This window comes from Parasphingopyxis sp. CP4, assembly GCF_013378055.1.
Classification (GTDB): Bacteria; Pseudomonadota; Alphaproteobacteria; order Sphingomonadales; family Sphingomonadaceae; genus Parasphingopyxis.
The window spans coordinates 1079125-1135908 of the sequence record NZ_CP051130.1 but is presented as its reverse complement, the minus strand read 5'-3'; the positions used below and the strand labels follow the sequence as shown (position 1 = coordinate 1135908).

Below are 56784 nucleotides of genomic sequence, written 5' to 3'. Positions count from 1 at the left end.
CATGGGGCGACCGGAAAGGCCAGATAGAAAATCTGCTCGAGTGAAAGGTCCCGCACACAGCGGCGGGCAGATATGCTATGACCATGCATCAGGTCGCTGGCATGGCAATCATGGAGACAAGTGATGAGGGTAATCACATTTCTGGGTCTGGCGGCGCTATTGGTGACCTCTGGATGTGGCGGTGAAATCGAGCCGCAAACCGAAGAGGTGTTACCGGTTGATACTGGCGGCGTGGCCGCGACCATTACCGTGTCGGGGACGCCCGGCAACTGCACCTTTGCCTGGAATGGGCAGCCACTCTCTTCTGACGGTATTGGCGTTCGCGCTGTCGTCGTGATGAGTGATGCCATCGATCAAAATGGCGGCGTCTACAATATGGTCGAAGATGATATTCCAATTCTTCGGTTCGAAGCGGCGGCCGATGCTGCCTTTCATTGCACGTCGATCGCTGTGGGCGTTGCGCGCTCGACCGGTATTGCCGGCGGAACTTTGCGCACAATTGATTCGAATATCGAAGTGAATTTCTTGTTCGAGATACCCGATGTTGAGGGCAACCCCCAGCGCGTCGTTACCGCGCTAGGCGAGAGTGGCGAAATCCGAGTATCGGGTCGTGATGTTCCGCTTGAAGACTTGGGCAGTGAGATAATCGCCGTGCCGGGCGACACCACTAGCGGAGCTGGCACCTTGTTCCTTTTGCCGTCAGCCAATACGCGTTTCGATCGGGTGCAAGCGGCAGCGGATGCCGTGTTTCAAGCCGGTGGGCGAGCGACCCTTGCCACCTGTTTCCATCCGAATTTCGATGTCGCGCGGCCATCGGGCCAGATCGGCGCGCCGCTGCCGGATTGTTTGGAGGATTAAGCGGCGTCGCTGATCTTTGCGGGTGTCAAACCCGCGAGCCGCATGAAATTGGCGAGCAGCGCATGGCCATGCTCTGTCGCAATGCTTTCGGGGTGAAACTGGACGCCATGGATCGGCAGGCTTTCGTGGCGGAAGCCCATCACGGTGCCGTCCGGCCCGCGCGCATTGATCTTCAAGCACTCCGGCAGGCCATCTTCCGGAACAATCAATGAATGATAGCGGGTCGCTGTGAACGGGGAGGGGAGATCGGTGAACACGCCAGAACCATCATGCTCCACGGCCGAAGTTTTCCCGTGCATCAATCCGCCTTGAATGACCCGGCCACCGAAATGCTGGCCGATCGATTGGTGCCCTAGGCACACGCCCAGCACGGGTTTTTGAGCCTCAGCACAGGCGGCGACCAGATCCAGGCTGATGCCAGCCTCATTCGGAGTGCAGGGACCCGGCGAGATCAAAAACGCCGATGCCCCGGAGGAAATCGCTTGCCCGGCGGATATCGCATCATTGCGTACAACATCGGTTTCTGCGCCCAATTCGCGCAGATAATGGACAAGGTTCCAGGTAAAGCTGTCATAATTGTCGATAACCAGGATCATGCGGGCCTGCCTATCCGCTTCGTCCGGTGCCGCCAAGACCTGTCATTCGCAGATGGATGGCGTTCGCTTGCAGAACTCCGCTGTACTAGTTAGGTAATGCACCAGAAGAAAATTTCATTTTGCTGACCATTCAGACTTTCAGGAGTAATTTATGCTCACCCGTTCTCTCGTCCTTGCCGCCGCATCGGCACTTGCCGTTGCCACCGCGACACCCGCCCTTGCCGATCACCATGCCGAAACGGCCGAAGCGGCAACGCCCGCATCTGGCAGCGCTGAAATTGGAAGCTGGGGTGTCGACCTCGAGGCGCGCAACCTGAGCATCAATCCGGGTGACGATTTCTATCGCTATGCCGGCGGAACCTGGATGGACAATACCGAGATGCCCGGCGATCGCTCACGTTACGGATCGTTCGATATCCTGCGGGAAAGCGCAGAACAGCAGGTTCTCGCCATTTTGACCGACCTTGCCGCCGATCCGGCCGCCGCTGGCCCAGTCGGGCAGATGGTTGGAGATTTCTACGGGTCCTGGATGGATGTCGATGCTGTAGAAGCACGCGGCACCGCGCCGCTCGCGCCTTACCTGGCGCGGATCGATGCAGTTGAAGATCGCGCCGGACTGCTCGAACTATTTGGTTCGGTCGGCTATTCAAGCCCGGTCGGCGTTGGCACGATTCCGGATCCGGCCGATCCTTCGCGCTATATCGCCTTTGCCGGCCAAGGCGGGCTGGGCATGCCGAATCGCGATTATTATCTGAATGAAGACGAAGAATATGTCGCGTTCCGCGCGGCCTATCGCGCTTACATTATCCAGCTCCACGAGCTTGCCGGAATTGCCGATGGCGAAGCGCGGGCCGATCGGATCATGGCGCTCGAAACCCAGATGGCCGAGAGCCAGTGGGAGCCGGCTCGCCAGCGCGATATCCAGCAGATTTACAACCCGATGAGCCGGGAACAGCTTGCCGAACTCGCTCCGCAATTTGACTGGGCGAACTGGCTGGACGGGATGGGTTTTGCCAGCGTCGATACCGTCGTGGCAGCGGAAACGACGGCTATTACGGCGGCTGGTGAAATGCTCGAAAGCGTTCCGCTTGATACATGGAAGGAATATCTGACCTTCCACTTCATCAACGATAATGCGCAATTCCTGCCGCGCGCCTTCGATCAGGCACAGTTCGAATTTTTCGGCCGCACATTGCGCGATACGCCGGAGCAGCGCGAACGCTGGAAACGCGGTGTGTCCTTTGTGAATGGCAATGTCGGCGAAGCAATCGGTCAGATCTATGTCGATCGCCACTATCCAGCCGAAGCACAGCGCCAGATGTCCGAGTTGATCGTGAACCTGCGCGCTGCCCTGCAGGAGCGGATCGAGAATAGCGACTGGATGGATGAGGCGACCCGCACCGAGGCGTTGTCCAAGCTTGAAGCGTTCGAACCGCGGATCGGTCATCCGGAAAACTGGATCGACTATTCCGCGCTGGAAGTCCGGCGCGATGATCTGCTGGGCAATGCAATCCGCGCGCAGCAATTTGCCTTTGACCTTGATCTGGAACGGCTGCCCAATCCGGTTGATCGTTCGCTATGGGCAATGAACCCGCAGACGGTGAATGCCTATTACAATCCGCTGTTGAACCAGATCACCTTCCCGGCCGCGATCCTGCAGCCGCCCTTCTTCGATCCCAATGCGGATCCGGCGGTCAATTATGGCGCGATTGGCGGCGTGATCGGCCATGAGATTGGCCATGGCTTTGACGATCAAGGTCGCCAGTTTGATGGCACGGGTCGCATTCGCGACTGGTGGACCGAGGCGACGGCAACGGCATTTGAAGAACGCTCCGGCCGGCTCGGAACGCAATATAGCGGGTTCGAACCGATCCCCGGACTGAACGTTAACGGCGATCTGACCATGGGTGAGAATATCGGCGATCTGGGCGGGCTTGAAATGGCTTACTCGGCTTATCGCCGCTATGTCGCAGAACATGGCGAACCGCCAGTTATCGACGGCCTGACCGGCGATCAGCGCTTCTTCCTCAGCTGGGCACAAGTGTGGCGCGGGCTGATCCGTGAGAATGCTCTGCGCGAGCGTATCATCACCGATCCGCACAGCCCGATGGAATATCGCACCAATGGCGTGGTTCCGAATATCGACGCCTGGTACGAGGCGTTCAATGTCGGTCCGGACAATGCGATGTACATCGCACCCGAAGATCGCGTGAAGATCTGGTAACGAGGGAAGGGCGATGAGCGAGACGATAACCGCAAATATCGCCCATCAACTCGGGCGGGTAGAAGCCCATCGCCGCATCGCTGAGGGAATGGACGGCTTTGCCGAAGCCATTCCCGGCGGTGTGGTCAGCGAAAAGCGCTGGGAAGAAGATGTCGCCTTTTTCACGATCGAGGCGCTCGGCCAGCGGCTGGGCTGCCGTCTGGATGTGATGGACGATGTGGTTGTCGCGACGTTCGATTTGCCAACCTTGCTACAACCCTTTGCTGGCGCGATCCGAGCCAAGCTTGAGGAATATGGCCCGAGGCTGTTGGAATCCTAAGCCGCTGATTAGAGCAAATCGCTGAGCAGTCGCGCGCTGTTTTCCAATGCCTTGGTGATTAGCGATCGTTGCGCCCATTCGCCCTTTTCAAGTTGTGTGGCGCTATCAAAATAGCGCTGCTCCACCGACGCAACGCGATCAGCAATTTCCGGTCCGTAACACAGCATACTGGCTTCTGCGTTGAGCCGGAACGACCGCTCGTCCATGTTGCAGGACCCGATGACCGATAGGTTCCGGTCGATCCGCATATGCTTGGCGTGCACAAAGCCGGATTCATAGAGATGGATTTCGACACCCGACCGCAACAGCTCAGCATAATAGGATCGCTGCGCAAAGCCGACGAGATATCCATCCAGATAGCGCGAGACCATGATGCGAACCTTCACACCACGTAAAGCCGCACTTGTCATTGCCGAGATCAATGCGCCGTTGGGAATAAAATAGGGCGTGACAATCACGATTTCTTCGCGCGCCAGGTTCATCGCCGCGACGAACAACAGGTCGATCCCGCCTATCGGATAATCCGGTCCGCTGGGTACAAATTGCGCGGAGATGGAACCTTCAGCGCTTGCTGGTGAGAAGATTTTGTCTCCCTCCAGCACTGCGCCGCTTTCAAGGTACCAATCACCCAGAAACACCGCCTGGAGCTCGCTGACCACGGGCCCGGTCACCCGTATCACCAGTTCAACATTGGACGGGCTGCCTGGGCTTGGCTGGGCGTTCACAATATTCTGCGATCCGGTAAACCCGACGTGTCCATCGATAACGGCAATCTTGCGGTGATTTCTGAGGTCCAGTCGCGATGCATTTCTGCGCATGCCCAGGGGCAAGATACGGTGCGCTTCGATCCCTGCTGCATGGAGACGGGCGAGAACGGCCTTGCTCCATTTGAGCGATCCCAGGGCATCGATCAATACACGACAGGTGACGCCGCGCTTACAGGCTCGTTCGACGGCTTCGGCTATTTTGCGGCCCGTCGCATCGTCGGCAAAGATATAATATTGGAGATGGACATGATGTTCGGCCCGATCGATTTCGGTGACCAGTGCGTCAATTGCATTGCCATAGTCTTCGAGCAATTCGATTTCATTTCCTGCGACCGGAGGCAGTCCGGCAAGGCCGCTCGCCAACGCGCTGATCGGCTCGACATTGCTGGGCAGCTGGGCCCGTGCCTCGCCGGTCGCAATTCCTGCATCGGCAACCGAACGCCGCAAAATGTCTGGCAGTTTTTCAAACAGCTTGCGGCGGCGCTTGGGGTGCTGAGACGAGCCGAGAATGAGGAACAGCAGCAAGGCCGGTAGCGGGGCAATAAAGAACAGCAAGAGCCAACCGCGGGCGGCTGCCGGAGACCGGCGAAATGGCACCAGGATAAGGGCGCCGATGCGAATAACCCATGAGATGATGGTCAGCGCATTGGCCCAGACAAAGGCGATCAACACACTCATCTAGATTGCCCCCAAATTATTGCCCAAAACCGGGCTCATCAGCCCGTTCGACGGCTTCCTTGGCAGCCGCGAACAGGGCGCCAGCCTTGGCCTCGCACTCGCGCTGCTCATAGGCCGGGTCGCTGTCTGCTACGATTCCGGCACCTGCCTGAATATGCATGGTGCCGTCTTTGACAACTGCCGTACGCAAAACGATGCAGCTGTCCATGCTTCCGTCCGGTGAAAAATAGCCGACACCGCCTGCATAGGCGCCGCGAGTTTCCGGTTCGAGCTCGGCGATGATTTCACAGGCGCGCACCTTGGGCGCGCCGGATACGGTGCCGGCCGGGAAGCCCGCAAACAGTGCATCAATCGCATCATGCTCTGCCGCGAGTTTGCCTGTGACGTTTGAAACGATGTGCATGACATGGCTGTAGAATTCGACGCCATAGCTGTCCGTGACGGTAACGGTTCCTGCTTCGGCAACCCGACCCACATCGTTGCGCCCCAGATCAAGCAGCATCAGATGCTCGGCGCGTTCCTTGGGATCAGCGAGCAGGCTTTCCCGGTTGGCGGCATCCTCGCTCGCGGTTTGTCCACGCGGACGTGTCCCTGCAATCGGCCGGATAGTAACTTCGCCATCGCGCTCGCGCACCAGGATTTCGGGACTTGAGCCGATCAAAGCAAATCCTGGGAGATCGAGATAGTAGAGAAAGGGCGAGGGATTGATGCGTCTGAGCGCGCGATACAGATCGACCGGCGGCAAGGGGAATGGCTGGGTAAATCGCTGGGCGAGGACGACCTGGAATATGTCACCGGCAGCGATGTATTCCTTCGCAGCTTCCACCATGCGTTTATAGTCGTCAGCCGGCACCATCGATTGCGGTGCGACTTCAGGGAGCTCGGTAACCTTTCGGTGGCGCGGCAGATAGGGTGCGGCAAGGCGCGCCGCGGCCGTTTCAATGCGTTCCACAGCCTTATCGACAGCTTTTTCTGCAGCGTGATCCCCAGATTGATCCCCAGATTGATCCCCGGTGCCCCAGACTGGAGCGACCAGATGGAGTCGATCTTCCAAGCGATCGAATATCAGGATCAGTGTCGGTCGGACAAACAGCATGTCCGGAAGCTGCAGCGGGTTCTCCGCTGGGCGGGGCAAGTCTTCGATCAGGCCAATCGTTTCGTAGCCGAAATAACCGACAAGGCAGGCGAGCGATTGTGGCAGGCCTTCCGGCAAATCCATCCGGCATTCTTCGACGAGCGCGCGTAGCGCGGCGACACTGTCGCCATCGGCAGGGGCAAATGCCTCGCGATCATCTTCCCAACTGCGATTAATGGCAGCGGATGCGCCTTCGGCGCAAAAGACGAGGTCAGGAGCGAGGCCGACATAGGTATATCGACCCCGGACATTGCTGCCTTCGACAGACTCCAGGATAAAATCACCGCGACCTGGTTCAACAAGCTTAAGTGCCGCGCCGATTGGCGTATCGAGATCGGCCAGCTGCTGGCGCCAGATTAGCGTCGGCCGGCCGGACTCAAGCGCCGCGATGGCATCGGCGCGCTCATTCATATTAGTTGCTGCGACCCGTAATCAGCCGCTGGCTCAATGCTTCGATTGCGTCTTCGTCACGCTCAATCGGATAGTCGGCAATCACAGCATTGACGAACTGTTCGGCATATTCGTCAGCGGTGACATTCGCGAACTCTCGGCGCGTGGCTTCAATCAGCTCGGCGGTTACGGCATCAGCATCGCTGACAATCGAATTCAACACCACAACAAACCAACCCTGGTCTTGCGGCAGACGCACCAGTTTTGCCGTGTCTTCGGCCATCCGGAACAGTAATCGCACCGGCTCGGGAATATTGGCGCCTGGCTGCGAAATTGCCTGGCGCGAAGCCCGGGCGGGTTGCACCGGCGGCAGGGTGAGTTCGGTCTCGGCCATGGCTTGCGCAAGCGGCATGCCGCCATTCACCTTCTCCGCAATTTCGGCAGCGACTGCTTGGGCTTGGCGCGCAGCACGGTCGGACAGGAAATTCTGCTGTACAAAGGGCAGGATCGTTTCGAGCGGCTGAGGCGCTGATCGAGCGATTTCGGTGACATCCACCAGAGCAAAACGCTGATCAGCGACGATAGGTGCAATCACCGCATCCTCATCATCATCCAGCGTAAAAATGAGTTGGAGCATTGGCAGGAGGTCCGCCGACGGGCGGAAGTCTGGCTGTTGCGGTGATAATCCGTTCGGTGCGACCAATGGCGTCGACACAATGGTCAGCCCTTTGTCATCGACCACTTCCTCGAAGGATGCGCCGTCATCAATTGCATTTTCAATGTCGAGATAAAGTTGCGCCAGCGCTTCATTGCCGGCCTGGTCCGTCAAGGCTTGTACAATTTCCGGGCGGACCGTTCCGAGTGGCGTGGCGTCTCGGTCGACGATATCGGCCACGCGGATCACGTGCCAACCCAAACCCGATTGTGAAGGTTCAAGCAGGTCGCCTTCTGCTGCGGCGAATGCGGCGGCGGCAATCTCCTCAGAGGCGGCTCGCGCAAAACTATCTTCTGTGGCGCCGCTTACCTGGATGGAGGGCAGGGAGAAGCCGCGTTCAATGGCTTGCTCGCCAAAGTCTGCCCCACCATTCACGGCCTCGAAAAAGGCCTGCGCATCGGCTTCATCTGTCAGGATGATCTGCTGGAATGAGCGGGTTGCGCTACCGCCATAGGTATCGCTGTTCGCTTCATAATATTCGCGGACCTGTTCCTCGGTCGGCGCTGGTACTTCCAGCTGAGCAAGATCGAAGACTGCGTAACGCAAGGAGCGCCGCTCTGGCAGCGTGTAGCGATCAAGATTGTCGTCATAAAAGGCTGTCAGTTCTTCCGCCGTCGGCTCTTCGCCTTCAGGCATGGCAGCCGACGGTATGGCCGCAACCTGCCCGGTTCGTTCCTCCAGCAATAGCCGCGCATAAGGCGCCGCAATCTCAGCCGGAACTTCGGCTGCTGCACTGACCGGGCCGAGCAACAGGCCCAACAGGGTTTGGCGTCCCAGATCCGTGCGGACTTCGTCTTCAGTCAGGCCTTCCTGGGCAAGGACCTGGCGAAATGTCGGCTCGTCGAAATTTCCGGTGAGACCCTGAAAGGCGGGAATTTCGGCAATCGATGCATCGATCAATCGTTTGCTGATCAGCAGGCCATTATCGCGCGCAAAGCTGCTCAGCGCCTCGCCGCGCATATATTGGTCGATGGTTTCATCGAGCGCACCGCCTTCGATCATCGCGGCCATATCCAGGCCTGGCTGATCTTCGCGTGCGTTTTGGAGCGCGCGGTTCAACAGTCGCTGCAGTTCCTCGTCGGTGACTTCGGCACCTTCGACAGAGGCCACGGCGTTTCCGCTGCCGCCGAACAAGCTGGTTCCGCCACCTGGCGCGCTGATGTCCGCGAGCGCAAAGGCCGTACCGATCAGGATGAGCAGACCCATTGCCAGGGCAAGGCCAAGCTTTGAGGCGAATAGGCGGCGGAAGAATGAGATCATGATCGAAGTGTCTTTGCGTGATTGAGGGCAATATCACCCGTGCTTTACGGATGTGGCCGCGCGGCTTCAAGCATTGTCGCGCGATTGGCAGATGCAAATCATCCGGGTATCAGACCGCTAAGTTGAAATGACGAACATCTGAGGGAGATCCGGACATCATGGCACGACGTAAGCTGATCGCCGGCAACTGGAAAATGAACGGCCATCTCGATCACCTGCGCGAGCTGCACGGGATCGAAAAGGCCGCCAAAACCCATCCGCAGGTGGACGTCGCGATTTGCCCGCCGGCGACGCTGATCGCCCCGGCAGTGGCCCGCGTTCCCGGTTTGGCGATTGGTGCGCAAGATTGTCACGCCGCAGACAAAGGCGCGCATACTGGCTGCCTCTCGGCGCCGATGCTTAAGGAAGTCGGCGCGCATCATGTGATTGTCGGCCATAGCGAGCGGCGCGCCGATCAGGGCGAGACCGACAGTGACGTGAAGGCCAAGGCAGAAGCCGCGCATCGCCATGGCCTGACAGCGATCGTCTGTGTCGGTGAGACCGAGGAAGAGCGCGATGCCGGGCAAGCAGAAGCGGTGGTGACCGGACAAGTCTCTGCATCGCTTCCATCAGACGCGACGGCGGATTGGCTTGTTGTCGCCTATGAACCGGTATGGGCGATCGGCACCGGACGGGTGCCGACACTCGATGACGTTGCGACGATGCATGCGGCCATCCGGGCGACGCTTTCGGACATTATTGGCGACGAAGCTCCTGGCGTGCGGATTCTCTATGGTGGCTCAATGAATGGCGATAATGCGGCTGAGTTGCTGGCGGTCGACAATGTCGATGGCGGATTGGTCGGTGGGGCCAGCCTTAGCGCTGACAAGTTTGTGCCGATCATTGAGGCGGGTGCTGCGCTGGCCTGATTTGGCGGAATTGCTGACGCTGCGCTTGAACCCGAGCGCATTAAGGCCTATTTCGCGCGCCATATTGATGGGAACGGGAACATCCCGCCCGAAAATTCAAAGATAATCGAGATCTGACATGTTTACTTTCCTGCTGGTTCTACAGGCCGTTATTGCCGCACTGCTCGTTACGCTGATCCTGATGCAGCGTTCCGAAGGCGGCGGGCTCGGTGTCGGCGGATCTTCGTCAGGCTTGATGACAGCGCGTGGCCAGGCAGACTTTCTGACGCGCGCGACGGCCTTTGTGGCAATCGCATTTGTCGGTCTCAGCATTCTACTCGCCGGTCTCGCAACGACCCGCCAGGCTGATTCGACGATCGACACCAGCCTGACGCAGCCGGCTGAACCGGTTACTCCGATCGCTCCGATCGGTGGCGATGCTCCTGCGACAGACTCCGTCGACAATGATATCCTGAGCACGATTGCCGGCCAGGCCGAAAGCACTGGCGCGGAAGAGGAAGACGCTCCGGCTGAATAAATCCGGCTGCGTTATTCACACAATATTTGCTGGCATTGGATTCGATGGCTTGCGCTATCGGGGTAATCCTGCGTAAGCCTTTCCTCCCATGGCGCGGTTCATTTTTGTCACCGGCGGCGTGGTTTCCTCGCTCGGTAAAGGTCTCATGGCGGCAAGCCTTGCTGCGTTGCTTCAGGCACGCGGCTACAACGTCCGCATTCGCAAATTCGACCCCTATCTAAACGTCGATCCAGGGACGATGTCCCCCTATCAGCATGGTGAAGTCTATGTCACTGATGATGGGGCAGAAACCGATCTAGATCTCGGTCACTATGAACGCTTCACGGGCGTCTCAGCGCGGCAATCTGACAATGTAACCTCGGGCCGAATCTATCAAACGATCATCACCAAGGAACGGCGCGGAGATTATCTCGGGGCGACCGTTCAGGTGATTCCGCACGTCACCGACGCAATCAAGGATTTTGCCAAATCGGATCTGGGAGACCTCGATTTTGTCATTTGCGAGATTGGCGGCACGGTCGGGGACATAGAAAGCCTGCCATTCATGGAAGCGATCCGGCAGCTCAGGAATGAGCTGGGTCGTGGTCAGTCAGTTTCGATCCACACGACATTGGTGCCCTATATTGCGGCTGCAGGGGAACTGAAAACCAAGCCGACCCAGCACAGCGTGCGCGAGCTCACCTCACTGGGAATCCAGCCCGAAGTGTTGGTCTGCCGGTGCGAACAGCCACTACCGGAAGAAGAGCGCGCCAAGATTGCAGCCTTTTGTAACGTCCGCAAAAGTGCGGTTATCCCGGCGCTCGACGCGCCCAGCATCTATGCCGTGCCACTTACCTATCATGCCGCCGGGCTGGATGACGAAGTCCTGCGGGCCTTTGGCATTGAAGACGCATCCGAACCTGAACTCAGCCGCTGGGTCGATATCAATGACCGTCTCGAGAACCCGGAAGGCGAGGTTACGATCGGCGTGGTCGGCAAATATGTTGGCCTGCAGGACGCGTATAAATCGCTCAATGAAGCGTTGGTCCATGGTGGAATCGCGAATCGGGTGAAGGTCCATGTGAAATGGATCGATGCCGAGCTGTTCGAAGATGAGGATGCCGATATTGCGGCGCTGCTTGAGCCGCTCCACGGAATATTGGTCCCGGGTGCGTTCGGTGAGCGCGGCGCCGAGGGCAAGATCGAGGCCGTACGCTTCGCGCGCGAGCGCAATGTTCCTTATTTCGGCATTTGCTTCGGCATGCAGATGGCATGCATCGAAGGCGCGCGTAACCTGGCGGAAATTCCTGGAGCCTCATCGACCGAATTTGGCGATACACCGGAGCCCGTTGTTGGCCTGATTTCCGAATGGATGTCCGAAGAAGGCTTGCAGAAGCGCGAAGAGGGCGGCGATCTTGGCGGGACGATGCGGCTAGGTGCCTATGATGCGAAGCTCGCCGGGAACAGCCATGTCGCATCCATCTACGATGGCACGGAGTGTATCAGTGAACGCCATCGGCACCGCTATGAGGTAAATACCGGCTATGTCGAAGCGCTTGAAAAGGGCGGTTTGATCTTTTCCGGCATGTCACCAGACGGCGAATTGCCGGAGATTGTCGAGCGCCCGGATCATGACTGGTTTGTTGGCGTGCAATTCCATCCAGAGCTCAAATCGCGGCCGTTCGATCCGCATCCTTTGTTTGCCAGTTTCATCGAGGCGGCCGTCCATCAGTCACGTCTGGTCTGATCTCCCGAAATGCGCCATACTGGCGCATTAGCATCGTCGAGGGAGGGGTTTATGGCCTTGGAACGCATGAATGCGCAGGACTTGTTAGGGATATTGCCCGAAGGATCACTCCTTTCGGCGTGCGAACCTGATCAGCTCGATGACCTCCTGTCGCGGTCCAAAGTTGAGTTCGTCCCGCGCCGCGAAGTGCTAATTCACCAAGGCGATCCTGGCGATTCAGCCGTCATTCTCGTTACCGGCACTGCGCGCGTGAACATGGTGTCCGCCAATGGCCGCGAGATTGTCCTTGATTATCTCGCGCCAGGAACAGTGATCGGTGAGATTGCATTGCTTGATGGCGGAGAGCGGACTGCCACTGTCACCATGGTTGAAGACGGAAGCGTCATTCGGCTGAGCCGCACCGAATGCGAAGACTTTATCGCCAGCAACCCGACGGTCGCCCTGCGAATGCTGCAGGAAATGGCGCGACGACTCCGGCAGATGAATCTTACCGTAGAAAGTGATCGTGCCTTTTCTGCTGGACCGCGCCTTGCTCGCTATTTGCAGCGCCTAACGGACGAAGAAGCGGCGAGCCAGAAGCTCAAGATCAATGTGAGTCAGAGCGAGCTTGGCAATTTTGTCGGCATCAGCCGGGAAAACATCAATCGCCAGCTCTCAGCCTGGTCGGACGCTGGACTAATCGAGCTCGAACAGGGCAAAATCAGAATTGTAGATTGCGCAGCGCTTTGGGAAATCGCCTCGATGGGCGACTGATCAAACTAAACAAGGAATATCCATGACAATCAGCACCGATTTTCAGGTCAGCAAATCTGACCTTGGAGAAACCCGCACCGTTGAAACCGATCTTGGCGATCTATCAGAAGGCCAAGTTCTTCTGGCTATTGAGAAATTTGCGCTGACTGCGAACAACATCACCTATGCAGTTGTTGGCGAACAGATGGCCTATTGGAATTTCTTCCCGGCCGAAGAGGGCTGGGGACGCATCCCGGTATGGGGATTTGCGACCGTGGCTGAATCCCGCCATCCGGATTTCTCGGCGGGCGAAAGGGTCTATGGCTATCTGCCCATGTCGTCGCATCTGGTGGTTGAGCCAGGCAAGGTTGCGACCGGAACTTTCTCCGACATGGCAGCCCATCGTCAGCCGATGAATCCGGTTTATAATAACTATCGCCGGCTTGCCGCAGACCCGGCGCATAATCCGGAGCTGGAAGCGCATCGCGCGCTGTTTGAACCGCTGTTCATGACGTCGTTCCTGATCGAAGCCTTTATGCGTCGGCATGATTATCATGGCGCACAGTCACTGATCATGACGAGTGCATCATCGAAGACCGGGATGGCATTGGCACAGGTCGCGAAAGCGCGCAGTCCCGAGATCGAGCGGATTGGGCTGACCAGTGCTGGCAACATCGCATTTGTCGAGGGCTTGGGCCTCTATGATAAAGTCGTGTCATACGATGCGATCGGAGAACTTGACGGCGCCAAAGCATCGGTAGTTGTCGATTTCGCAGGCAACGGAAAAGCGCTGGCGGCGATTCACAATCACTTTGCGGACCATTTAAAGTATAGCTGCCTGGTCGGCGCGACCCATTGGGACGCGCGCGGCATGACCGAAGATATTGCCGGTCCGGCGCCGATCCTGTTTTTTGCGCCGGATCACGTGGTCGCGATGACGGAAGAGCTGGGACCGGAAGGCTTTGGCATGGAAGTCGGCAAGGCCTGGGGCGGATTCATTGGCGAAGCCAAGGGCTGGATCGACGTGATCGAAAGCTCAGGAAGCGATGCGGTTGCCAAGACCTATGGCGTGCTGCTTCCCGGCAAGGCCAGTCCGCGCGACGGTTTCATCCTCTCGCTCTAGCCGCTCCTCAAAGGAGCAGTGTTTCACAGCCAGTGCCGTCAAGAATCGTCCGCGCGCGCGCTTGATCTTCGGCTGACATCGCACCGAAGGCCTCATTGATCCACTGCAGGCATTTGGCCTGGTAAGGAAAGCTGGGTTGTGACCAGGCGCGTCCATCGACCTGCGCTTCGAAACTGCCTTCACCCGCCATCACGGCCTTGGCGTTAGCGAGGAGGACGGGCGCATAGACCCGACCAATCTCTGATAGCAACGGGTTAAGCACGGTCTGCGCATCGTCGACAGTGAGCCAACCATTGTCGATGTCGACGCCCGACAGATCGTCGACCCGGTCAACCCAGGCGCGCACGCGCTGCTTTTCGCTGTTCATGATCCCCGCCGGCGTCGGATCGACCAGAGCCAGCTGAGTCAGCTGGCCATAGAGCGCAAAATCTGCGGAAGAGGGGCGGGTGCCGAGCACATAGCCTTGGTCGGTGATCAGCGTGTCGAGGATATCGAGCAAGCGCACATAGCTGGATTCGATGGTTTCTCCGGTGACTGCGTTGGATCCGACGACATAGAGGCGATCGATCTGGCGTTGTGAGAACATCGCTGCCATCTGCTCGGCCTGGTCCTGGGCCAGTGTTGGATTGGCCCAGTAGACGAGGAGCGGCCCGGCATTGTCGATATCGGCTTGATACGCCCAGCGATAATGAAACATCGCCTTGGTCAGCCATTCATCGGCATAGTCTTCGATCAGATAGTTCACGAACCCCATGACCGGATCGTCAGGGAGTGCAGATCGGCCATCATAGTCTGATTCAAGTCGACGGATGATCGGCGTGGAATCGACGACCGCTTCCAGCTCACCATCGGCATCCTTGAAGAAGAAAGTCGGCATCAGCTGGACTTTGGGTTTCGGAAAATTATCTGGCGCGTTCAGCTGACCGCCCCAGCGCATCCCGTAAGGAATATGGCGATACCGCAGATAAGCGAGCATCTTGCGGGTATAGGGCGAGCCTGGCGCGCCCAACAATTCGATACGATCATTCGTGTCAGCAACAGCCATCGCAAACCTCCTCTTGCAGTGCGCGCGAGCGCTTACTCTGCCGCAGCAGTGTCGCGCCGTTCTGCGAGCTTGCGAAGATTATCCTCATGGCCCGCACGATCAAGTTCGTAGCGCGAGATAAAGAAAATCATGATCATCCAAAGCGACAAGATGACCGGGACATAAACAGCGCCAAGCCGCCATAGGGTATCATCGGGCACTTCGCCTTGGGCGGCGCCTGCGGCCAATCCGACTGCGGACAGAACGACCGTTGCGACGACAATGCCAAAACCTTCACCCCATTTACGCATGAAGGTGGATGCCGCGAAGAACAATCCTTCGGACCGGCGGCCGGTTTTGACTTCCGATTGTTCAACGAGATCTGCAATCATCGATGCAGCGAGGATCTGGTAACAGATGATCAGACCGACATCGATCGTATTGGCGATCAGATAGAACCAGAAAATGAACGGATCGCCATTTTCCGGCAGCACGCCGAGCAGGCGCAGGAAGATCGGCATCGGCGATCCGATAAAGGCGATCAGGCCGACAATGATGGCACCCCGCTTCTTCCCCAGCTTGCGGGTCACGATCGGGGCTAGCACCGCGCCGATGATGGCTGAGATGAAGACGCCGAAGGTGATTGCGCCCAATTGCTCCGGGCCGAACCCCCAGAAATATGTGCCGAAGTAAAAGGCGAGCCCGGCGGCTAGCCCACTCGCGGTAAAGGCAACCAGCGCGGCGCAGAAAAGCGCAACAAAAGAACGGCTCGAAAGGGTTTCAAAGATTTCGCTGAAGATCTTTTTCAGCGTCATGTCGCGCTTGGGCGGCGGTGATTTCAAATGGGGAATGCGCGAATGGGTGCCGATTGATGACACCATGATCGCGGTGAAGATGAGGATTGACGCGATCAGCCCATAAAAGGAATAGGCTTCCGGATTGAACTGCCCATTGGGTATCGCCAGCGTCGCGAAAGCCGGGAAGATCATCGCGAAATTGATGACCGTCATCGCATTGCCGCCGGTCCAGCCGAAATAATAGCGGAAGCTCAGCAGCGAACTGCGTTCGTCATAATCATCGGTAAGTTCGGGTGCGAGCGCGGTATTCGGTGTTTCGAAAAAGGTGATGAAGGTCCGGATAATGATCGCGAGGATCGCAATATACCAGAACATCGCCTGGTCGCTCCATCCGAGCGGCGGGTTCCAGATGAAGTAATAGCTGACCGAAATCGGGACGGCAGCGACGTACATGAAGGGATGGCGGCGACCCCAGCGCGATCGGAGATTGTCGGACCAGTAGCCGACGATCGGATCGCTAAAGGCATCGGAAACCAGCGCAAGCAAGATCGCCGCGCCGACCAGCAGCTGATCCACGCCGATAACCTGGCCATAGAATAACAGCAGGAAATATTTGAGACCGCCATCTTTGACGCCATAGGCGACAGACCCAAAGCCATAAGCCAGCTTTGTGCGCGTTGGGATCTTGGCCGACCCGCCTCCGCCTGGCGCGGTTTGCAGGATCTCTCGTTCGACGGCCAATTGCTCCGACGCGGGCGGTTCTTTCATACAGGCAACCCCTCAAGGCTTTTTCTTTGCTTATGGGGGCTTGATCGGAGGCTGGCAATTGCATCTTTTCGAGGCAATGCGGACGGGAGAAGGGGATCCGGGCGCATCGAAACGCGAGGGTCGACGCGCGACCTACCGCGCCCATTGTGAGAAGAATCTGCTCCAGACACGAAAGTGCCCGGGCCGTTAGACCCGGGCACTAGCGTGACGAACTTAAGTTCGCCCCCTTTTGTCAGCCCCCGAATTCGCGCACGATCCTTCCCCTCAAGGTGTGCAGCGAGGAGGCCTCCCTGAACCACGGCCATAAGGCGCGTGATCTTCTGACAACAGCTGCTAGGCCATCTCGGCCTTGCTTGTCATGCGGTTAGGCGGATTATGGCAGAAATAAGTTTAGCCCTGTGACGATAGCGCAACAGGGTTGGTGCTTGCGGCTGGCACGTGGCCCGCCTAGAGACTCGATCTTTCAATGGCCCTTTATCGGACCCCTTAACATGCGACTATCCCGCTATTTTCTGCCCGTTACCAAAGAAACGCCCAGCGATGCCGAGATCATTAGCCACAAGCTGATGTTGCGCGCAGGACTGGTGCGCCAGACCTCGTCGGGGATTTATGCCTGGTTGCCGCTTGGCCTCCGCGTCCTGAAGAAGATCGAACAGATTGTCCGCGAAGAACAGGATCGGATCGGTGCGGCCGAAATGCTGATGCCGACGCTCCAGTCCGCCGATCTGTGGCGCGAGAGCGGTCGATATGATGCCTATGGCCCCGAGATGCTGCGAATCGAAGACCGGCATGGCCGCGACCTGCTCTATGGACCGACCAATGAAGAGATGATCACCTCGATCTTCAAGGATGGCGCGCGTAGTTATCGCGACCTGCCGAAGATGCTCTACCATATTCAATGGAAATTCCGTGATGAGATCCGCCCGCGCTTCGGTGTGATGCGCGGCCGCGAATTCCTGATGAAGGATGCGTATAGCTTCGATCTTGATGAGGCTGGCGGGCGGATTAGCTATAACAAGCAGTTCGTTGCCTATCTGCGTACCTTCGCGCGGATGGGGCTGCGCGCCATTCCGATGCAGGCAGACACTGGTCCGATTGGCGGCGATCTCAGTCATGAGTTCATCATCCTTGCACCCTCCGGTGAAAGTGAAGTCTTCTTCCACAAGAGCTGGGAAGAAGCGCGTTCGGCGGATGACTATGGCGTCGATGTCGAAGATACCGGAGCGCTGCAGGGCTTCGTAGATTCCATGACGGCCGAATATGCCGCGACGGATGAAAAACGCGACGAAGAGCGCGAAGCGGAAATGGGCGATGACCTGCTCAAATCGCGCGGCGTCGAAGTTGGCCATATCTTCTTCTTCGGTGACAAATACTCAAAGGCCATGGGCCTCAAAGTCTCCGGCAATGACGGGTCGATGGTGACCCCGGTGATGGGCAGCTATGGTGTCGGCGTCTCGCGGCTGGCTGGCGCGATCATCGAGGCGAGCCATGATGATAATGGCATTATCTGGCCCGAAGCTGTCGCGCCGTACCAGGTGGGCCTGATCAATATGCGCGCCGATGACGATGCCTGTGTGGCGGCGGCCGATGATCTCTATGCCAAACTGCAGGCCGCCGGTGTTGAAGTACTCTACGATGATCGCGACGAGCGCGGCGGCGCCAAATTCGCTACAATGGACGTGATCGGATTGCCTTGGCAGCTGGTTGTCGGTCCGCGCGGACTGAAAAACGGCGTTGTCGAGTTAAAGCAACGTTCAACCGGAGAGCGTATAGAAGTGGCTCCGGACGCTGCTTTGGAGAAATTGGCGAAATGACTCAGAGTGTCATTGCGAGCATAGCGAAGCAATCCAGAGCCGCGTGCGACATCGCCTGCAGCTCTGGATTGCTTCGTCGCCTTGCTCCTCGCAATGACCGCAAGAAGGAATGGGCAAATGCTGCTTAGCCGCCATGAGCGGATGATTGCCAAACGCTATCTGCTGCCCGGCAAAGGCGAGCGGTTCATTTTTGTCGTAGCCTCGATCAGCTTTGTTGCGGTGATGCTTGGCGTCATGGCGCTGGTCGTTGTCATGAGCGTGATGAACGGGTTTCGCGCCGATCTGTTCGACAAGATTGTGGGACTGAACGGTCACGCAGTGATGCAGGGTTATGGCGGGCGCCTGCCCAGTTGGGAAGAAATTCTCGAAGAGAGCCGGCAGGTGGAAGGGGTTGTGTCTGCGACCCCGCTGATCGAACAGCCGCTGATGGCGAGCTATGATGGCCGCGTCGAAGGCGTGCTGGCTCGCGGTATGCAGATCGAAGACATTCGATCGAATGAGCTTATCAATTCCAATATCATTGCAGGAGACATGTCGCGCCTCCAGCCCGGGAGCAATTCGGTCGCCATCGGATCGCGTCTGGCAACTGCCTTGGGAGCGGTTACCGGCGGGCAGATTAGCCTGATATCTCCGCAAGGCCGATCCACACCATTTGGCACAGTGCCGCGAATTGTATCGTACAATGTGGCGGCGATTTTCGAAGTTGGCGTCTATGATTTCGACAAAGCGTTCGTGCTGATGCCGATGGAAGATGCGCAAACGCTACTCATGCTCGATGGTGCGGTCGGGATGATCGAATTCGATACGACCGATCCTGATAATGTGGCTGAGATCCTCGAGCCTATAGCGGCGAATTATGCGACCGAAGGAATATTGACCGATTGGCGTGAGATGAACACGCAACTTTTCGACGCGCTGGCGATCGAGCGAGTTGTGATGTTCTGGGTCCTGTCGCTGATCATCCTGGTTGCGGTATTCAATATCCTGTCCTCCCTGATCATGCTGGTCCGGGCCAAGAAGCGTGACATTGCGATTCTGCGGACGATGGGTGCGTCGCGCCGATCGATGATGAAGATTTTCCTGACGATCGGCATGACAACCAGCACTCTTGGCACGCTGGCCGGGCTTGGGCTCGGTTTCTTGCTGCTTCATTTCCGGCAGAATGTGGTCAATTTCATACAGACCGTGACGGGGCAAAATCTCTGGGATCCTTCGGTTCGGTTTATCACGGAACTGCCAGCGCGCACGGATCCGTTCGAAATATTGGCAATCGTTGGTCTCGCCCTGGGATCGGCGTTTGTCTTCACCCTCTATCCGGCATTCAAGGCAGCAAGCACTGATCCCGTCCAGGTGTTGCGCTATGAGTGAGGCCGTTCTTGAAGTCCGTAACCTGGCTCGGAGCTTTGAGCAGGGTGGCGTGAAGATCGAAGTCCTGCGCGGCATCGATATTTCGATCAACCAGGGCCAGATTGTTGCATTGCTCGGCCCGTCAGGGTCCGGCAAATCGACAATGCTGCAAGCTGTCGGCTTATTGGAGGGCGGCTTTAGCGGCTCGATATCCATAGATGGCGAGAATGCAGGTAATCTCGAAAATGATGCGCGCACCCGATTGCGCCGCGATCATCTCGGCTTTGTTTATCAGTTCCATCATCTCCTCCCCGATTTCTCGGCGCTGGAGAATGTGGTGATCCCGCAGCTCATCTACGGTGCCTCGCCGACGGAAGCAGAAGATCGCGCGGCGTCACTGCTTGATCGGCTTGGCTTGGGCCATCGTTTGGAGCATCGTCCTTCACAACTTTCCGGTGGCGAACAGCAGCGTGTTGCGGTTGGCCGGGCGCTGGCAAATCGCCCGTCGCTGGTTCTGGCCGATGAACCGACCGGCAATCTGGACGAAACCACTGCTGATCTGGTGCTTGGAGAATTTCTGGCTCTGGTCCGCGAGGAGGGCAGTGCGGCGCTGATCGCAACTCATAATCAAAGGCTCGCGAAAAAGACCGATCAGGTCTATCGTCTCCATGAAGGCCATCTGGAAAAGGACGAATAATGAGCGTGCATGATTATGCCGTTGCGCTACCCGATGGAGCGGAACAAAAGCTTGCCGATTACGCAGGCAAGACGGTGCTGATCGTCAATGTCGCGTCAAAATGCGGTTTCACGCCGCAATATGCCGGGCTCGAAGAATTGTATCGGAAATATAAGGATCGCGGTTTCGAGATTCTGGCCTTTCCGTGCAATCAATTCGGGGCGCAGGAACCCGGCGATGCGGAAGAGATCCAGAATTTCTGCACGCTGACCTATGACGTGACATTCCCGCTCTTCGCAAAAGTTGATGTGAATGGCGCGGATGCCGATCCGCTGTTCGAACATCTGCGTGCCCAGAAGCGCGGTCTGATGGGTGATAGCATCAAATGGAATTTCACGAAGTTTCTGGTCGATGCCAATGGCGAAGTCGTTCAGCGTTATGCGCCGACCACCAAGCCGTACCAGATTGAACGGGATATCGCCGCGCTGCTCGACTAGCGCCTATCCACCGGGCCTCTTTTGTTCACGTTTCGCGAATCACGGTGTGATCGCATAGTAAGACCCATGGCCGCCGCATCCTTTGTCCCTCTGCGAATTTTTTCCGCCTACACAATGTTGGAAGGCGCGATCCAGCCGGACGAAATTGCCGCGCGCGCTCGCGAACTTGGTTTCCCTGCGGCTGCCCTGGTCGATCGCAATGGTCTCTATGCGGCCATGCCCTTTTGCGCCGCGGCCTTTGGAAAGGGCGTGCAGCCAATAATCGGGACCTTGCTTGCGGTCTCCAGACCCGATCGCGCCGAGGGAGAGGACCCGATCATCGATTGGCTGCCTCTGCTGGCTCAGGATGAGACGGGGTATGAAAATCTCTGCGCGCTCGTATCCGAAGCGCATCTGGATCGTCCGCTCGAAGAAGCGCCGCATGTGCCGTTCGCTGCGCTGCAAGGGCGCACCGACGGTGTAATCGCTTTGACCGGCGGAAGCGAAGGGGCGCTCGCGCGCTTGTTCGAGGCGGAACAGGATGAGGCCGCCCAAGACTATGCAGACCAGCTGGTCGCGCTGTTTCCGGATCGGCTCTATGTTGAAATCAGCCGCCGTGGCGATCCGATCGAAATGGCCAGCGAGGACGCGTTGATCGATCTTGCCTATGCGCGTGACTTGCCGTTGGTTGCGACCAACCCGGCTTTCTTCCAGCGCGAGGACTTCCACAGCGCACACGACGCGATGCTCTGCATTGCTGACAGCAATTATGTCGAAAGCGATGATCGCCGCCAGAGCCCGGAAGAAGGCTGGCTCGTCCCGCAAGATGCAATGGAAGATCGGTTTCAGGATTTGCCCGAAGCGCTCGCCAACACGGTCGTCATTGCACAACGCTGCGCCTTTGCTGCGCCGCAGCGCGATCCGATCTTGCCGAGCGTTGCCGGGGACCTGGAAGGGGAATCCGCGCAGCTCCGCGAAGATGCGCGCGCCGGACTTGAGGAGCGCCTGGTTGCGATCCATGGCGACAAGCTGACCGACGAAATTCGCCAACCTTATCTCGAACGCCTGACCTATGAGCTTGATATCATTATCGAGATGGGCTTTCCGGGCTATTTCCTGATCGTTGCTGATTTCATCAAATGGGCAAAGGGTGAGGGGATACCTGTCGGGCCGGGCCGGGGATCCGGGGCAGGCTCGGTGGTCGCCTGGGGGCTGACGATCACGGATCTCGATCCGCTTCAGCTGGGGCTGCTGTTCGAGCGTTTCCTTAATCCCGAACGCGTATCGATGCCTGACTTTGACATCGATTTCTGCGAAACGCGGCGTGGCGAAGTGATCCGTTACGTCCAGCAGAAATATGGCCGCGATCAGGTCGCCCAGATCATCACCTTTGGAACAATGAAATCGCGCGCCGTGCTGCGCGATGTCGGGCGCGTCCTGCAGATGCCGTACGGCCAGGTCGATCGGCTGACCAAGATGGTACCGAACCATCCGACCGATCCCTGGACTCTCGAACGGGCACTCAACGGCGTCGCCGAGTTCGAGACCGAATATAAAACCGATGCCGATGTGAAGAAGCTCGTCGATCTGGCGATGAAGCTTGAAGGGTTACCGCGGCACAGCTCCACTCATGCCGCCGGCGTGGTGATCGGTGATCGGCGGCTTGACCAACTCGTGCCGCTCTATCGCGATCCGCGCTCCGATATCCCGGTCACCCAGTTCGATATGAAGAATGTTGAGAAGGCGGGTCTGGTCAAATTCGATTTTCTTGGACTGAAGACGCTGTCGGTCCTGAAGAAGGCCGTGCAGCTGCTCGCCAAGCGCGGGATTACGGTCGATCTGGATCGGCTCGGTTGGGATGATGAGCAAGTCTATGAGCTGCTCCAAAGTGGCAATACTGTTGGTGTGTTCCAGCTGGAATCCGAAGGCATGCGGCGCACGCTGGCTGCGGTGAAGCCAACCTGTTTTGAAGATATCATCGCGCTCGTCTCGCTCTATCGGCCGGGTCCGATGGACAATATTCCGATGTTCGGTGCCCGCAAGAACGGGCTCGAACCGATCGAATATCCGCATCCCGAGCTCGAGCCGATCCTCAAGGAAACCTACGGGATCTTCGTCTATCAGGAACAGGTGATGGAGGCGGCGAAATCGCTGGCGGGATACTCGCTCGGTGATGCCGATCTGTTGCGCCGCGCCATGGGCAAGAAGATCCAGGCGGAAATGGACGCTCAGCGCGAACGCTTTGTGCAGGGTTGTGGAGAAAATGGGACGGACGCGGCCAAGGCCAATGAGCTGTTCGATTTGATCGCCAAATTTGCTGGCTATGGATTCAACAAGAGCCATGCTGCGGCCTATGCCCTGATCGCCTATCAGACAGCTTGGCTCAAAACCCATTATCCGCATGAATTCTTTGCCGCATCCATGTGTTACGACATGGGTAATACCGACAAGCTGGGTATCTTCCTTGAGGATATCCGCCGGACGCCAGACGCGAATAGCGGTGAGAAGATCAAATGTCTGCCACCTTGCGTGAATGCGAGCGAGGCATTGTTCTCGGTCGAAGAAGACGGCGCGGGACATGCCGTCCGCTATGCGTTGGCGGCGCTCAAGGGCGTAGGCCAGAAGGCGATGGAACAGCTCGTCGTCGAGCGCGATACGGAAGGGCAGTTCGAGACCCTCGATGATTTTGCAGCGCGCGTCGACCCGCATCTCCTCAACAAGCGCCAGCTGGAAAGCCTGGCCGGCGCTGGAGCCTTTGACGGATTGGAAGACAACCGGCCCGCCGTCTTTGCCGCTTGCGAGACGATCCTGGCGATCGCATCGAGCGCGGCTGATGCGCGCGAGACAGGACAGGGCGGGCTGTTTGCCGATGGCGGCGAGGCAGACATCGCGCATATTCGACTGGCGGAAAACATGCATTGGCCGCTCGCCGAACGCATGGCGCAGGAAAAGGAAGCGTTTGGCTTCTATTTCTCCGGCCATCCGGTCGATAATTACAGGCATCTTGCCGATGCCTTTGGCGCGCAAAGCTATGGCGAGCTCTGCGACATGCCGGCTCCTGCGGCAGGTGGGCGCGTCGGCGCGGTGATGGCGGGCATGGCCGAAAATGTCCGCAAGCGAACCTCGCGGCGCGGGAATCCCTTTGTCACCGCGACACTGTCGGATTCATCCGGTCAGTTTTTTGCGAGCGCCTTTGATGAAGGCCCCCGCCTCGCCTTGGAAGATGCTGCGGAAAACAGCAGCTGTGGCCTGCTCCATGTCGAGCTCGACTGGCAGCCGGGTGAAGAGATGCCACGCGTTACGGTGCGCCAGTTCCAACCTTTCGATGCGCTGGCCAACAGCAAACGCATGATGCTGACGGTGAAGGTTGCAGAACCTGCTGCACTTGAAACCTTGGCCGAACTGCTTGGCGAGAATGGCGATGGTCGCGGGACCGTGGTTCTGGAGGCCGCAATCGGCGATGGCGGTTCAGCGCGTGTTGTGCTCGGCCGCAATTTCCAGCTCGATCCGGAACGGGCTGATGCTATCGGCCAACTACCTGCGGTGATCGAAGCCCGGTTATCGGCTGACGCGGGACCGATCGCCGAAGAGCCGCCAAAGCTCGCGCTCGTCTCCTGATAAAACGCGCGTGCTGGGCCATTGGGGCTGGACGATTGCCCGCGCGCCGGTAAAGTGACCGGCAAAAATCAAATCATTGAGAGGATAACCATGCTCGGAGGAATGCAGGACGCGCCATTGCGCATCAGTCGGATAATAGACCATGCGGAACGCGAACACGGATCGCGCGAAATCGTAACGCGCTGGGCCGATGGTACGACGACCCGATCGAATTGGGCGGGCATTGCCGAAGACGCCCGCAAATTTTCACAGGCTCTTCAGAAACTCGGCATGGTCAAAGGCGATCGGATTGCCACTTTGGCAATGAACCATGGCCATCACCTGGCGGCCTGGTACGGGATCAGCGGGATTGGCGGCGTCGTGCATACGGTCAATCCGCGGCTGTTCACCGAGCAGCTGGTGTACATCATCAACCATGCCGAAGACCGGGTGCTGCTGTTTGACAAGGCCTTTGAGCCGTTGGTTGAAGGGATCAAGGATCAACTCACTACGGTTGAGCATTATGTGCTGTTCGACGGATCGGGCGACTATCCGACCTTCCGCGACCTTGCCGATGCCGAGGATGGCAATTTCGAGTGGGTCGAAGGCGATGAACGCGAACCATGCGGCCTGTGCTACACCAGCGGTACCACCGGCAATCCCAAGGGCGTGCTTTACGAACATCGCTCAAACGTCCTTCACGCAATCACTGAAGGCCAACCGGATGCAATGAATCTTTCGCAAAGCACGGTCTTGATGCCGATCGTGCCGATGTTTCACGCCAATGCCTGGGGCCTGCCATTCGCCTGCGCGGTGACCGGATCGAAGATGGTCTTCTCCGCCACCAATGATGGCGGCGTCTTGCATGATCTGATGCTGCAGGAGGGCGTGACCCATTCGGCCGGCGTCCCGACAGTATGGCTGGCCATGTTCGCGCATATGGATGCGACGACCGTAGACTATGGCAAGCTTGAAATGGTGGTGATCGGCGGTTCCGCCTGTCCGCGCGCGATGATCGAGCGCTTCATGAAAGCCGGTGTCTATGTGCTCCATGCCTGGGGCATGACAGAAACCTCGCCAATCGGAACCATCGGCATGCGGCCGCCAAATTGGGACGAGCTCAGCTTCGATGAGCAGGTTGATATTGTTGCGAAACAAGGCCGCACACCCTTTGGTGTCGATATCAAGGTAGTGGATGACGACGACAATGATCTGCCGCGTGACGGCGAATCTTCCGGGCGGCTTCTTGTGCGCGGCCCCTGGGTCCTGGATCAATATTTCCAGGATGAAAGTGGCACCTGTGTGACCGAGGATAACTGGTTCGACACGGGTGACGTGTCGGTGATCCATCCAGACGGCGTCATGCAGATTACTGACCGCGCCAAGGATGTCATCAAATCCGGCGGTGAATGGATCAGCTCGATCGAACTGGAAAATGAAGCAGTTGGCTGTCCGGGTGTTGCCGAAGCCGCCGCCGTTGGTGTCTATCACCCCAAATGGGACGAGCGACCGCTGCTCTTGATCGTCAAGAAAGAGGGCGCCGAGCTGAGCGCCGATGATGTAACCGCGTTCCTCGAGGATCGCGTAGCGAAATGGTGGCTGCCGGACGAAGTGAAATTCGTCGATGAGTTGCCGCATACGGCGACCGGCAAGATCCTGAAACGCGCGCTGCGGGATGAATATAAGGATTATAAGCTGGCGGGTAGTTAGACGCAGGCCCAGGCAAGGAGAGATCAGGATGGTTCGTGACACCAATATTGTGATAGCGGCCATCCTGGTTGCGAATTCGCCTGCAGCATATGCTAAGACCGATGCCGGTTCGCGGATCGTCACCGCGGCCGATGTCACCGTTTCTGACGGAACGACCTATCGGGCCAGCACCGAGTATCAGGCGCCGGATCGCGCAGAATATCTGCAGCAATATCCCGACATGACAATGCGTTTTGCAATCGACGGAGAGACGGTTTCGGTGTGGCGTGACGGCGAAGCGCTAACCCGCTTTCCGGCCGGCATTGGTATCTGGGCTCTTGGACATCAGTTCCATGCGCAACTCACCAGCTTTGCCGAAATCAACGGCGGAATCATTGCTGTTGCGGCCTATGATGGGGAAGGGGATTGCCCGTGCACAGAATATCGTGGACGTCTTTCGGCCGAAGGTATGGGCATTGAAGGCTATGGTCTTGTCGTCAGCAATCAAAGCGGCCGAGCACAGCGCTTTTTCGTCCATCGGCAGGATCAGGCCCCGGTTACGACGACCTTCGATGACTGGCGCAGCGAGGCTGATCGGGAGCTTCCCTATCGGGTCGTCATCGATGATGGCGAAGATGTGTATGATTTCCGGTTCAGCAGCATCGAATTCGGCTAGCAGCTAGAGCGCCAACTCCCCCTGACGTCCGGCTGGTGGGCGGAAAAGATCGGATCGCAGCGTAATCACCCTCTGATTGAGGCCATGTTTCCGGCATGCCCGCCTGAAACGCGTGCGGATGAGATCGGCCCAAGGTCCTTCGCCGCGCATCCGGTTGAAAAAGGCGGGGTCATTGTCGCGGCCGTCGCGCAAGGATTGGATCATATTCATCACCTTGCTCGCCCGATCGGGATAATATTCGTTGAGCCAGGCGCGAAACAGGGGGGAGACTTCATGTGGCAATCGGATCGGCACGAAGAAACCCGCATGAGCGCCGGCCTCCGCCGCCGCCTCAATCAGATGCTCAATCTCATGATCGGTTATCGCCGGGATGATCGGCGACATCGACACATAGGTCGGAATACCAGCCTCGTTTAGAGCGCTGATCGCGGCGAGGCGTTTGCGCGCGGAAGGCGCTCGGGGTTCGAGCGTGCGATGCACTTTGGGGTCGAGAGATGTTACCGAGATAGCTACGGCAACCAGATTGTTGCTGGCCATGTCGGCCAGGTAATCGATGTCGCGGACGACCCGATCGGACTTGGTCGTGATCGTGACCGGGTGCCGCGCCTCGGCGAGGATTGCGAGGCAATCGCGGGTAATCCGGTATCGACCTTCGATTGGTTGGTAGGGATCGGTGTTCGTCCCCATCGCGATCTGCGACGCCCGATAGCCTTTCTTCTGCAAGGCAGCGCGCAGCAGCTCAGGGGCATTGGGCTTGGCGAATAACCGCGTTTCGAAGTCGAGGCCCGGAGAGAGGTCGTGAAAGGCATGGGTCGGCCGCGCATAGCAATAGATGCAGCCATGTTCGCATCCCCGATAGGCATTGATCGATTGATCGAAGGGAATGTCCGGCGAGCTATTGCGCGAAATGATTCTCTTGGGGTTCTCGATCGTAACCTGTGTTCGCAGCAGCGGCGGCGGACCATCGATCGCTTCGCGTTGATCGAGCCAATCGCCATCCTCTTCGCGCTCTGCGAGGCCAAAGCGTGTTGGCACCTGGTTGCTGGTGGCACCTCTGCCTCGAACAGGATGAGGGGCGGGTCGAGTCATATCGACATTGTATCAATCGATAAGAACATAACAAGAACAAAATACGGACTTGGACAAAGATGGCTGGTCCGGGATACAAAGCGATGATGGGGGAAATCCGATTTCAGCTGACCGAAGACGATGGGGTTGACGCGAACCGCCTCTATTTTCGGCGTCAGATGCTGCGCCATGGGCGGATCGCCGCCTGGCTGGTTGGCGCGATCGTTCTTTTGCTTTTGATCCTGATCGTATTGGGCAATGGGCCGGACTTGGTAAGCGACCCTTTGCTGCGAAGCCTGGTTGGCGCTGTCGTCATACTGATCGTGCTGATTTTTGCGATCTATTGGTTTTGGCTGCCATGGCAGGCGCGCAAATTGTTTCGCCAGACGAAACTGCTGCAGGGTGAAATCACTGCCCTGTGGACGTCAACGACAATCACCTATTCAGGGGAGTGGGGTTCAACCGAGATCGCCTGGAGTGACTATCATCGCTGGATGGAGAATGAGCGACTAATTGTGCTTTTCCAGTCTGATGCGGTTTACAATATTGTACCCAAAGCAGTGATCGCGAGAGACGAGGTCGCCGCGATAGGCCGGTATCTTGAAGATGCGGGTGTGAAAAAGACTTGAGGGCCTTCACCGCGTCTTGGTGAAAAAAAGACGAGTAAAAGATGGATCGAACAGATGGAGTTAAGCCGATGACCAGATTTCTGATTTCCGCTGCAATGCTGCCGATCATGGCATTAACGGCCTGTGGCTCACAGTCTGGAGAGGCGCCGGCAGATGACGTAGACGCTCCCGCTGCTACCGAGCCGGGCGAGGTAGTCGATTCTGGCGGGTTGATCCTCGACTCTGACGCCGCTGACGGAGCGACACTGGTCGAGTCAGCTGGCAATGCAGCGTCGTTCGACGCCGATTGCGTGATTAGCGAAACTGGAGCCGCGGGCATCGATATGCCGGCCACGACTGGAGATTTCGTCGAAGCTTTTCCAGCCGGAACGGGATTGAGTTTCCAACCAGTCTATATGGTCGATTTCGGAGCGCTTTGCGCGCGATCCGGCGGTGAGGATGCATTGTGCGTCATCTTCGAGAGCTATGATGTTGAGGAGTATCGCGCTGACATCCCGGTCATGGCGATGGGTGTCTATGCCAACCAGTGCCGGACGGCAGAGGGCGTGGGTCCGGGGTCCAGCATTGTGGACGCGGTTGCGGCTTATGGCGCCGCCCGGTTCGGGTTCAGTTACGAAAACGAAGCCCGGGAATATGTATCGTTCGAAAGCGCTCCCGATGCCTACAGCTTCCGTGCTGAGTCAGAGGCGGTGGCCGCGGACCCTGAAGGAAACCAGCCATCAGGTCGCTACGGAGGCGACTATACTGGGGTTGAGGGCGATAGCTATTTCGAGACTAATGTTGCCCAGCCGGATGCGACCCTCTGGGAGATCTGGATTTCTACGCCTCTGTAAGGCGGGGCATCAGTTCGACGAAATTGCACGGCCGGTAGCGGCTATCGAGCTGGGTCGCGAGGATGCCGTCCCAGCCATCTTTCACGGCGCCGTTCGATCCAGGTAGCGCAAAGATGTAGGTGCCGCGGGCAACGCAGCCACAGGCGCGTGACTGGATGGTCGACGTGCCGATCTTGTCATAGCTGAGCGCACGAAACAGCTCGCCAAAGCCGGGGATTGGCTTGTCCTGGACGCGCTCCAGCGCTTCGGGAGTGATATCTCGGCCGGTCAGGCCGGTACCGCCGGTGGTGATCACGCAATCGACTTCCGGATCCTCAACCCAGGCATGGAGCCGGGCCACGATTTGAGACATTTCATCTTTGACGATCTTACGGGCGGCCAGCTCATGTCCGGCATCCGTGAGCCGCTTGACGAGAATGTCACCTGAGCTGTCTTGCTCTAGATTGCGGGTGTCGGAAACGGTGAGCACGGCAATATTCACCGGCTTGAACGTTGCGCTTTCATCAATCGGCAATGCGCGCACCTCCCTGACCGGACAAACGTACGGCGACCGCGCCAGGGGCACCGGGGAAGCGGGGCCACATGCCTTGGGCGAGTGCGCCAAGGCTCGTCGCGTCTTCGCCGGCATTGCGCTGATACATCCAATAGTTGCGCAGGATGATCGGCACATAGCCGCGTGTCTCATAAAAGGGGATGCTCTCAATATAGAGTAGCGGATCACCGCGATCGCGCAGGCGACCTTCCCAATTCACAACCGCACCGGGCCCGGCATTATAGGAGGCGATGACCTTGGGCAGCAGACCCTGTGTACCAGGGAAATCGCGCATTTCTTCCATGTAATGCTGACCGTAAGCGATATTGACCTCAGGCACGTTGAGCCGTGAGGCGCTGATGGATTCGCCGCGATCGCGGGCGATATCGCGCGCGGTACCGGGCATCAGCTGCAACAGGCCGCGGGCGCCAGCAGGGCTGACAACTTCGGGCCTGAAATTCGATTCCTGCAAGGCATGGGCATAGACCAGCGATCGATCGACACGCCAGCCGCCAACCGGTTCATAGCCTGGGGCAGGGAAGCGGACGCGGGCCGAGGGATGGTAGGAAACCGGCGCGTTGCGTGCCATCCACAGCTCCGCATTGGGCAGGCCAAGCTCGTTTGCCAGATCCATCCAGGCGTCATGATGTTGCGGATTGCCGATCGCCGAGCCGTGACGCACATATTCATCCGCGAGGTTGCGCTCACCGACCTCGATCAGCGCCATTGCGCGACGGGCATTCGAATAGTCGGCGACTGTTTCCCAGGTCGGATCGATCCGGATGCGATGCGCAGGGCGCCGCGTAATGCGCAGTGTTTGCGCGGCGAGCAGCCCGTAAAAGGTTTCGTCCATCAGCGCTGCGGTACGTAGCGGCGTCTGGACATTTTCCGGACGCCCGGCGGCCATTTCCGCGCGCGCAGCCCAGAAGAGGCCGGCGGCGCGTTTCTCGCTGTCCGGTCCACGTTGCCCGACCGATGCGAAGGCTTCGGCAGCAGCGTCAAAGTCTCCGGCGCGCCAGGAAGCGAGGCCGTCGACCCAATCGGCATGGGCGGCCCAATCGCCGATACCGGCGCGGGCTTGGCGGGCGACACGTTGGGCATTGCGATCGTCACCGGTGAGATAATAGGACCAGGCGACGCGCTGCTGGATTTCGGTCAGTCCGGCACGTGTCAGATTTTCGGCATTTTCCTCGAGCAGGTTTTCCGCTTCGCGCGGGCTGTCTGCGACAATGAGCGGACGGATCTGGCGGGCAAGCGAGCGGGCGGCACTGTCATCGCGAACCGGGCGAGCGCGACCACGGCGCGACGGACCTGGCATGCGGCGCAGGGAATGGGCTTCAGGGAGAACGGGCGCGCGTTCCAGACCGCGGCCTTGAGCCAGGGTGAGGATGCGGCGTGCATCGGGAAGGTCTGGCGCGTCCTCAAGGAGCTCGCTCAACGGATCAAGCTCGACCCGTGGTGAGCCGGGGGCGAGATAGAGCTCTGCAAGCGCAACCGGTTCAAGAAGGCTGTCTGGCGCACGGCTGATCCGGGCCAGGGCGCTTTCCCAGTTGCGATTGCGAATATCAGCAAAGATCTGGCGATAGGCTTCGCGTTCGTCGCGATCGATGACGCTGCCAATCTCGGATCGCTCTTCCGAAAAGCTTGGCCCGGCGATACTGCCAGTATCGGCCAGAGTCGGCGCGGCGGCGACGCTCGCTAGTGTGGATGCGACGAGAAGCTTCAGTTTCACGCGGTCATTCCTTCGATCACCATCTGCAGATCCTGCCAGCTATGGGCCTTGAGGCGCGGTTGCTTCAGCAGGAAGCGCGGATGAAAAGTAGCAGTGACGGGCACATTGCCGCCATCATGGTTAAAATTGTGTTGCGATCCGCGGCTTTCATCGAGGCTGGCCCCGCAAAACACACGGCTCGGCGCGTCGCCCATCACAATCAGCTGTGATGGCGCGGCCAGCGCCACGTGCCGGCGCGCCACCTGGCTCAAAATGTCGAGCATCGTTTCGTCGATTGCACCACCAGCTATCCGCGCGGGACACAGGGCGGCAATGTAAGTCGAGGCCCGATCACGGCCCATGGCCGCGAGCATTCGATCAAACAGTAGGCCAGCGTCACCCGATAACAGGGTTCCGGCGGCAGAATCACCGCGTTCCGGCATGTCGACAAGGATCATCAGACCACTGGCCGGATCGCCGGTCGCGTCCAGTCGTTCCGCAGCAGACGCGGCAATCATGTCGGTCGACATCATCCATTCGCGCAGCTCGCCAATATCTGCGGGGAGGGACAGGGCTTGGGGTGCGGCTGGTTCGGCATCTGGTGTATTGGCCACTTTCGCCTCACCAGAGCGGGGTTTTGCGGCTTCAAGCCAGCTGCGCGGTTCGTCCGCGACAATTGTGTCGACGCCGGCTTCTTGCCACCATTTCATACTGTTTTCGAATTCGCCGCTGATGGCGCATCCCCTTGGCTAACTGGCTGGCCATAGAGTCGAAGGTTGACGGCTTGGTCAATCGCCGGGCAGTGACTATCTGACAGATTGGTTGCTGGCCGCGACGATATGAGCCAAGAACGGCCGGTTGAAGGAGAATGTTGGAATGTCCGAACGGGAATCCATGCCATATGACGTCGTGATTGTCGGCGGTGGGCCAGCAGGGCTTTCTGCTGCGATCAGGCTGAAACAGCTTGCTGAAGAAACCGGCAAGGATATTTCGGTCTGCATCCTCGAAAAAGGCAGCGAAGTTGGTGCGCATATCCTCTCAGGCGCGGTAGTCGATCCGCGGGCACTTGATGAGTTATTCCCCGACTGGCGCGATTTCGACGATAATCCGCTGACGGTCCCGGTTACTGAGAATCATCACTGGATCCTCACCGAGACGAAAAAGCGCGAATTTCCCCACATCATGATGCCGACCTTCATGAACAATAAGGGCACCTATACTGTCAGCCTGGGCAATTTCTGCCGCTGGCTGGCCGGTCGGGCAGAAGCGCTGGGTATCGAGATATTCCCGGGCTTTGCGGCTGCTGAAATCCTGTATCATGATGATGGCTCGGTTAAGGGTGTGGCGACCGGTGATATGGGTATCGCCCGAGATGGCGAGAAAAAGCCGGATTACATGGCCGGAATGGAGCTCCACGCTAAATACACTTTCTTTGCCGAAGGCGTGCGCGGACACCTGTCGAAACAGCTGATCAAACAGTTTGAACTCGATGCGAACAGTCAGCCGCAAGTCTATGGTCTTGGTATAAAAGAGCTATGGGATATCGATCCGGAAAAACATGCTCCGGGCCGTGTCATTCATACCCAGGGCTGGCCGCTCGATGAGGCCAATGGCGGTGGCTTTCTCTACCATCAGGAAAATGGCCAGGTCGCGCTCGGGTTCGTCACGTGGCTCAATTATGCGAACCCATGGGTTTCACCATTTGAAGAGATGCAGCGCTGGAAACAGCACCCTGCGATCCGCGAAATTCTCGAAGGCGGGAAACGGGTGTCCTATGGCGCCCGTGCGATCAATGATGGCGGCTGGCAGTCGGTTCCCAAACTGACCTTCCCGGGCGGCGCTCTGATCGGCTGTTCTGCCGGGTTCGTGAATGTACCGCGGATCAAGGGCAGCCATACGGCGATGAAAACCGGGATGATGGCGGCTGAGGCGGCCTTCGAAGCGGTTCATGCCGAACGCACCAGCGATGAACTGACCGCTTATGAGCAAGCCTATGAGACGAGCTGGGTATCGAAAGAGCTGCGCAAAGTCCGCAACACGCTGCCGCTGGTTGAGAAATATGGCAATTTCGCGGGGACGATCCTCTCAGGCATGACGATGTGGGCCGAGCATCTCGGGATCCGTATGCCATTCACGATGAAGCATCATCCCGACAATGAAAGCCTATGGCGCGCCGATCAGGTGAAAAAGATCGAATATCCCAAGCCCGATGGCGTCATCAGTTTCGATCGCCTGTCCTCGGTATTCCTGTCGAATACCAATCATGAGGAAGATCAGCCGGTCCATCTGACACTGAAGGACCCAGATGTTCCGATTGCGCATAACCTGCCGCTCTACGCCGAACCGGCCCAGCGGTATTGCCCAGCCGGGGTGTATGAAGTGGTTGAGGAAGATGATGGCAATCCGCGCTTTCAAATCAACGCGCAAAATTGCGTCCATTGCAAAACATGCGATATCAAGGATCCGACCCAGAATATTAACTGGGTTGTTCCGGAAGGCGGCGGAGGGCCGAACTATCCCAATATGTAATCGTTTTTCTCGTATTTCCGCGGTTGCCCTAGCCGCGGCAATCACTTTTTCAGGCGCTGCAGAAGCCAATAATCCGCTCGCCGAATATGCACGCGCGCGGGTCGCCGATGCATCGGGCCAGATCGACCTGGCGGCGCGCGGATATGCATCTGCGTTGACTGACGCACCGTTTGACCAGACGCTTGCTGCGCGTACCTATCGCCGCGCAGTTGCGGCGGGTGACCGGAACCTCGCGTTGCGCGGGGCACAATCGCTGCAGGCGGCCGACGCGTTGCCACCAGATGGCGAGTTCCTGTTCCTGATCGAGGCGCTAGAAGATGGCGATTGGACCGAGGCTCGCCGGATTGTTGATCGAATAGAGGAACAAGGCCTTTTTGCCTCATTGTCGACGGTCATGCGTGCCTGGATTGCATTTGGTGCGGGTGACGAAGATCCACTGGCAATCCTGGACCGCGAAACTGACAGCAGCGTAGCTACCGCATATATCAGCGAACATCGGGCGCTGATGTTGCTGGCGATGCGGCGTTATGACGAAGGCATATCGGCAACCCTTGGTCTTACCAATCTGGGCGCGCCACGGTTTTTGCGCCTTCGGCTGGCGGCGGCTGCGCGTTTGGCCCAAGCCCGACGGCGCGATGATGCGATCGCCCTATTGCCGGGCAACAGCCGGGCCGAACTTTCAGCCCGGGCAAATATCGAACGCCGACGTTCCGTTCCCGGCGCGATTGACAGTGCGGCCGATGGAATTGCCGAGATGTTCGTTCGCCTGGCGACCGAGATCAATCGGCAAAATGCCTCGTCGCTGGCGCTCACAATAAGCCGCTTCGCAACATTTCTTGCGCCCGATAATTCGGTTGGCTGGTTCGTTACCAGTGGAATTCTGAATCAGGCCGATCAGGAAGACGCCGCATTGGCGGCGCTTGATAGTGTCGACCGGCGCGATCCGTTCTTTTCAGATGTTCAGGATATGCGGGTCCAGCTTCTCGCCCAGACCAATGAAACCGATGCCGCGCTTGAACTGGCGCGGGCACAAGCGGAACGGCGGAATGCCGCTGCGGCCGATTGGCAGCGTTACGGCGAACGCTATGCGGCTATCGGACGCTACGAAGAAGCCGCAGATGCCTATGGCCGCGCGTTGACGCTGGCTGGTGGCGATGATGCGCCTTGGACGGCATGGCTGCTCTATGGCGGCGCCTTGCTTGATGCTGACCGCTGGGATGAGTCTCGCCCGGCACTCGAAAAGGCAGTCGAGCGCGGGCCCGATCAACCGGTTGTTCTCAACTATCTCGGCTATGCGTTGCTCGAACGGCGCGAAGATCTCGACTATGCCGAGGAACTCATTCGTCGTGCGAGTGAGTTGAATCCGGATAGCCCGTCGATCACGGACTCTCTGGGCTGGGTGCATTATGTCCGCGGCAATCTTGATCAGGCCATTCCAATGTTGGAGCGTGCTGCAGTTGGCGAACCGGCTGAACCGACGATCAATGAGCATCTTGGCGACGCCTACTGGGCCGCCGGACGGCGTCGTGATGCGCGATTTGCATGGCAAGCGGCCCTTGTATCGGCAGAAGATGATATGGCGGAGCGCATTCAGCAGAAGATCGACATCGGCCTGACGGCCGAAACCGCGTCTCCCTGATGACCGTTGAGGCAGCGGCATTGCGGGAAACCGCCTATGCCAAGATCAACCTTGCGCTGCATGTCCGCGCGCGCGAGCCGGATGGCTATCACAGGATCGAGACGCTCTTCGCATATTGCAGTGACGGTGACATGGTGTCTGTGACACCGGCACCTGAGCTGACATTATCGATCGACGGGCCTTTTGCGGCGGGCTTGTCCACCGGCCAAGACAATCTCGTAATCCAGGCGGCGCAGGCACTGAAAAGCCAGACTGCAGGCGCAAAAGGGGCGGCGCTTCACCTCACAAAGACTCTGCCGATTGCGTCGGGCGTCGGCGGCGGATCGAGCGATGCGGCGGCTGCGCTTCGGTTGCTCAACCGGTTTTGGGATGCGGGCGCAGATGAGCGCTTGCTGCATGACATTGCCGCTGATCTCGGGGCAGATGTGCCCGCCTGTATCGCATCGCAGACCTGTTTCGGTTCGGGCCGCGGGGACGATCTTAAATTCCTCGCACCGTGCAGGCTGGACGGGATGCCGGTGCTGCTGGTTAATCCGCGCGTTCCTGTCGAAACCGGCCCTGTCTTTGCGGGCTGGGATGGCGTCGACCGCGGGGCCTTGGATGTTGAACCTCCGCTCACCCTGGATTCCGATTGGCGCAATGACTTGCAAAAACCGGCTTGCGCCATCGCTCCGGAGATTGAAGGCGTACTGGATTGGATCACTGGCCAACCGGATGTGATCTTCCATCGCATGTCGGGATCTGGGGCGACATGTTTCGCGCTGTTTGACAGCCCGGCGGCATGCGAACGGGCAGAAACAGCCGTCAGGCGCGATCATCCCGGTTGGTGGACCATGGCGTCACAGCTACGGTAAATTGATGATTTTCTCGAAGAATCTGCAATTTCGGGCGCTAAAGACTGGAGTTAACCCTCTTTTTCAGCACGATCGTAACGCAATCGGCTAAATATGGGGAATGAACGGATCGAGCCTTAACCGGCGACATTCGCCAATGATCTACGACCGGATACGTACGTCATTGAAACGGGCAGCGAGGCTTCGGCACCGCTGCCCGTTTCGTATTGTCAGCTTGCAGCGGCAACCCGTTCGGCGACGAGCCCAAGCGGCATGGCGCCCTGGCTGAGCACGACCGCATTGAACGCGCGCAGATCAAAGGCTTCGCCCTGGGCGGCGCGCATCTGTTCGCGCAGTTCGATCAGGCGCAATTGACCAAGCTTGTAGCCAAGGGCCTGACCCGGCCACGCCATATAGCGTTCAATTTCTGCCACACAGGTGCTTTCGGGGTTGCCGGTCACCTCCTGCATGTAGGAAATCGCCCGTTCGCGGGTCCAACGCAGATGGTGCATGCCGGTATCGACAACGAGCCGGACAGCCCGGAAGAGCTCATCCTGCAAGCGCCCAAGATCGCCGAACGGATCCTCTTCATAGGCACCGAGTTCCGCCATCAATCGTTCTGAATAGAGTGCCCAGCCTTCCTGATAGGCGTTGAAGCTTGCGATCCTGATGATCAGTGGTGCCTCGCCAAGACCGCTGGCAATTGCGATCTGCGTGTGATGGCCTGGAACGCCTTCGTGATAGCTGAGCGTAGGCAAGGCGAAACGCGCCACGGCGGACATGTCACGCAGGTTGATCCAGTAAGTTCCGGGGCGCGTGCCATCGAGCGATGGCGAGTCGTAGTAACCGCCTGGCGCGCTGTCTTGTGTGGCGACAGGTACGCGGCGGATCAGCATGGGTTGCTGTGGTACGACTTCCTCGGGGAGAAATTCGGGGTAGCGGGTTTCCGCCTCGCGAACGAGCGTATCGAGATAGTCTAGCAACTCCTGGCGACCTGCATCGCTGTCGTCGAACAGGAAGCGGTCATCATCGGCGAGCGCTAGCATCCGTTCGCCCACGCTGCCCTGGGTAAGCTCTTGAGCGGTCAGCAATGTCTCCATTTCGGCGCTGATCCGGGCAACTTCGTCCAGCCCGATCTGATGGATCTCATCGGCCGATTGTTCGGTGTCACCCAGGGCGAGGATATTGGCGGCATAGAGCGCTTCCCCATCGGGTTGCGCCCAGATGCCGGAGTTTTCCTGACCACGCGGAAGCATGTCGGCGATCTGGTCGCGCAGGCGCACATAGGCCGGTCGAGCTTTGGTCTCGAGCGCAGTGGTCGCCTGGCGGAGGGCATTTTCGCGCATCGTCCGGTCGATCACTGCGTCGCTCATTCCCGTCTCAAGCGCCTGGATCAGCGGATGCTGCTCTGCCGGACCAGCGATAAAGGAATCCAACACCGGCAGCACCTTGGTGAGCAGCGCTTGGGGCGGATGGCATCCGGCACTTTCATCGGCCCGAATCTTTTCAATGATGCCGTCAAACGTCGCCTCGAACCCATCGAGCTTTTCAAGCCAGGCATCGATCGCTTCAGGAGACCGCACCGATTGCTGCGTCGTCATCACCGCAGGTGTGTCGATATGCGGCCCGCTGATCTGGGACACGAGATAGGGGAGGTGATTGACATAGCTGAATGGATTGATGTGGCCATAGCTCACATCAGCAGAGCGTCCCGCATTCGCGAGCACCGCTTCGCAGACCGCAGCTTGCAGACCTGCGCTCGAATCCGTCGAGCAATTGAGCGCTGCGATCCGCTCACGACTAGCCGATGTTCCGTCACGCAATGCTTGCTCACCGGCGGGGGAATAATCATTGCTCCGCCGCGCAAGCGGACCGCCATTCAATGATGCTTCCGCGCCGTTATAGGTTGCGACTTCCGGTAACAGCGAAAGCAATGCTTCGGCTTCGCTCGCCAGGGTTGTTCCGGCGTCGCAGATTCCGGCAGATTGGCCTGGTAGAGAGGCGCATCCGGTTCCTGCCAAGAAAGTACCGGCGGCAAGCCCGGCCAATGCCTCACGGCGTGTCAGTTCGAAACTCATCTGCGACCTCCTCGTTGGTTTCACTGGTGACATAGCGGACCAAGAACGGCAACTAGGCCGGATGAAGGACGTCTATTTGGAAATTGAAGGCGATAGCGCATCGGGGCTCGTGCTGATTGCCGATCATGCATCAAACCGCGTGCCCGATGATATCGATCTCGGTATCCATCCCGAGGTGCTGACGAAGCATGTCGCTGTCGATATCGGTATCGATCACCTCTCTGGCCTTGTCGCAGGGCATCTTGAATGCCCGGCGATTGTCGCGAATATTTCGCGTCTTGTGGTGGATCTCCATCGCGAGCACGACAATCCGTCGGCGACGCCCGTGCATAGCGATGGCCACCATATTCCGGGCAATGCTGAGCTGGATGAGGCGGCGCGCCAGGCACGGATCGAGCGGTTTTGGCATCCCTATCATGGTCGCGCCGCAGAGCTGATAGAGCATCATCAGCCGGACATGCTCTTCACACTCCACAGTTTTACGCCGCAATTGGAGTCTGCCACCCACGATCGGCGACCCTGGCATGCTGGAATTCTTTATAATCAGGATGATCGGGCGGCGCGGGTAGCCATCCCCAAACTGGAGGCGTTGGGTCTGCATGTTGGCGATAACGAGCCCTATTCCGGTCGTGAGCTCAATGCGACGATGGACCTGCATGCCGAGGCCCGCGGATTACCCTATCTCGCCATTGAGGTTCGGAATGACTTGATTGCAGACGCGGAAGGCGCAAGGAAATGGGCCGAATTGCTCGCCCCGATAATCTCCGAAACTCGGGACGCGCTGAAATAGACTGAGCAGGATACCCCTATGTCCAATCGTTTCGATAAATCGCAGCTGCCGAGCCGGCATGTTTCCGTCGGGCCTTCGCGCGCTCCGCATCGCAGCTATTATTATGCGATGGGGATTAGCGAGGAGGAGATCGAGCAGCCATTTGTCGCCGTCGCGAGTGCGGGAAATGATAGCGCGCCCTGTAATACCCGACTTGATCATCAAGCCGATATCTGCCGCGAAGGCGTGATCACGGGCGGCGGTCTGCCGCGCCGCTTCAACACCATCACCGTTACGGACGGTATCGCGATGGGCCATCAGGGCATGAAGAGTTCGCTTGTCAGCCGCGAGGTAATTGCGGACTCGGTCGAGCTTTCAGTCCGCGGCCATTGCTATGATGCACTGGTCGGATTTGCCGGCTGTGATAAATCGCTGCCGGGTATGATGATGGCCATGCTCCGCCTCAATATTCCGTCGATCTTTGTCTATGGTGGCTCGATCCTGCCCGGGCGTTTTCACGACAAGGACGTAACTGTCGTCGATGTGTTCGAGGCGGTTGGCCAGTATGAGGCCGAAGCCTGTCCGTTGCAGGAATTGATCGAGCTCGAAAAGGTCGCCTGTCCTGGCCATGGCGCCTGTGGCGGCCAATTTACAGCCAACACCATGGCCTGTGTCGGCGAAGCGATTGGGCTTTCGCTGCCGAACAGCAACATGGTTCCCGCGCCTTATGATTCTAACGATGCCATCGCGCAGGCTGCGGGCCAGCAGGTTATGGACCTACTGGCGGACAATATCCGGCCGCGCGATATCTGTACGAAAGAAGCGTTTCAGAATGCCGCGCGCGTCGTTGCAGCGACTGGCGGTTCGACCAATGCAGCGCTCCATCTGCCGGCCATGGCCAATGAGTGCGGGATCGATTTCGATCTGTTCGACGTCGCGGAAACCTTCAAATCCACGCCATATCTCGCCGATCTCAAGCCTGGCGGGAAATATGTCGCAAAGGATATGTATGAAGCTGGCGGCGTATATATGCTGATGAAGACATTGCTCGCCGACGGCCTGCTCGATGGCAATTGCCAGACGGTTACTGGCAAGTCGCTTGGCGAGAATATCGATCAAGTTACTTGGAACCCCGATCAAAAAGTGATCTACGCTGTTGACGACGCGATCACTCCAACCGGCGGGGTCGTCGGTCTGCGCGGCTCGCTGGCACCCGACGGTGCGATCGTGAAGGTCGCCGGTATGGAGCGGCTCCAGTTCGAGGGGCCAGCGCAGTGCTTTGATAGCGAGGAAGACTGTTTCAAGGCTGTTGAAGAGCGGACGATTGCCGAAGGATCGGTTATCGTCATTCGCTATGAAGGCCCCAAAGGCGGGCCAGGCATGCGCGAGATGCTCTCCACTACGGCAGCGCTCTATGGCCAGGGAATGGGCGAGAAAGTCGCCTTGATCACTGACGGACGTTTTTCGGGCGCGACGCGTGGCTTCTGCATCGGGCATGTCGGCCCGGAGGCTGCCGATTGCGGACCGATCGCACTAGTCCAAGACGGCGACATTATCCGTATCGACGCCGAGGCGGGTACGATCGATCTTGTTGTCGACGCTGCCGAACTGGAACAACGCCGTGCGGCATGGACGCCGCGACAGAATGATTATCAGGCCGGGACATTGTGGCGCTATGCCCAGAATGTCGGCCCAGCCCATGAGGGCGCTGTCACTCATCCCGGAGCCAAGGCGGAAACGCATGTCTATGCGGATATCTAGCGCCGTCGCCATCTCGGTTTTGCTTATGTCTTGCGGAACAGAAGGGCAGCAACAAGCACTGCCCGCCGATCCGCTGATTGAGGCGGAGGTGGCAGCGCGTTCTGAACTCGCCGAAAGCGGAATCATCTATTGCGCAGTAAACGGATCGACCGAGTTTCGGTCCGAGTGCCAGATCGACCGCTCCCAGGGTGACGAGGGGCTGTTCCTGACAATCCGCCATCCCGATGGTGGCTTCCGGCGCCTGTTGGTGACAAATGATGGACGCGGTGTGATCGCCGCAGATGGCGCTGACCCGGCCATAGTCGAGCCCATTTCTGATCGCGAAGTCGAGGTCGCCATTGCGGGTGACTATTATCGCTTGCCGGCCACCGTGCGGTGATGAGCCAGCCGATCCTGACCGCCGCGGAAATGGTGGCTGCCGAACAGGCGGCTGTCGCGAACGGCATATCGCTCGGCCAATTGATGGACAGGGCGGGCAAGACGGTTGCTGACATCGCCTGTCGAATGGCCGGACCGGTGGATGCGCTGATCCTGTGCGGACCCGGCAATAATGGCGGCGATGGTTATGTGATCGCGCGTGAGCTGTCAGAGCGCGGATGCGATGTGCGCGTCGCGGCGCTTGCTGATCCGACAACCGAGATTGCGATCGCGGCACGTGAGAAATGGAACGGCCCCGTAGAGCCTGTCGCCGGAACCAAGGGTGCGACCCTCGTTATCGATGCGCTATTCGGTACGGGACTGGTGCGTCCGTTGAGCGACGATCTGTCGAAAGCGTTGTCAGATCATGTTTCTGCTGCACGCCACAGTATCGCGGTCGATCTGCCGAGCGGGATCGCAACTGATACCGGCCTGCTCTTATCACCGGTCCCGCGTTTCGATGTGACGGTTGCGCTGGGCGCGTTGAAACCATCGCATGTGCTGCAACCGGCTGCGACTATTCTGGGCCGGGTCATGCTCGGCGATATCGGTGTCGTGGCGGAGAGCGAGTTGCGGACGATCGGCAGGCCGAAACTAACCGCTCCTGGTCCTGCCGATCACAAATATTCACGCGGCTATGTGCTGGTAGCCGGCGGTGCAATGGCGGGCGCGGCGAGGCTGACCGCCCATGCCGCCATTCGCAGCGGTGCTGGCTATGTGGCACTGGCAGGACCGGACAGCCCAGACGCACCACTGGCGCTGGTCTATCGATTGGCGGATGATCCGGACACATTGGGAGAATTGCTGCAAGACGAGCGGATTGATGTCGCCGCTATCGGACCCGGGCTGGGATTGACCAGCAAAGCCGAAGCGCGACTCGATCGGGCATTGGTATCAGGACGCCGTTTGCTGCTGGATGCAGACGCGCTGACGCTGCTCGCACAGCGTGGCGTGGAGTGTCTGTCCGAGTGCAGATCTCCCCCGATATTGACCCCGCACCATGGGGAGTTTGTCCGTCTGTTCGGCGAAGGAGATGGTAGCAAGATCGATCGGGCTCGCGCCGCAGCTTCGCAAGCCAAGGCGGTGATCGTCTACAAAGGCGCTGATACAGTCGTTGCGGCGCCGGACGGGCGTGCTGCGATCGCCTGGCCGGCCTCAAACTGGCTGGCGACCGCCGGTACGGGCGATGTGCTGACAGGGATTACTGCGGCCCGATATTCCCAGAATGACGATCCGTTCATTGCCGCCTGCGAGGCAGTGTGGCTGCACGCAGAAGCTGGCCGCCGCGCCGGTGCATTCCTGATCGCAGATGATCTTCTCGATACACTCCCGGACGCGCTGGTAAGCTGTCTCTAGTTCTGATCGTCGAAAACTACGCCGGCTTGTTCAGCGGTATTCACGCGCAATTCGAACACATCGTGCCGTGCATAATGGCCGTCCGTATCGAGTGAGGCGAGGCCCTGGCCGATCAGATCCAGGTCGAGCTCGGCATGGATGATCTCGTCAAGATTGCCGGCTTCCGCCAGAATGTCCGCGGTTGGCGAAATGATCATCGACCCACCAAATTGTAACTTCTCGTCGGGCATCGCTTCGATCAGCGATAGCGCTTCGGGGTTGCCACCGCATCGTTCAAGCCCGTCGAGTAGGGCGCTCCGATGCAGAACCGTTCCAGCAGCGAGTACAAAACAGCGTCCTTCGAAAGCATAATGGCGCGAGGCGATGGAATAGGTGTCCCGCACTGTTGGCCAGGCCGCAACATGGATCGCTTCGCCCTGATTGTGCATGGCCGCCCGCGCAAGCGGCATCCAATGCTCCCAGCAAATCAGATGCCCGACATTGCCCCAATCGGCCTCATGCACGCCGAGCGTTGATCCATCGCCCCGCGCCCAGATCAACCGTTCGCCATGGGTCGGTACCAGCTTGCGATGGGGCAGGGGTGATTGCCCCGGCCGGAACAGGAATTGGGTGTTTACAAGGCTTGATCGCACCCGCTCATGCGCGCCCACCGAGACGGCCAAGTTGCGTTGATCAACAATTTCCTGGATTGGCGCCAGTCGCGGGTCATTCTCCACAACTGCCTGGTCGAGCAGGATCTTGTGCAGCGCCTTGCTGCCTGGATGGTCCCACAAAGCCGCCCCGGGAGATTCGTCAAGCCAGATCGGGTAGCCGCCGAGAAATGTCTCACCGAAGGCAATCACCTGCGCGCCGCTCTCCGCCGCCGCAGAAATATGGGCAGGCAGCGCCTCCAGTCCGCCTGAAATATCGAGCGGGACTGGTTCGGCCTGGACAATGGCCGCGGCGATGCGCGCCACTAGAAGACCAGCAGTGCGGTGTTAACGGTTAGCCAACCGAGAACGATGGTGCTGAGCGTGAAGAGCAGAAAACGCAGGGGCACGATATTGATGGTGCTCTGCCAGATGCTGTGCACGACACGCAGGCCGACATAGGCCCATGCCAGGGTAAGGTTGATGCCTTCGCCACCGCCGATCAGTGCCAGCGTAATCGCTACCGCATAGAAAACGGTCGGTGCTTCATGGAGATGGTTGTAGTTATCGGCTTGCCATTGGACTTTAACCGGCAGCTTTTTCAGATCGTCATTGGTGTAGACACCCGGTGTGAAATCGACTTTGGCGGCACCCATTGCCGGGATCCGGGTGGCGTACATCCATAGCCACATGACCAGCGTCCAGATGGCGAGTGCGATGACAGGTGCGAGGATTGGGCTGTTGGTTTCCATCATTTTTCTCCGGTATGATTTTTATTGCAGCGTGGCGGCGGTGGCGTGCAGCGCCAATGCGATCAGCACGAATGTGCCCAGCACGAAGATCAGGAAGCGGATCGGCACGATATTCCAGATTGCCTGGAACAGGCTGTGTACGATCCGGATGCCGACATAGGCCCAGGCCAGCCAGACATTGATCCAGGCATCGCCGGTTCCGGTGAGCGCAATTATGAACACGGTCGCGTAAAAAAGCGTCGGCTGTTCCAACAGATGTGTGTGATTGTGGGATTTCCACATGACACTGGGTGGCAGTACTTCTTCCAGATCCTGGCCTCTGCCACCCGGATTGGCTCCGAGATCGACACCGGCCTTTTTCATTGCCGGGAAGCGAGTGGCTGCCATCCATAACAGCATAAACAACGTCCAGCAGATCAAAACGCCAGCTGGCGCCAAAATAGCACTATTCATTACGACCCCCATATGTTTGATCCTGCGGAGACTGGGGCAGCACCGAAAAACTGTCAAATCCTGCGCGATCATGATTGCAGCTCCACGGTCACCGGGCTAGCGAGATCAGATGCAGGAAAACGACACACGAACACCAACATTGGCGGGTATCAAAGAGGCAGCAGCGCGTATCCATGAGGTTGTGCCGCCAACACCACTAATCCCCTTCGACACCGAGCATGGGCGCATTTGGCTGAAGTGCGAAAATCTCCAGCCGATTGGCGCATTCAAATTACGCGGCGGCTATCATCGACTCTCGGCCATGACACCCGCTGAGCGCGAGACAGGGGTTGTCGCCTTTTCTTCTGGGAACCATGCGCAGGGCGTCGCCTGGGCGGCAAAGCGCCTCGGAATACCCGCGCTGATTGTGATGCCGGAAGACGCGCCCAAGGCCAAACTGGATGGCACGCGCGGTCTGGGAGCGGAAATCGTCACCTATGATCGTATGGACGGTAGTCGGGAAAAGCTGGCAGCAGACCTGGCGGCAGAACGCGGCGCGATCGTTGTGCCGAGCTTTGATGATCCCTGGGTCGTCGAAGGGCAGGGGACCGCCACGCTGGAAGCGGTTGAGCAGATGACCGAGCTAGCTGGCGGGCCACCTGACAGCGCGATTATCTGTTGTGGCGGTGGCGGATTGGCAACCGGTGCAGCGCTGGTTCTCCCGGATGCCAAGATTACAGTCGTCGAGCCCGAAGGCTGGGACGATATGGCGCGATCGCTCGCCAATGGCGCGATTGAACCGGTTGGAGCCAATCCACCCGATACGCGCTGCGACGCGCTCCAGACGATGGAAGTTGCACCGATCACCTTTGATATCCTCTCGGCGCACGGGGCGACCGGCATTGCAGTAACAGAAGAGGAAGTCGCGCATGCGGTGCGCACGGCCTTTTCGAAGTTGCAGCTTGTCGTTGAACCGGGTGGTGCCGTGGCATTGGCGGCGGTTCTTGCGGGGAAAGCCAAGCCCGAGGGGCGGACTATGGTCACGCTATCCGGTGGCAATGTTGATGCGGCAGTTTTCGCAGCAATCATCCAGGGCTAGAGAATAACAATGCTGCTCGCTGCCAACATCGCCCTCTCAATTGCCATGTTTGCGGTATTCGCCCTGAGCATCGGCGGCCTCTATTTGTGGCGCAAGCGCGGCGACACACAGCGCGGCCTGCTGATGCTGGCTGCGGCAATCGTCATTCTGGCAAATGTGCTGATCTGGACGGTGCCCAACCCTATTTGATTGGGCAATCCGGATCGAGACGCATGTCGAGATAATCGTCGACCGATTTCATCAGCGGGTTCATTTCCCGTTCGAAGAAATGATTGGCGCCAGGGATCACGTCATGCTGGATCGTGATGTGCTTTTGCGTGCGGAGCTTGTCGACCAGCTTCTGGGTGCCCGACGGCGTTGCGACTTCGTCAGCATCGCCCTGGATGATCACGCCGGATGCGGGGCATGGCGCAAGGAAGCTGAAATCATACATATTGGCCGGCGGTGCGATGGTGATGAAACCCCGGATTTCCGGACGACGCATCAGCAACTGCATGCCAATCAGCGAACCAAAGGAGAAACCCGCGACCCAGGTCGTTTCGGCTTCAAGGTGGAAGCTCTGGATCCAATCCAAGGCTGCCGCAGCATCCGACAGTTCGCCTACGCCATTGTCAAACTCGCCCTGGCTTTTGCCGACGCCGCGGAAGTTGAAACGGAGCGTTGCGAAACCGCGTTGCACGAAGGTTTTATAGAGCGCCTGAACAATCGCATTGTTCATGGTGCCGCCGCCTTGCGGGTGCGGATGCAGGATCATGGCAACCGGCGCACGCGGACGCGGTGGCGGTGAGAAACGGCCTTCAAGGCGACCATCGGGACCGGGAAAGATAACTTCAGGCATAATCTATGGTTCAACCTTGGCTGGAAACGGCGGGGAATCGGGCTTATGCGGGCATAAGCAGAGGCGGCGCTATAGGCCATTTTAATAGCGTTTCGCAACAAAAACCGGGTAAGCTATTGAAAGAACGCCTTTATCTAGACAATGCGGCAACCATGCCGATGCTGCCGGAAGCACGCGATGCGATGGCAGAGGCTTTTGCAGATTGGGCGAACCCATCGTCGCCGCATGGCGAGGGCCGAGCTGCGCGGGCTGCGTTAGAGGATGCACGCACGCGGATTGCGACCGCCCTGGAGTGGGATGGCGAGATCATTTTTACCAGCGGCGCCAGTGAGGCCATCGCCCTTGCGATCTCCTGCACCAAGGCCGAGCGGGTGATCATCAGCGCGGTGGAGCATGATGCTGTGCTGCGCGCGGCGGGTGACGTCGAACGCATACCGGTAGATGAAAATGGACGCGTCGATGCGGGCAAGTTGAACTGGATGTTGTCGGGCACGGAAGAGACTGCGCTGGTTGCGATCCAGTCGGTGAACAGCGAGACCGGCGTTAAACAGGATCTCGAAGAGCTGCGCAGTCGGGTCCATGTCGGGGGCAATTGGCTGTTTGCCGATTGCAGCCAGTCTGCCGGGAAGCTGCCATTACCCGATGCCGACCTGATCGCAATATCGGCCCATAAGCTGGGCGGACCGCCCGGTATCGGCGCGCTGCTGGTCAAGGATTTCGCAACGCTTCATGCGCTTGGCGGACAAGAGCGCGGCTATCGGCCGGGCACTGAAAACCTGCCCGCGGCAATGGGTTTTGCCGCGGCTCTCGAAGCACCCAATAATTGGGTCGGTCGGGCAGCCGAATTGCGCGAGCATCTCGACAAAGCGATCGAGCAGGAAGGCGGCACCGTCGTCGCGAAAGATGCGGATCGCATTCCAACAATCGCGTCCTATCGCATGCCGGGCATGGCGGCGAATGCGCAGCTCATCCAGTTCGATATGGCGGGGATCGCAATTTCAGCCGGCAGCGCGTGCTCCTCCGGGAGTCTGAAGCCCAGCCATGTGCTCACCGCGATGGGATGGAGTGAGGCAGACGCAGCCGAAGTGGTCCGGGTTAGCTTTGGGCCGCAAACCAGTCGCGCCGACATCTATCGTTTCATGGATGATTGGAAGCGCTTGGCAGCGGAAGCCAAGGGACGAGCGGCATGAGCGCGCCGATCTATCTCGATTACCAGGCAACCACGATGATTGCCCCAGAAGCGCGCACGGCCATACAGCCCTATCTCGACGACAAATTCGGTAATCCGCATTCGCCGCACAAAATGGGTCGCGAGGCGGCCGCAGCAGTTGAGGTTGCGAGAGATCAGATTCAGGCGTGTCTCGGCGCAGACAACGGTAGTCTCTACTTCACCAGCGGCGCAACGGAGGCAACGAACTGGGCGATCAAGGGTGCGCTCGCGACGGTCCCGGAGGACAGCCGGCGTATTGTCACGCTGGCGACCGAACATGCAGCGGTGCTCGATAGCTGCGAGTTTTTGAACCAATGGGGCTGTCCACTCACCATTGTTGAGGTCGGCGCGGACGGGCTTGTTGATCTTGCTGCCCTAGATGACGCTATGGACGAAGACGTGGCGCTCGTTGCCGCGATGTGCGTCAACAATGAGATTGGTGTCATCCAGCCGATTGCCGAGATTGGCGCACTGGCGAAACGCTATGGCGCCCTGATGTTCTGCGATGCGGTCCAAGCGCTCGGTCGGGTGCCCGTCCCGTGGCAGCATTGCGATATGATTGCGATGTCGGGACACAAGATCCACGGACCCAAGGGTATTGGCGCACTCTGGCTGGCAGATGGCGTGAGGCCCGTGCCGTTGATGCATGGCGGCGGGCAGGAAGGCGATCTGCGGTCCGGCACATTGTCGCCAGCCTTATGCGCCGGTTTCGGGGCGGCTGCGAAACTGATGCAACAGAATCGCGACGCTGATATTGTACATGTTACAGCCTTGGCCGAGCTGGCGCGGCGTCGGTTTGGCAACGACTGGATTATCAATGGATCGGTCACTGACCGCTATCCGGGCAATCTCAACATCCGCTATCCCGGCCTGGACGCAGCGCGTTTGATTTCGGACGTACGCGGCGTGGCGTTCTCCGCTGGCTCAGCCTGTGCCAGTGGGTCTGGCCGGCCTAGCCATGTGCTCTCTGCACTTGGCCTGAGTGACGTCGACGCGCGCGCTTCGATCCGATTGGGATTTGGGCGCTACACAAGCGAGGAAGAGCTGGAGGCTGCCATCCGATTGATCGTTGAAGCTGCAGATGCGCAGGCTAATCTTACTGCATGACATTGGTGCGCTTCATCTCCGCTGACGGACAATCGACGAGCGAGGTCAATGCGAAACCCGGTGACCGATTGCTCGATCTGGCCCAGACGGATGGCCAGCCATTGGAAGGGACCTGCGAAGGGCAGATGGCCTGTTCCACCTGCCATGTGCATGTCGATCCCGGTGATTTTGCCAAACTGCCGCGCGCTGAGGAGATGGAAGATGATATGCTCGACCTGGCCGCTGATGTAACACGCTATAGTCGACTAGCCTGCCAGATCTGGCTGACAGAAGAGCTGGATAGCCTTACTGTGCGCATCCCGGATGCGGTTCACAATATGCAAGGGAGATAGCCATGAAAGCCGGCTTGTTTGGAATCTTTGCGGCCGCGGCGGTGTTGGTTGGATGCGCGTCCGAACCTCAAGGTTCACCGCAAATCGAAAACATCCTCGGCGAAGATGTGATCGAAGGGATTGAGCAGCGTATTGGCGGGCGGATCGGGTTCGCGCTTACTGATGAGAGCGGCAATCTCCTGCGCGCCTATCGCGGGGACGAACGCTTTGCGATGTGCTCGACATTCAAGCTGGCGTTAAGCGCCGCGGTACTCGAACGGGTCGAGGCTGGCGATTTGACGCTCGATGAATCGCTGGCTTTTGCCGAGGAGGATCTGCTCGCCTATGCGCCGGCGGCCCGCGACTATGTTGAGGCCGGGTCGATGACGGTCGGGCAGGCGGCCGAAGCGATCAGCACCTTGTCGGACAATACTGCCGCCAATCTTTTACTCGAACTGATCGGCGGCCCGGACGGTATGACGGAATTCTTCCGCAGCCATGGTGACGAAGTTAGCCGGCTTGATCGCATGGAACCGGAGCTCAATGAAAATGCCGAAGGCGACGAGCGCGATACCACCAGTCCGGTCGCCATGTCCGGCCTGATACAGCGGCTGGTGTTCAGTGACATCCTGTCCGAATCGGGCCGTCAGCAGCTTTCTGACTGGGCGATTGCAAATCAAACCGGCGATACGCGCATCCGTGCCGGGATCCCGGATGGTTGGATCGTTGGAGACAAGACGGGAAGCTGCGGTACCGCGTATAATGATATCGGCATCGTCTGGCCGCCCAGCGGACCGGCCTTTGTGCTCAGCGTCTATATCGATCGCCCAACCGCAGAAGCAGCCGAAGTAGACTTTGCGATAGAAGAAATCGCCGAGCTCGCTGTTCTCTATATGACAGAGCGGAATATCGGCTGACATTGCAATTATGCGCGGACATCGCCATATGCCCCCTCGGAAGTCGGGCGGACGTGGCATTCGCCAACCCGGTCAGGTCCGGAAGGAAGCAGCCGTAACGATTTCGTCGCGGGTCGTTCCGGCTTCCACCATTATCTTCAATACAGCTTCGACTTCATGAGCCGGGCGGGCTAGTCTTGGCCGATGTCCGATTCCCAAGACATGATGGATACCGTTCCCGATGCCGGCCCCGGTCTCGGGTTGGATGAACCTCCTCAGTCCGCGCCGCCTGAAAGCGCGCAGCCCTATCGTGTGCTGGCGCGCAAATATCGCCCGCAAAGCTTTAGTGAGCTGATTGGCCAGGATGCGATGGTCCAGACGCTTGGCAATGCAATCAAGCGCGACAGGCTGGCCCATGCGTTCCTGCTGACCGGCGTGCGCGGGGTTGGCAAGACGTCGACCGCACGGCTGATCGCGAAGGCGCTAAACTGTATCGGCCCCGATGGTGAAGGCGGGCCGACCATTGATCCGTGCGGCCAGTGTGAGCCATGCGAGGCGATTGCCGAAGGGCGGCATATCGACGTGGTCGAGATGGACGCTGCGTCGCATACCGGTGTCGATGATGTCCGCGAGATTATCGAGGCGGTGCGCTATGCAGCCGTCTCAGCCCGCTACAAAGTCTATATCATCGACGAAGTGCACATGCTGTCGAAGAATGCCTTCAATGCGCTTCTAAAGACGCTCGAAGAACCACCGCCGCATGTGAAGTTCCTGTTCGCGACAACCGAAGTCAACAAGGTTCCCGTGACGGTCTTGTCGCGGTGCCAGCGATTCGACCTGCGCCGTATCCCGGCCGACCGCCTTGCCGAGCATTTCGGCTGGATTGTCGGCGAGGAGGGCGCAGAGGCGGAAGATGAGGCACTGGCGCTGATCGCGCGCGCGGCGGAAGGCTCGGTCCGCGACGGGCTCTCGATCCTTGATCAAGCGATTGCCCATGGCCCGGATGGGGTAACGGCTGCGCAGATCCGCGAGATGATCGGCCTGTCCGATCGCGGTGCGGTGCGCACCCTGTTTGGTCAATTATTGGCCGGGGATGCGCAAGCAGTGCTGGCCTCGATCGAGGAACAGCATGATCTGGGTACAGATCCGGCGGCGCTGTTCCGCGGCCTGCTGGAAACAACCCATGGCATTGTCCGCGCGAAAGTGGGCGGTGCTGATGATCCGGCCCTGTCAGCAGAAGAGCGTGAAGCTTTTGCAGATTGGGCGAGCCGTTTGGGTTTCGCCTCGCTGCATCGGATATGGCAGTTGCTATTGAAAGGACTGCACGAGGTAGAGACGGCACCAATGCCGCTGGAAGCAGCGGAAATGGGATTGCTGCGGATCGTCCATGCGGCAGGCATGCCTGACCCTGGCGATCTGGCTCGTAAGCTCGATAGCGGGGAATTTTCAGCCGCGCCGGCACCGGCCACCGCGCCGAGTGAATCGGGTGCAGAGACCAAGGGCGCGATGCCCGCCGATTATGCAGCGATGGTCCGCATGGTGGCCGAGAGCGCGCATGACGACGAAAGCTGGCGCGCGGCACAGTATCTCGAACGCGATATCCGATTGGTACGCTATGAGCCGCCTCATCTGGTGGTGCGCCCGCTGAAACCCCGCGATGAGGAATTCTTCCGCGATCTTGCGCGTTTGCTGCGCAAGGAAACCGGTGAAGTCTGGACGATCGACACGAGCGATGAGGAAGGCGAGCCGAGCTTGCTCGACCAGGAACAGGCCGCGGCGAGCGCAGAGCGCGAAGCTGTGCTACAATCGCCGATGGTCAAGGCGGCCTTTGACGCCTTTCCCGATGCGGAGCTGATCGATTACAAGCTTGCCCAAGGCAAATAGGAGCTGATCCCGTGCAGAATATGGAAGACATTATGAAGGCTGCGCAAAATGTGCAGGAAGAGCTGCAAAAAGCGCAGGCCAGCCTCGAGAATATCGAAGTCATAGGCGTATCCGGTGGCGGGTTGGTCAAGGTCCGGGCGAGCGCCAAGGGTACGATCAAAGGCGTCGAAATCGACGATTCCCTGATGACGGCTGATGAAAAGTCGGTGCTTGAAGATCTGATCGCGGCCGCGTTCAATGATGCGCGCGCCAAGGCCGATGCCGCTAGCCAGGAAGAAATGAGCAAGATGACGAGCGGTCTGCCGCTTCCACCTGGCTTCAAACTGCCTTTCTAGGCGCTAGCATTCACTGACATTTGACGGCGGATCGAAAACGATCCTGCTGAGCCGCGTGATTGTCGCTAGATACAATCATCCAACGGGCTGGCGCTGACTTGGCGCATGCGCCGAACCAGGCGATTTGCATAACGCGCCGTCCAGCTTCCCGGTCGGTTTGCATCGCGTGTCTTGGGGGCGGGGAGCACAGCTGCAATGCGCGCCGCTTCGAGATCGGTGAGCGTGCTCGCATCATGGCCGAAATAGCGCATGGCGCCGGCGTTTGCGCCATAGGTTCCAATCCCGGTTTCTGCGACGTTGAGATAGACCTCCATGATCCGCTCTTTGCCCCAAAGGAATTCGATCAGCACGGTGAAATAGGCTTCCAGGCCTTTGCGGAACCAGCCGCCACCTTGCCACAGGAATACATTCTTCGCCGTTTGCTGACTGATCGTTGAGCCACCCCGCTGGCGTTCGCCTGACCGGCGCTCCTCCCAGGCGCGCTGGATCGCTTCATAGTCAAAGCCGTTATGGATGCAGAAATTGCCGTCCTCGGACGCAATTACTGCGATCGCCATCGCCCGGTCCATATTTTCGAGGCTCATCCAGTTCTGACCCGATCCATTCTCATCCAGCGCCATGGTCGCGGTGATTGGCGGCGGTACAAACCGGTAGAGGAGCACCCACAGGACAGTGACCAGGACAAACCAGAAAATGGTTTTTAGCAGGAGACGGAAGATCCAACCCATCAGTCCGCTTTACGCAGCAGGTTGAAAAAGGCCAGAGGCATCCGATCCATGATCGGATATTTTGCAACGCCGACAGCCATAATTACCGTGTGATAACAATGCGGTAACCCAAATCGACTGCATCCTCATCCAGGAGATGGCCATAGCGTTCCTCCCAGCGCCCGGATTCCAGATCTGCCGCCAGCGTGTCGAGCCCCGCATCGACATTGTCGATCGCCCAGAATGAGGACATGCCTGTGCGAATGCGCGGGTCGAGATAGGCTGCCGGGCGTCGCCAATAGGCGTAGAGAAAGCCGTCCGTGCAATCATGCGGGATTGGCACGGGCACGATATCTACCGGCCCCAGCGCTTCGCCATAGTCCGTCATGCGCGGCATTTGCCCATCATCGAGCGTGACCAGTTCGGGGATATAGTCGTTGAGCCACGCCGATTGATGATCGGCATCGAACGTCAGTATGACAATCCGATCGCGCGCGACCCTTCGCATTTCGGCTGCACCCTGCGCAAAATCTGTCCAGTGATGCACGGTCAGGATTGCCATGGCGGCATCGAAACTGTCGTCGGGGAAGGGCAGCTCTTCGGCAAAGCCCTGGATCGCCTTGGCAGCGCCAGCAGGCCGTTGCTGGATCATTGCGTCCGATGGCTCCAGCGATGTGACATTGCGATCGGCGGGTTCGTAGGAACCGGTTCCGGCACCGACATTCAAAATCGTTTTTGCCGACCCCAATCCCTCGTTGATCATGTCTGCTATGCGCGCATCGGGTTTGCGCAAATCGGAATAGTTGATGCCGATCAGATCATAGGTCGCGTCCATGCCGCCACCTATCATGGGAGCCGAGAGGGGTCACGCGATCCAGGCACAAAAAAGGGCCGGGTGCTATCTAAGCAACCGACCCTTCATTGTTCGTTTTGAAGCGCTTAGCTTGCCGGAAGCAGCTTCTTCTCTTCGGCAATCCGCATCATGGCCTTCTGGATCTTTTCAAAGGCACGCACTTCGATTTGCCGGATACGCTCGCGGGATACACCGTAAACCTGGCTCAGTTCTTCCAGCGTCTGCGGGTCATCGGTCAGCTTGCGCTCGGTGAGAATATGCTGTTCGCGCTCATTGAGCTCACCCATGGCTTCCATCAGCATTTCGCGACGGACATCGGCTTCCTGCTCATTGGCGATCGTCTGATCGTGCAGCGGTTCGTCATCGACGAGCCAATCCTGCCACTGACCTTCGCCATCTTCGCGCATCGGCACGTTGAGCGACGTATCGCCACCCATCGCCATGCGGCGGTTCATGCTGGTCACTTCGGCTTCGGTAACGCCGAGATCGCTCGCAATCTGCTGCACATCTTCCGGCTTCAGATCGCCATCCTCAAATGCGTTGAGACGGGCCTTCATCTTGCGCAGATTGAAGAACAGTTTCTTCTGAGCAGCGGTCGTGCCCATTTTCACCAGGCTCCAGGATCGCAGGATATATTCCTGGATCGATGCCCGGATCCACCACATTGCATAGGTGGCAAGGCGGAAACCGCGATCGGCTTCAAACTTCTTCACGCCCTGCATAAGGCCGATATTGCCTTCCGAAATCAGCTCGGTGACAGGCAGTCCATAGCCGCGATAGCCCATGGCGATTTTCGCCACGAGACGCAGATGTGACGTCACAAGCTGCTGGGCTGCTTCGCGATCGTCATGCTCTTCAAAACGCTTCGCAAGCATATATTCCTCTTCCTGGGACAGGATCGGGAACTTCTTGATTTCGGTCATGTAACGATTGAGGCCTATCTCGCCTCCAATCGCCGGAATTGTAGCAACGGCTTTGGCCATTTCTTACTTTGCTCCTTGAACCTTGCTCGCGGAAAAATATCCCGCAAGTCCTTATATATTATCTACGCTTAATGCCCTGAATAGTTCCTGTATGTCGACCGGGAGATCGCTATCAAAGGCTAAAGCTTCACTTGTCACTGGATGCGTAAAACCTAGGCGTGCAGCATGCAGTGCCTGGCGCCGAAAATCCAGCTTTTTCAGCACGTCCTTTAGGGCAGGTTTGGGACGCCCATAGACGGGATCACCGACCAGGGAATGGCCGATATGCGCCATATGTACGCGAATCTGGTGCGTACGGCCAGTTTCCAGCCGGCACTCGATTAGGGTCGCATCATTCAGCGCCTGCAAACGCCGATATCGCGTGATCGCATGTTTTCCGCGCGGTGGCTCGACAACCGCCATTTTTTGCCGGTTTTGGGTGGAGCGTGCGAGGTTGGTTTCAATTTTATCCTCAGACTTATTCACAAGTTTATACACTATCGCTTTGTAAACGCGATCAATGCTGTGATCGGCAAATTGCTTGGCCAGTCCAACATGGGCCTTGTCCGTCTTCGCCGCGACGATCAGCCCGGATGTATCCTTGTCGATCCGATGGACAATTCCGGGCCTTGCAACACCACCAATTCCGGAGAGGTTTCCGGCGCAATGATGGAGCAGGGCATTGACCAATGTGCCGTCGGCATTGCCGGCTGCGGGGTGGACCACCAATCCCGCGGGTTTGTCGACGATGATGAGGTGATCATCCTCAAACACCACATTGAGCGGAATATCCTGGGCGATGGCCTTTGCTGGTTCGGGCGCAGGCACGGAAACGGTGAATTTCTGCCCTTGCTGGACCTTGTTTTTGGCGTCACGAACCAGCGAACCGTCCGCGGCCTCAACATTTCCGGTAGAAATGAGCTTTTTTAGTCGTTCGCGGGAAAATTGCGGCAAAGCCGCCGCCAATGCGCGATCCAGCCGCCAGCCATCCGATTCGGCGGAAATGCGCGCTTCCAATATCGACATATCCCCCGTCATCGCATAGCAATTTGGGGGTGATCGTAACAATATCAAGGACTGTCGAGCGCCAGATTTTCGCGCATTGTGCGGAATCTTCCGAAATCGAGGCATGCGGCCTGCTGTTCGGCGACGAAAGCTTCATTTCCCGCGCGATAGAGACCCGCAATGTCTCGGCGACCCCTCGCGACAGCTTCGAGATCGATCCGGCGGCTTTATTCGCGGCGATCCGTGCGGAGCGCGATGGCGGGGAGCGGCTAATCGGCCATTATCATTCCCATCCAACCGGCTCCGCCAAACCCTCTGTACGGGATGAGGCGCAAGCTCTGGAGGTTGGCAAGCTGTGGTTGATCGTTGCAGGTCAGGAGATGAAGCTTTGGCGCGCCAATCGGCCCGGTGAGCTTACTTCTGTGGAGCTCGCTCTTGCCAGCCAATCCGGCAAGGGACATTAGGAGCGATACGCATGGGGACAAATCAGGAATTAGCGAGATATGGACAGCAAGAGCGTTGAATTTGCGAGCCTGCTGGCGTCGCGTTTGTGCCACGATCTGTTGAGCCCGATCGGTGCGCTCAATAATGGCATCGAGCTGCTCGCCGACGAACATGATCCGGAAATGCGCGAACGCTGCATGGAGTTGCTGGCCGAAAGTGCCAAGACTTCCGCAACCAAGCTCAAATTCTTCCGCCTCGCCTTTGGCGCTGCCGGCGGTTTCGATGATGAGATCGATAGCCGCGAGGCAAAGACCGCGATCGAAGGCCTGGTCGGCACGCAAGGCCGGGTCGCG

53 protein-coding genes and 1 other RNA gene (1 of these 54 only partly in view) are annotated in these 56784 nt (G+C 58.5%); 35 read left to right on the top strand and 19 right to left on the bottom strand.

Annotated features, from left to right (window positions below; genetic code table 11):
• Positions 1-123 precede the first annotated feature (123 nt).
• Positions 124-858: a hypothetical protein gene (locus HFP51_RS05420; RefSeq protein WP_176874723.1), complete on the top strand. Its 735-nt coding sequence runs from the start codon at positions 124-126 to the stop codon at positions 856-858.
• Here the strand turns inward: HFP51_RS05420 and HFP51_RS05415 are convergent.
• Positions 855-1454 carry an aminodeoxychorismate/anthranilate synthase component II gene (locus tag HFP51_RS05415; protein ID WP_176876559.1) on the bottom strand — a complete coding sequence of 200 codons (600 nt, stop codon included), beginning with the start codon at positions 1452-1454 and terminating at the stop codon, positions 855-857. The genes HFP51_RS05420 and HFP51_RS05415 overlap by 4 nt on opposite strands.
• A gap of 151 nt (positions 1455-1605) precedes the next feature.
• Here HFP51_RS05415 and HFP51_RS05410 point away from each other — a divergent pair, with 151 nt between their 5' ends.
• On the top strand, positions 1606-3678 hold the full coding sequence (locus HFP51_RS05410; RefSeq protein ID WP_176874722.1) for a M13 family metallopeptidase: 2073 nt from the start codon (positions 1606-1608) through the stop codon (positions 3676-3678).
• A 13-nt stretch (positions 3679-3691) separates the two neighbouring features.
• The gene (locus tag HFP51_RS05405; protein WP_176874721.1) at positions 3692-3997 is read left to right on the top strand and encodes a polyhydroxyalkanoic acid system family protein; all 306 of its coding nucleotides are present in this window, start codon (positions 3692-3694) and stop codon (positions 3995-3997) included.
• Positions 3998-4005: 8 nt separating this feature from the next.
• Here HFP51_RS05405 and cls read toward each other — a convergent pair whose 3' ends face one another.
• Genes cls through HFP51_RS05390 form a run of 3 tightly spaced genes read right to left on the bottom strand, consistent with a single transcriptional unit; the run spans position 4006 to position 8942 of the window.
• Positions 4006-5442, bottom strand: a complete 1437-nt coding sequence (gene cls, locus HFP51_RS05400) for a cardiolipin synthase (protein WP_176874720.1) — start codon at positions 5440-5442, stop codon at positions 4006-4008.
• Positions 5443-5458: 16 nt separating this feature from the next.
• Entirely contained in the window at positions 5459-6988 is a 1530-nt protein-coding gene (gene trpE, locus HFP51_RS05395) for an anthranilate synthase component I (RefSeq protein WP_176874719.1), read from the bottom strand.
• 1 nt (position 6989) lies between these two features.
• On the bottom strand, positions 6990-8942 hold the full coding sequence (locus tag HFP51_RS05390; protein ID WP_176874718.1) for a peptidyl-prolyl cis-trans isomerase: 1953 nt from the start codon (positions 8940-8942) through the stop codon (positions 6990-6992).
• A gap of 158 nt (positions 8943-9100) precedes the next feature.
• On the opposite strand from HFP51_RS05390, the gene tpiA reads away from it, so the two are divergent.
• From tpiA to HFP51_RS05365, 5 genes are all read left to right on the top strand, one after another.
• Complete coding sequence (gene tpiA, locus HFP51_RS05385; RefSeq protein WP_176874717.1) at positions 9101-9850, top strand: triose-phosphate isomerase; 750 nt, start codon at positions 9101-9103, stop codon at positions 9848-9850.
• Between the two features lie 118 nt (positions 9851-9968).
• Positions 9969-10367, top strand: coding sequence for a preprotein translocase subunit SecG (secG, locus tag HFP51_RS05380; protein ID WP_176874716.1), 399 nt, complete (start codon positions 9969-9971; stop codon positions 10365-10367).
• Between the two features lie 88 nt (positions 10368-10455).
• The gene (locus HFP51_RS05375; RefSeq protein WP_176874715.1) at positions 10456-12093 is read left to right on the top strand and encodes a CTP synthase; all 1638 of its coding nucleotides are present in this window, start codon (positions 10456-10458) and stop codon (positions 12091-12093) included.
• A gap of 51 nt (positions 12094-12144) precedes the next feature.
• Complete coding sequence (locus tag HFP51_RS05370) at positions 12145-12846, top strand: Crp/Fnr family transcriptional regulator (RefSeq protein WP_255454902.1); 702 nt, start codon at positions 12145-12147, stop codon at positions 12844-12846.
• A gap of 22 nt (positions 12847-12868) precedes the next feature.
• Positions 12869-13948 (top strand): DUF2855 family protein, encoded by a 1080-nt coding sequence (locus HFP51_RS05365; protein ID WP_176874714.1) that lies wholly within the window; start codon positions 12869-12871, stop codon positions 13946-13948.
• 7 nt (positions 13949-13955) lie between these two features.
• Here HFP51_RS05365 and HFP51_RS05360 read toward each other — a convergent pair whose 3' ends face one another.
• Positions 13956-14993 (bottom strand): glutathione S-transferase N-terminal domain-containing protein, encoded by a 1038-nt coding sequence (locus HFP51_RS05360; protein WP_176874713.1) that lies wholly within the window; start codon positions 14991-14993, stop codon positions 13956-13958.
• A 32-nt stretch (positions 14994-15025) separates the two neighbouring features.
• Positions 15026-16537: an MFS transporter gene (locus HFP51_RS05355; protein WP_176874712.1), complete on the bottom strand. Its 1512-nt coding sequence runs from the start codon at positions 16535-16537 to the stop codon at positions 15026-15028.
• A gap of 491 nt (positions 16538-17028) precedes the next feature.
• Here HFP51_RS05355 and proS point away from each other — a divergent pair, with 491 nt between their 5' ends.
• The 7 genes from proS (at position 17029) to HFP51_RS05320 (ending at position 26812) form a co-directional block, all read left to right on the top strand.
• A complete protein-coding gene (proS, locus tag HFP51_RS05350; RefSeq protein ID WP_176874711.1) occupies positions 17029-18351 on the top strand; it encodes a proline--tRNA ligase in 1323 nt (440 codons plus the stop codon).
• A 117-nt stretch (positions 18352-18468) separates the two neighbouring features.
• Complete coding sequence (locus tag HFP51_RS05345; RefSeq protein WP_176874710.1) at positions 18469-19719, top strand: lipoprotein-releasing ABC transporter permease subunit; 1251 nt, start codon at positions 18469-18471, stop codon at positions 19717-19719.
• Positions 19712-20395: an ABC transporter ATP-binding protein gene (locus HFP51_RS05340; protein WP_176874709.1), complete on the top strand. Its 684-nt coding sequence runs from the start codon at positions 19712-19714 to the stop codon at positions 20393-20395. The genes HFP51_RS05345 and HFP51_RS05340 overlap by 8 nt, the downstream gene beginning before the upstream one ends.
• Entirely contained in the window at positions 20395-20871 is a 477-nt protein-coding gene (locus HFP51_RS05335; RefSeq protein WP_176874708.1) for a glutathione peroxidase, read from the top strand. Before HFP51_RS05340 ends, HFP51_RS05335 begins: the two co-directional genes overlap by 1 nt.
• A gap of 66 nt (positions 20872-20937) precedes the next feature.
• Positions 20938-24468 (top strand): DNA polymerase III subunit alpha, encoded by a 3531-nt coding sequence (gene dnaE, locus HFP51_RS05330; RefSeq protein ID WP_176874707.1) that lies wholly within the window; start codon positions 20938-20940, stop codon positions 24466-24468.
• A gap of 90 nt (positions 24469-24558) precedes the next feature.
• Entirely contained in the window at positions 24559-26157 is a 1599-nt protein-coding gene (locus tag HFP51_RS05325) for a long-chain fatty acid--CoA ligase (RefSeq protein ID WP_176874706.1), read from the top strand.
• A 28-nt stretch (positions 26158-26185) separates the two neighbouring features.
• Positions 26186-26812 carry a hypothetical protein gene (locus HFP51_RS05320; protein WP_176874705.1) on the top strand — a complete coding sequence of 209 codons (627 nt, stop codon included), beginning with the start codon at positions 26186-26188 and terminating at the stop codon, positions 26810-26812.
• Positions 26813-26815: 3 nt separating this feature from the next.
• Here HFP51_RS05320 and HFP51_RS05315 read toward each other — a convergent pair whose 3' ends face one another.
• Positions 26816-27901: a PA0069 family radical SAM protein gene (locus HFP51_RS05315; RefSeq protein ID WP_176874704.1), complete on the bottom strand. Its 1086-nt coding sequence runs from the start codon at positions 27899-27901 to the stop codon at positions 26816-26818.
• An 83-nt stretch (positions 27902-27984) separates the two neighbouring features.
• Here HFP51_RS05315 and HFP51_RS05310 point away from each other — a divergent pair, with 83 nt between their 5' ends.
• The gene (locus HFP51_RS05310) at positions 27985-28509 is read left to right on the top strand and encodes a YcxB family protein (protein ID WP_176874703.1); all 525 of its coding nucleotides are present in this window, start codon (positions 27985-27987) and stop codon (positions 28507-28509) included.
• A gap of 68 nt (positions 28510-28577) precedes the next feature.
• Positions 28578-29342 carry a hypothetical protein gene (locus tag HFP51_RS05305; RefSeq protein ID WP_176874702.1) on the top strand — a complete coding sequence of 255 codons (765 nt, stop codon included), beginning with the start codon at positions 28578-28580 and terminating at the stop codon, positions 29340-29342.
• On the opposite strand, the gene moaB is transcribed toward HFP51_RS05305, so the two are convergent.
• From moaB to HFP51_RS05290, 3 genes are read right to left on the bottom strand one after another with little or no spacing between them, the layout of a single operon-like run.
• Positions 29329-29856, bottom strand: coding sequence for a molybdenum cofactor biosynthesis protein B (gene moaB, locus HFP51_RS05300; RefSeq protein ID WP_176874701.1), 528 nt, complete (start codon positions 29854-29856; stop codon positions 29329-29331). The two genes, HFP51_RS05305 and moaB, sit on opposite strands and share 14 nt — an antisense overlap.
• Positions 29846-31606, bottom strand: coding sequence for a lytic transglycosylase domain-containing protein (locus tag HFP51_RS05295; RefSeq protein WP_176874700.1), 1761 nt, complete (start codon positions 31604-31606; stop codon positions 29846-29848). The genes moaB and HFP51_RS05295 overlap by 11 nt, the downstream gene beginning before the upstream one ends.
• On the bottom strand, positions 31603-32295 hold the full coding sequence (locus HFP51_RS05290) for a uracil-DNA glycosylase family protein (protein WP_176874699.1): 693 nt from the start codon (positions 32293-32295) through the stop codon (positions 31603-31605). The genes HFP51_RS05295 and HFP51_RS05290 overlap by 4 nt, the downstream gene beginning before the upstream one ends.
• 166 nt (positions 32296-32461) lie before the next feature.
• Here HFP51_RS05290 and HFP51_RS05285 point away from each other — a divergent pair, with 166 nt between their 5' ends.
• From HFP51_RS05285 to HFP51_RS05275, 3 genes are read left to right on the top strand one after another with little or no spacing between them, the layout of a single operon-like run.
• A complete protein-coding gene (locus tag HFP51_RS05285) occupies positions 32462-34114 on the top strand; it encodes an electron transfer flavoprotein-ubiquinone oxidoreductase (RefSeq protein WP_176874698.1) in 1653 nt (550 codons plus the stop codon).
• Positions 34071-35753 carry a tetratricopeptide repeat protein gene (locus HFP51_RS05280; RefSeq protein ID WP_176874697.1) on the top strand — a complete coding sequence of 561 codons (1683 nt, stop codon included), beginning with the start codon at positions 34071-34073 and terminating at the stop codon, positions 35751-35753. The genes HFP51_RS05285 and HFP51_RS05280 overlap by 44 nt, the downstream gene beginning before the upstream one ends.
• Entirely contained in the window at positions 35753-36607 is an 855-nt protein-coding gene (locus HFP51_RS05275) for a 4-(cytidine 5'-diphospho)-2-C-methyl-D-erythritol kinase (protein WP_176874696.1), read from the top strand. Before HFP51_RS05280 ends, HFP51_RS05275 begins: the two co-directional genes overlap by 1 nt.
• Positions 36608-36816: 209 nt before the next feature.
• Here HFP51_RS05275 and HFP51_RS05270 read toward each other — a convergent pair whose 3' ends face one another.
• Positions 36817-38664 carry a DUF885 family protein gene (locus tag HFP51_RS05270; RefSeq protein WP_176874695.1) on the bottom strand — a complete coding sequence of 616 codons (1848 nt, stop codon included), beginning with the start codon at positions 38662-38664 and terminating at the stop codon, positions 36817-36819.
• Between the two features lie 61 nt (positions 38665-38725).
• Here HFP51_RS05270 and HFP51_RS05265 point away from each other — a divergent pair, with 61 nt between their 5' ends.
• From HFP51_RS05265 to HFP51_RS05250, 4 genes are read left to right on the top strand one after another with little or no spacing between them, the layout of a single operon-like run.
• Complete coding sequence (locus tag HFP51_RS05265; protein WP_176874694.1) at positions 38726-39454, top strand: N-formylglutamate amidohydrolase; 729 nt, start codon at positions 38726-38728, stop codon at positions 39452-39454.
• Positions 39455-39472: 18 nt separating this feature from the next.
• The gene (gene ilvD, locus HFP51_RS05260; protein WP_176874693.1) at positions 39473-41194 is read left to right on the top strand and encodes a dihydroxy-acid dehydratase; all 1722 of its coding nucleotides are present in this window, start codon (positions 39473-39475) and stop codon (positions 41192-41194) included.
• Between the two features lie 25 nt (positions 41195-41219).
• Entirely contained in the window at positions 41220-41573 is a 354-nt protein-coding gene (locus HFP51_RS05255) for a hypothetical protein (protein ID WP_255454894.1), read from the top strand.
• Positions 41573-42967 (top strand): NAD(P)H-hydrate dehydratase, encoded by a 1395-nt coding sequence (locus tag HFP51_RS05250; protein ID WP_176874692.1) that lies wholly within the window; start codon positions 41573-41575, stop codon positions 42965-42967. Before HFP51_RS05255 ends, HFP51_RS05250 begins: the two co-directional genes overlap by 1 nt.
• Here HFP51_RS05250 and HFP51_RS05245 read toward each other — a convergent pair.
• From HFP51_RS05245 to HFP51_RS05235, 3 genes are read right to left on the bottom strand one after another with little or no spacing between them, the layout of a single operon-like run.
• The gene (locus tag HFP51_RS05245; RefSeq protein WP_176874691.1) at positions 42964-43923 is read right to left on the bottom strand and encodes a carbon-nitrogen hydrolase family protein; all 960 of its coding nucleotides are present in this window, start codon (positions 43921-43923) and stop codon (positions 42964-42966) included. The genes HFP51_RS05250 and HFP51_RS05245 overlap by 4 nt on opposite strands.
• A complete protein-coding gene (locus tag HFP51_RS05240) occupies positions 43923-44351 on the bottom strand; it encodes an MAPEG family protein (protein ID WP_370462944.1) in 429 nt (142 codons plus the stop codon). The genes HFP51_RS05245 and HFP51_RS05240 overlap by 1 nt, the downstream gene beginning before the upstream one ends.
• Positions 44352-44369: 18 nt before the next feature.
• Complete coding sequence (locus HFP51_RS05235) at positions 44370-44735, bottom strand: MAPEG family protein (protein ID WP_370462943.1); 366 nt, start codon at positions 44733-44735, stop codon at positions 44370-44372.
• Positions 44736-44910: 175 nt separating this feature from the next.
• Between HFP51_RS05235 and HFP51_RS05230 the strand changes: the two genes are divergently transcribed.
• Positions 44911-45879 (top strand): threonine/serine dehydratase, encoded by a 969-nt coding sequence (locus HFP51_RS05230; protein WP_176874689.1) that lies wholly within the window; start codon positions 44911-44913, stop codon positions 45877-45879.
• A 9-nt stretch (positions 45880-45888) separates the two neighbouring features.
• Positions 45889-46068, top strand: coding sequence for a hypothetical protein (locus tag HFP51_RS05225; RefSeq protein ID WP_176874688.1), 180 nt, complete (start codon positions 45889-45891; stop codon positions 46066-46068).
• Here HFP51_RS05225 and HFP51_RS05220 read toward each other — a convergent pair.
• A complete protein-coding gene (locus HFP51_RS05220) occupies positions 46061-46717 on the bottom strand; it encodes an alpha/beta hydrolase (protein ID WP_176874687.1) in 657 nt (218 codons plus the stop codon). The genes HFP51_RS05225 and HFP51_RS05220 overlap by 8 nt on opposite strands.
• A gap of 152 nt (positions 46718-46869) precedes the next feature.
• Here HFP51_RS05220 and HFP51_RS05215 point away from each other — a divergent pair, with 152 nt between their 5' ends.
• The 7 genes from HFP51_RS05215 (at position 46870) to HFP51_RS05185 (ending at position 52460) form a co-directional block, all read left to right on the top strand.
• Positions 46870-47907, top strand: coding sequence for a cysteine desulfurase family protein (locus tag HFP51_RS05215; protein WP_370462950.1), 1038 nt, complete (start codon positions 46870-46872; stop codon positions 47905-47907).
• Positions 47904-49034: a cysteine desulfurase family protein gene (locus HFP51_RS05210; protein ID WP_176874685.1), complete on the top strand. Its 1131-nt coding sequence runs from the start codon at positions 47904-47906 to the stop codon at positions 49032-49034. The genes HFP51_RS05215 and HFP51_RS05210 overlap by 4 nt, the downstream gene beginning before the upstream one ends.
• A complete protein-coding gene (locus HFP51_RS05205) occupies positions 49031-49366 on the top strand; it encodes a 2Fe-2S iron-sulfur cluster-binding protein (protein ID WP_176874684.1) in 336 nt (111 codons plus the stop codon). Before HFP51_RS05210 ends, HFP51_RS05205 begins: the two co-directional genes overlap by 4 nt.
• A gap of 2 nt (positions 49367-49368) precedes the next feature.
• Complete coding sequence (gene bla / locus HFP51_RS05200; RefSeq protein WP_176874683.1) at positions 49369-50262, top strand: class A beta-lactamase; 894 nt, start codon at positions 49369-49371, stop codon at positions 50260-50262.
• Positions 50263-50297: 35 nt separating this feature from the next.
• Positions 50298-50395, top strand: an RNA gene (gene ffs, locus HFP51_RS05195) — signal recognition particle sRNA small type.
• Between the two features lie 50 nt (positions 50396-50445).
• Positions 50446-52125 (top strand): DNA polymerase III subunit gamma/tau, encoded by a 1680-nt coding sequence (locus HFP51_RS05190; RefSeq protein WP_255454891.1) that lies wholly within the window; start codon positions 50446-50448, stop codon positions 52123-52125.
• Positions 52126-52145: 20 nt separating this feature from the next.
• Positions 52146-52460 (top strand): YbaB/EbfC family nucleoid-associated protein, encoded by a 315-nt coding sequence (locus HFP51_RS05185; protein WP_370462949.1) that lies wholly within the window; start codon positions 52146-52148, stop codon positions 52458-52460.
• A 65-nt stretch (positions 52461-52525) separates the two neighbouring features.
• Here the strand turns inward: HFP51_RS05185 and mtgA are convergent, their stop codons facing one another.
• The 4 genes from mtgA to HFP51_RS05165 all read right to left on the bottom strand — a co-directional run bounded on the left by mtgA (position 52526) and on the right by HFP51_RS05165 (position 56020).
• Positions 52526-53188: a monofunctional biosynthetic peptidoglycan transglycosylase gene (gene mtgA, locus HFP51_RS05180; RefSeq protein ID WP_176874681.1), complete on the bottom strand. Its 663-nt coding sequence runs from the start codon at positions 53186-53188 to the stop codon at positions 52526-52528.
• A gap of 82 nt (positions 53189-53270) precedes the next feature.
• Entirely contained in the window at positions 53271-54002 is a 732-nt protein-coding gene (locus tag HFP51_RS05175; RefSeq protein ID WP_176874680.1) for a class I SAM-dependent methyltransferase, read from the bottom strand.
• 104 nt (positions 54003-54106) lie between these two features.
• Positions 54107-55003, bottom strand: a complete 897-nt coding sequence (gene rpoH, locus HFP51_RS05170) for an RNA polymerase sigma factor RpoH (protein WP_176874679.1) — start codon at positions 55001-55003, stop codon at positions 54107-54109.
• 51 nt (positions 55004-55054) lie between these two features.
• Entirely contained in the window at positions 55055-56020 is a 966-nt protein-coding gene (locus HFP51_RS05165) for an RluA family pseudouridine synthase (RefSeq protein ID WP_176874678.1), read from the bottom strand.
• 17 nt (positions 56021-56037) lie between these two features.
• Between HFP51_RS05165 and HFP51_RS05160 the strand changes: the two genes are divergently transcribed.
• A complete protein-coding gene (locus tag HFP51_RS05160) occupies positions 56038-56451 on the top strand; it encodes a Mov34/MPN/PAD-1 family protein (protein ID WP_370462942.1) in 414 nt (137 codons plus the stop codon).
• A gap of 39 nt (positions 56452-56490) precedes the next feature.
• A protein-coding gene (locus HFP51_RS05155; protein ID WP_176874676.1) for a histidine phosphotransferase family protein crosses the window boundary here: on the top strand, positions 56491-56784 show its beginning. It continues 336 nt past the right edge of the window; the window shows 294 of its 630 coding nt (coding positions 1-294); it begins with the start codon at positions 56491-56493; the stop codon falls past the right edge of the window.

Excerpts from the sequence above, each read along its gene's own strand:
- HFP51_RS05375 (WP_176874715.1), top strand. The coding sequence starts at position 10,456 with ATGGCGCGGTTCATTTTTGTCACCGGCGGCGTGGTTTCCTCGCTCGGT.
- HFP51_RS05355 (WP_176874712.1), bottom strand. The coding sequence starts at position 16,537 with ATGAAAGAACCGCCCGCGTCGGAGCAATTGGCCGTCGAACGAGAGATC.
- HFP51_RS05250 (WP_176874692.1), top strand. The coding sequence starts at position 41,573 with ATGAGCCAGCCGATCCTGACCGCCGCGGAAATGGTGGCTGCCGAACAG.
- HFP51_RS05335 (WP_176874708.1), top strand. The coding sequence starts at position 20,395 with ATGAGCGTGCATGATTATGCCGTTGCGCTACCCGATGGAGCGGAACAA.
- HFP51_RS05310 (WP_176874703.1), top strand. The coding sequence starts at position 27,985 with ATGATGGGGGAAATCCGATTTCAGCTGACCGAAGACGATGGGGTTGAC.
- HFP51_RS05270 (WP_176874695.1), bottom strand. The coding sequence starts at position 38,664 with ATGAGTTTCGAACTGACACGCCGTGAGGCATTGGCCGGGCTTGCCGCC.
- secG (WP_176874716.1), top strand. The coding sequence starts at position 9,969 with ATGTTTACTTTCCTGCTGGTTCTACAGGCCGTTATTGCCGCACTGCTC.
- mtgA (WP_176874681.1), bottom strand. The coding sequence starts at position 53,188 with ATGGGTTGGATCTTCCGTCTCCTGCTAAAAACCATTTTCTGGTTTGTC.
- HFP51_RS05325 (WP_176874706.1), top strand. The coding sequence starts at position 24,559 with ATGCTCGGAGGAATGCAGGACGCGCCATTGCGCATCAGTCGGATAATA.
- HFP51_RS05205 (WP_176874684.1), top strand. The coding sequence starts at position 49,031 with ATGACATTGGTGCGCTTCATCTCCGCTGACGGACAATCGACGAGCGAG.
- HFP51_RS05415 (WP_176876559.1), bottom strand. The coding sequence starts at position 1,454 with ATGATCCTGGTTATCGACAATTATGACAGCTTTACCTGGAACCTTGTC.
- rpoH (WP_176874679.1), bottom strand. The coding sequence starts at position 55,003 with ATGGCCAAAGCCGTTGCTACAATTCCGGCGATTGGAGGCGAGATAGGC.
- ilvD (WP_176874693.1), top strand. The coding sequence starts at position 39,473 with ATGTCCAATCGTTTCGATAAATCGCAGCTGCCGAGCCGGCATGTTTCC.
- HFP51_RS05235 (WP_370462943.1), bottom strand. The coding sequence starts at position 44,735 with ATGGCAGCCACTCGCTTCCCGGCAATGAAAAAGGCCGGTGTCGATCTC.
- HFP51_RS05305 (WP_176874702.1), top strand. The coding sequence starts at position 28,578 with ATGACCAGATTTCTGATTTCCGCTGCAATGCTGCCGATCATGGCATTA.
- HFP51_RS05290 (WP_176874699.1), bottom strand. The coding sequence starts at position 32,295 with ATGAAATGGTGGCAAGAAGCCGGCGTCGACACAATTGTCGCGGACGAA.
- HFP51_RS05165 (WP_176874678.1), bottom strand. The coding sequence starts at position 56,020 with ATGACGGGGGATATGTCGATATTGGAAGCGCGCATTTCCGCCGAATCG.
- HFP51_RS05220 (WP_176874687.1), bottom strand. The coding sequence starts at position 46,717 with ATGCCTGAAGTTATCTTTCCCGGTCCCGATGGTCGCCTTGAAGGCCGT.
- cls (WP_176874720.1), bottom strand. The coding sequence starts at position 5,442 with ATGAGTGTGTTGATCGCCTTTGTCTGGGCCAATGCGCTGACCATCATC.
- HFP51_RS05190 (WP_255454891.1), top strand. The coding sequence starts at position 50,446 with ATGTCCGATTCCCAAGACATGATGGATACCGTTCCCGATGCCGGCCCC.
- HFP51_RS05405 (WP_176874721.1), top strand. The coding sequence starts at position 3,692 with ATGAGCGAGACGATAACCGCAAATATCGCCCATCAACTCGGGCGGGTA.
- HFP51_RS05360 (WP_176874713.1), bottom strand. The coding sequence starts at position 14,993 with ATGGCTGTTGCTGACACGAATGATCGTATCGAATTGTTGGGCGCGCCA.
- dnaE (WP_176874707.1), top strand. The coding sequence starts at position 20,938 with ATGGCCGCCGCATCCTTTGTCCCTCTGCGAATTTTTTCCGCCTACACA.
- HFP51_RS05265 (WP_176874694.1), top strand. The coding sequence starts at position 38,726 with ATGAAGGACGTCTATTTGGAAATTGAAGGCGATAGCGCATCGGGGCTC.
- HFP51_RS05315 (WP_176874704.1), bottom strand. The coding sequence starts at position 27,901 with ATGACTCGACCCGCCCCTCATCCTGTTCGAGGCAGAGGTGCCACCAGC.
- tpiA (WP_176874717.1), top strand. The coding sequence starts at position 9,101 with ATGGCACGACGTAAGCTGATCGCCGGCAACTGGAAAATGAACGGCCAT.
- HFP51_RS05275 (WP_176874696.1), top strand. The coding sequence starts at position 35,753 with ATGACCGTTGAGGCAGCGGCATTGCGGGAAACCGCCTATGCCAAGATC.
- HFP51_RS05225 (WP_176874688.1), top strand. The coding sequence starts at position 45,889 with ATGCTGCTCGCTGCCAACATCGCCCTCTCAATTGCCATGTTTGCGGTA.
- trpE (WP_176874719.1), bottom strand. The coding sequence starts at position 6,988 with ATGAATGAGCGCGCCGATGCCATCGCGGCGCTTGAGTCCGGCCGGCCG.
- HFP51_RS05420 (WP_176874723.1), top strand. The coding sequence starts at position 124 with ATGAGGGTAATCACATTTCTGGGTCTGGCGGCGCTATTGGTGACCTCT.
- HFP51_RS05185 (WP_370462949.1), top strand. The coding sequence starts at position 52,146 with ATGGAAGACATTATGAAGGCTGCGCAAAATGTGCAGGAAGAGCTGCAA.
- proS (WP_176874711.1), top strand. The coding sequence starts at position 17,029 with ATGCGACTATCCCGCTATTTTCTGCCCGTTACCAAAGAAACGCCCAGC.
- HFP51_RS05255 (WP_255454894.1), top strand. The coding sequence starts at position 41,220 with ATGTCTTGCGGAACAGAAGGGCAGCAACAAGCACTGCCCGCCGATCCG.
- HFP51_RS05370 (WP_255454902.1), top strand. The coding sequence starts at position 12,145 with ATGGCCTTGGAACGCATGAATGCGCAGGACTTGTTAGGGATATTGCCC.
- HFP51_RS05345 (WP_176874710.1), top strand. The coding sequence starts at position 18,469 with ATGCTGCTTAGCCGCCATGAGCGGATGATTGCCAAACGCTATCTGCTG.
- HFP51_RS05285 (WP_176874698.1), top strand. The coding sequence starts at position 32,462 with ATGTCCGAACGGGAATCCATGCCATATGACGTCGTGATTGTCGGCGGT.
- HFP51_RS05210 (WP_176874685.1), top strand. The coding sequence starts at position 47,904 with ATGAGCGCGCCGATCTATCTCGATTACCAGGCAACCACGATGATTGCC.
- HFP51_RS05175 (WP_176874680.1), bottom strand. The coding sequence starts at position 54,002 with ATGGACGCGACCTATGATCTGATCGGCATCAACTATTCCGATTTGCGC.
- HFP51_RS05320 (WP_176874705.1), top strand. The coding sequence starts at position 26,186 with ATGGTTCGTGACACCAATATTGTGATAGCGGCCATCCTGGTTGCGAAT.
- HFP51_RS05340 (WP_176874709.1), top strand. The coding sequence starts at position 19,712 with ATGAGTGAGGCCGTTCTTGAAGTCCGTAACCTGGCTCGGAGCTTTGAG.
- HFP51_RS05390 (WP_176874718.1), bottom strand. The coding sequence starts at position 8,942 with ATGATCTCATTCTTCCGCCGCCTATTCGCCTCAAAGCTTGGCCTTGCC.
- HFP51_RS05410 (WP_176874722.1), top strand. The coding sequence starts at position 1,606 with ATGCTCACCCGTTCTCTCGTCCTTGCCGCCGCATCGGCACTTGCCGTT.
- HFP51_RS05230 (WP_176874689.1), top strand. The coding sequence starts at position 44,911 with ATGCAGGAAAACGACACACGAACACCAACATTGGCGGGTATCAAAGAG.
- HFP51_RS05215 (WP_370462950.1), top strand. The coding sequence starts at position 46,870 with ATGCCGATGCTGCCGGAAGCACGCGATGCGATGGCAGAGGCTTTTGCA.
- HFP51_RS05365 (WP_176874714.1), top strand. The coding sequence starts at position 12,869 with ATGACAATCAGCACCGATTTTCAGGTCAGCAAATCTGACCTTGGAGAA.
- bla (WP_176874683.1), top strand. The coding sequence starts at position 49,369 with ATGAAAGCCGGCTTGTTTGGAATCTTTGCGGCCGCGGCGGTGTTGGTT.
- HFP51_RS05240 (WP_370462944.1), bottom strand. The coding sequence starts at position 44,351 with ATGATGGAAACCAACAGCCCAATCCTCGCACCTGTCATCGCACTCGCC.